This is a genomic window from Waterburya agarophytonicola KI4 (assembly GCF_020640915.1).
GTDB lineage: Bacteria > Cyanobacteriota > Cyanobacteriia > Cyanobacteriales > Xenococcaceae > Waterburya > Waterburya agarophytonicola.
The window spans coordinates 1-57,671 of the sequence record NZ_JADWDC010000006.1; the positions used below are offsets into that span (position 1 = coordinate 1).

Sequence of the window (57,671 nt, forward strand, 5' to 3'; positions counted from 1 at the left end):
CTTACCTTGTTGTCCTACTGATTGTCCATTACCTTCAGGGATATTTACTGGTGCGTAATTATTGTTTGTATTATTGACGGTTGGTGGAATTTTTCCTTCTGATACTGATACAGAATCGTCAAAGCTAGGAACTATAGCTTGTTTTCCGTTGTCTTGAACGATAAAGATCGGCTTGATAGATTGTCCTTTATTCAGGTCTACCTGATCGTTTTGACCGTTGATAGTGTAGCTACCGTCGCCATTATTGATTAAATCTACGCCATAAGATTCGCTGATTTCGTAGGGCAGTTCAAAATCTAACGTCCATGCTTGGGCTTTTGATTGGGCGGTAATATCTAGTTCTATTTTGTATCCACCATCCCAATCTTCCGCAATCAAACTACTAGTATCTAACTTATAATTCATAGAATCAGAATTTGTCGAATCGGCAAAAACAAATGTAGGTTTGATCGGATTTTGATTACGACTATTACCTTCATCAACAATTAAAACAATCTCGGTCTTATCTCCTGAATCTAGAGATTTATTCCAATTTGCTCCTGAAAGATAAGTTTTGCCTCCTTCTTCAATTAATTCAGCACCATAAATCTCTTTGATTTCATAATCATTGGGTAGAGAAAATTCCATTTTCCAGTTTTCGGCTGTCGATTTAGCTTCTAGGTCGATAGCTACTCTATGACGGTTACCCCAATCATCAGTAATTGTCGATTTAAGATTAAAAGTTTTTTGATTAACTAGCATTTTATTCATGGAAAATTTTGTCTTTATAAGAAATTCAATATTCAATCTGATTTTTCAACTAAGCTTTACTTGTACTTATTTCTTTATCAGTTCTTTGTTTACCAACAAATTAACTTTATCTTTTCTTGATAATAGGTAGTAGTGATATGAAACGTTGCATATTTAGGATCTCGATCGCAAACTAGTAACTAGGTAATGTTGGGAGTAAGTTATAAGAAATTACTAATTTGTGTCGTGTTGCCCAATTAGCCTAGAATTAGGGACAATCATATTACAGAAATTTATTTAAAGTGGCGATCGCAAATAAGTCTAGTTATCGATATTTTGGTTTATTCTTAGGCGGCATTTTTTTAATAATCGCGATCAAACCAGCCATGGCTCAAGTAGCTGTTATTACTGAGTCCGAACAATTAAAAACCTTGTGGCTAGTGGTGGCGGGAAGTTTGATCTTCTTTATGAATGCGGGTTTTGCCATGCTGGAGACTGGTTTGTGTCAAGTCCGCAATTCTACCAACGTCTTAGCCAAAAATCTGATTGTCTTCTGTGTTTCTATCTTGGCTTTTTGGATTTTGGGTTTTGGTTTGATGTTCGGTAATGGTAATGGTTGGCTGGGAAATACGGGGTTATTCTTTCAGGCTTTCGATCCACCATTGCAAAATGGATTTGGCGGTGGTTTTGATAGTTTGCAGATACTTTATCCCAATCAACCTTGGATGGTGGTATTTTTCTTTCAGTTGGTTTTTGCAGGTACTACCGCCACGATTGTTTCTGGTGCAATGGCGGAGAGGGTAAAATTTTGGGCTTTTTTTAGCTTTAGTTTTTGTTTGGTTGCGATCGCTTATCCCATAACTGGTCGTTGGGTATGGCATCCTAATGGTTGGCTGACGACTAATTTTAATTTTTTAGATTTTGCTGGTTCGACAGTAGTACATTCTGTTGGGGGAATGGCTGGATTGGTAGGTACGATTTTGATCGGTCCTCGCAGGGGCTGGCAGGGCTATAATCCCGATGCAACAAAGGGTCATAGGTTTAACGATTCTCCTCAAAATTTTGGCTATAACAATCTTTCTTTTGCTACTTTAGGTTGTCTGATTCTATGGTTGGGTTGGTTGGGGTTTAATGGAGGATCGGCTCGATCGATCGCTCATATTCCCCATATCATTGCTACTACGATGTTGGCTGGGGCATCTGGGGGAGTGTTTGTTTTATTGCTGCGGGGATTGCGGAGTCACAAACCTGCTTTGTCTCTAGTAATTAACGGAATTTTGGGAGGATTGGTTAGTATTACTGCCTCTTCTGTCTATGTAAGTTTGGCAGCTGCAATTATTATTGGTGCGGTTAGTAGTATTTGGATTATTCTGTTGGAGAAATTATTAGAGCAGTTAAAAATTGACGATCCTGTAGGAGCGATTCCCGTTCATTTGGGATGCGGTATTTGGGGAACACTTGCTGCGGGTTTGTTTGCTAATCAACTCCCCCCTTATATTAATTATCCTGTGATTAGGATAGAACAGATATTTGCTCAAGCGATCGGAATTATAGCTATTAATCTGGCTACGATAATTTTTAGTTTAATTTTTTGGTTATTAATTGGGTTGATAATTTACCTACTGGAATCTATCAACAATACTTTTAAATCTTCTACAAATAGGTCTTATTCTCTAGGGGATAGAGAGTTAAATCAAAATCATTTTTATCGATATCTCCACTTTGCTCGCAAAGCCCTGAGAGTATCTAAAGAAGAAGAAAGAGAAGGAAGTGATGGCACTTTTTCATGAAGTGATATCTACTCTCAACTAACAATTAATTGGGAATGGGCATAATAACTCTAGTTCAAAGTGACAAGTTTTTGACGATGCCCTAAAAAATTATATCAAGCAGATGTTTAAAGCGATCGCATCATTGATCTAAAAGGAAAGCTACATGTTAAGAAACACTATATATTAGCAAATTGTTGATATAAATCTTCAATTTTGTTGGTTTCTTTTGCCACATTTTCTTCTAGCTTTTGCAATCTTGCTATTTCTGCTCCTTGGTTAATTTCGACCCTTTGTTTTTGTTCGACTAAGTTATCTAATTCTGCTTTGCGCGAGGTAATATCTTCGTTCATGCGATCGCTGATTTCTCGTTCGTAAGCTGTAAAGCATTCTGTAATTGCTTCTGCTACTTTGGGTGATTGTTCTTGAGCTACTTTGGGCAAGTATTTAACTAGCTCTTTACGGGCTGCTTTTACCAACTCTTTGCGAGCCTGATCGGCTTGAAATACCCCTATGCCCAAACCTAATAAAGCAAAGCCAATCGGCCCTAATACGACTCCTGTAATGGCAGTAATGATAGTACCGACACCGTATACGGTAATAAAATTGAGCATGATATTTTTCCAATCAAATCCTGCTCCAGCCATTGCTACACCAGCTAAATTCCCCCTGGCTAAAGAGAAGATACCTGCTGCCCATTTTGCCCAACTAGGAGAATTATCTTCTGGGTTGACTTTTCCCACACGGGGTATTTTTTGCCCTGTAAGTTTTTCGGTAATTTTGTTGGTAACTTCGGTGTAATTTACGCCATAGCTAGTCGCGATCGAAGATAGTTGAGCGAATGCTGATTCCATATCTTTTTCTGCACCGCGACTCCATTCGGCTAGCTTGTCATTAACATAGCGTTCAAAGGCATTAGTTAGTTCTCTTTCAAATGTTTCTCTTTTACCTGAAGATAGGAAGTCTAAAAAGTTTAAACTGGGTTGGTAGCGAATAAAGTCTGTCTCAAAAGTATTACCTAAATCAATTATAAAATTAGCAAAAGATTGGGCGATCGCTGTAGATTTTTCATCGCCTATTTTTCTGATTTCTTGTTTGAAGTCTTCACAAATTTCATTTAATAATTGAAACTCTGGGGCAACAGAAGCAATCTTTTCTTTTAATTCATTTATATCTGATTCTAATAAGGGAATTCTTCGATTGACTGCTTCTTTAACGTGGGTATAAGTTTGTTTAGTTAATATTCTAGTTTGGCGTAATTCCGCGATCGCTCTTTCTTGGGTTAAAAATTTATTTAGCGAACCTAAAAAATTAGGAAAACCCGTACCCGATAAATCTGCATTGGTATCTTTAATTCTTTTTCGTAATGCCATCAAAGAGCAAAGGGTAAATACTCTTTCTTCGTATAGATCTTCTTCATCTCGATAACAATATTCTGCTAAATTTGCTTTAAATACTCGTTTCAGCTTAAATTCGGCTTCTTCTAATTCTTCTGGATCGTCAGGATCGATTAAACTTTCTTTAACTTGATCCCAAGCATTGATCAAGAAAAAGACTGTTAAACCTCGATCTTTAAGATAGTTTTCTAAATATCTACGTTCTCCTAAAGTACAAGGTTGAGTTGCTCTTAAAACAAATAAAATTGCATGACAGTTATTAATATATCCCAAAGATAATTCATTGCGGGCTTCTGTATCATTCAACCCAGGGCTATCGACAATTTCTACTCCTTTTTCTAACAAAGCTAAAGGATATTCAACGATCGCATGACTTACCGTCGGAAAAGCTAATTTCTTTTCTTGTTCTAAACGTTTGGCTTCGGCGGGATCGATAGTATAGCGATGTTTAAATATTTTAAAGTCTACTTCTTCTGGTTCGGTTTTATCATTAAAATAAACTGTAACCTTCTTATGTTCTCCATAACGCAATACCGTTAAAATCGCAGTACAAGGATTAACATCACTGGGTAATATATTCTCTCCAATTAGAGCATTAAGAAACGTACTTTTGCCCCGCTTCATATCACCTAATACTAACAAGCGAAACACACCTTCTCGTAAGTTAGTACCTGCTTTTTTCAGATCGTCGATATCTCTTTCTAACTCTAATTTTCCTGATTTGGTTTGATTTATTTTTTCGGCATCTTCAATAGAGTGGGCAATTACTGCCATTGAATTAGCGATATCAATTCTAGCGCGGGCAACTTTACTAAGATCATTCAGGAAGCTTTGAGTTTCGATTTTCATTTTGAAATTGTTGTTGAGAGAGATATTTGTTATTTCTTTCATATCACAATAAATCTAATATAGTCATTTATTTCAACACAAAAAAAGCCTAACCGAAGTTCAGTTAAGCGTTGTATTATAGTCACATCAAACTTCTTGATGTAAGGGATCGAGATCCTTATTGGTTAAAGTGCGATCGCCTACTTGATAAAATAAAGACGATCTCTGATCTCTAATATGTAAGATTAGCTAGTTTTTATTTAGGAATATAAAGATTAGGAAAAAGTCTAAACAATATGCTTTATGGAATGGAATTATCTTTTGCAAAAGAAGAAATTATTCGTAAATATTTTCCAACTCTCAAAAGATATGGAGTCTATTTTGACCAGGAAATTTGCGATTTAATTGAGAACTGTAGTAATAATTTAGAAAGTAGAATTCAAGCTTTTATTGGATGGTTTCTTAGTCTAGAATATCGTGCTTCGATGGAAAATAAAAAACTAATTCTTCCAGATGCCAACGAAACTTTTATACAAGCTCTAGAAAAAGGATGGTATCCTACTGCTTTTCAAAAAGAAAGGTTAATGGAAGCTGGGTTGTTTCCTTTTGATATTGCGATGAGAGATAAATTAGCAGAGATTAATTTCTTTAGAACGATCTCCGTCGATATTCCCAGAAACTCAAACAGAATTAAGTTCTTTTATCGTGGTGAAATTATTTGGGAAGAACAGATATCAGATCTTCTAAAAGTTTCCAACCGAGGATTAATTGAAATGTACAAGTTTAAGGTTTATCGATTTAACGATAATTAAAAACATTATTTATTTATTTCAAAAATTTTACATGTAACTTGTTATTACTCTAAAAATTTTATACAAGAGAGGAATAAACCCCTCTTGTAAAGGCTAATAGTCAATAGCTAGAAGCTTTAAAAAATTAACTTCTTAAAGTCACATAAAACTTCTTGACTAAAGTATCGCGAACTTTTTGATGAACGGGATCGACATCTTTGTCAGTTAAAGTGCGATCGCTTGCCTGATAAACTAAATTGAAAGCTAAACTCCGTTGCCCTTCAGGAACGTTTTTGCCTTTGTATTCATCAAACACTTCGACTTTTTGGAGTAACTTACCACCTGTTTTATTCATTACCTTTTCAATAGCAGTAACTGATATATCTAAAGGTGCAAAGAAAGCCAAGTCTCTAGCCGAACCTGGATAGGTAGAATAGGTTTTAAACTTAGGAGTGGTGATGGAATCTCGATTTAAGACAGTGAGTAACAAGCTGAAATCTAATTCAAAAAGATATACTTCGTTAGGTAAATCTCTCTCTTGGGCTAATTGGGGATGAATTTGCCCGAATAAACCCAAATTTCTGCCTTGCAGCCACAGTGCAGCAGTACGCCCTGGGTGAAGTCTATCTTGAATGTTTTCTGGGCGATATTCGACGCTGATACCTAGATTGCTAAAAATATTTTCTAATACTCCTTTAGCATCGTACCAACTCATGGGCGTACCCTTGCCACCATTAACCCACAAGCCTTCGGAGGTAATATTTCCCCCCATAATTCCTGCAAGGGAATCTTTTTCTTTTAATTCTTCCCCTTCCTGCCAAAATACCCGTTCGATTTCAAACGCATTTAACGCGCCGTTACCCTGTGCCAAATTATAAGCAAAGGAATCTAACAAACCAGAAAACAGTTCGCCTCGCAATGCCGAATATTCGGCAAACAAAGGATTATCGAGAGTTACCTCAATACCTGTAGGTTTTACTAGAGAATACTGCACTACTTCTGTTAAACCCACCCCTCTTAATACAGCACGGAGTTTATTCTTGATCGCATATTCCGGAGACAATTGCCCAGATTCGGTTTTAGCAGGGAGAGTATCGCAAAAGCGATCGTAACCATAAAGACGAGCAACTTCTTCTATGAGGTCAATTTCTCGCTCTAAGTCGCGATAGCGGTAAGGAGGGACTTTAACCAACCAAGTGTTATCCTTTCCTGCTACTAGCTCTAAATTACAACCTAAAGCACCTAAAATTGATTCCACATCTCCCGCTTCAATGTAACCGATACCGTTTGCTTTATTTACCGCACCCAAAAGATGATTAATTCTACTCAAACGCAACTCGATCGCGGGTAAACTAGAGAAATCTATACGACTATCGGCAATAGATTGAGCTTTGGGAGTACCACCAGCAAGTTTTTGTAATAATGCGATCGCTCTTTTGCCAGCAGATTCTAATTCTACTTGGTTTACTCCCCGTTCGTAACGAGTAGAAGCTTCGCTACGCATACCTTGAGCGCGGGATGAGCGACGTATTGCTACAGGATCGAACAAGGCTGCTTCTAAAACAATATTGTTAGTATTATCGTCAACTTCCGTCTCTTCGCCTCCCATAACTCCCCCTAATGCCACGGGTTTATCGTTAGCGGTAATCAATAAGTTCTGGGTGGTTAATTCTCTTTCCTGTTCGTCGAGAGTCTTTAACTTCTCTCCCTCTTTAGCAAAGCGAACCCCTAAAGTTAAATTGTTATTTCCTGCAACCTCTTGAAGTTTCTCGCGATCAAAAGCGTGTAGTGGTTGTCCCCATTCGAGCAAAACATAATTAGTAATATCTACCACATTATTAATCGGGCGAGTACCTGCTGCTTCCAGTCGCCACTTTAACCAGTCGGGAGAAGGTTCAACTTTTACTCCCTCAATTACCGTACCGATATATGCCATACAAGCATCGGTTTCCTTAACGTCTACATTTAAAGAACTATCTGCCGCAATATCCTGTGACTTAACTTCGGGTAATCTCACCTTTGCGCCAGTTAAAGCTGCAACTTCCCGCGCAATACCCACCATGCTTAAAGCATCGGCGCGGTTAGCAGTAGTAGCCAAATCTAGAATTACATCATCTAAACCCAAAAGAGGGCGCACGTCATCCCCAGGCTTGATATTATTTTCCTCGAAGATATGTATCCCGTCAGAATCTTTTTCCAAACCCAACTCCGTCAAAGAACAAATCATCCCCGCCGAAGGTTCGCCCCGCAGTTTGGTAGGCTTGAGTTTCAAATCTATTGCTGGTAAATATGTCCCCACCGTAGCTACAGGAACAAAAATATCCGCCCGCACGTTAGACGCACCACAAACTATATTTAAAGGTTCGTTTGCACCGATATCAACTTTACACACACTTAGCTTATCAGCATTAGGATGTTGCGATCGCTCTACTACTTTTCCTACTACTACCCCATCTGCATTTTTCCGCAGATCGATTAATTCTTCTAGTTCAAATCCTGCAATAGTCAGCACTCTCCCCAATTCTTCGGGAGACATATGTATATCGACAAATTCTTTTAGCCAGTTTAGAGAGACGCGCATTTCTGCCCTTAATTTATGATTTATTTATAATTCTGCAAAGAGTATTTTAGCGTTAAATCGTTGAGGGTTTAAAGGTAGTCAGGAGGTAGGGCGATCGCAATTCCTTACAGTTTTACTGAATTTTTTCGATAAACTTCTTCAAATCCTCTTGATCAATAAGATTATTTGCTAGACCATGCATAATTGCATAAGGTTGCATCATTGGGTTGATAAATCTAAATCTATAACTTCTTTCACTACCTTTTTTGCATAAAACACTACCTTTTTTATCTTCACAAAAATCTTTTAAATGGCGAGCAAATCCTGGTGTTTTATATGTTTTATTCATAATTAAAGACATCGGTTGAACCACATCAGGAGGAGCAAAAAACCCCATATTATCTTTTTTAGCTAATGCACAAGCTAAAGATCTTTTTTTTTAACCAAACCAAGGCAAGAGGGAGAGCAAAGAAAAAATAACCGCGCCCAAAATAGCTGCCACAGGAAGGGTTACTACCCAAGCTAATATTACTGATTTAATTGTCGACCAACGTACTTTTTGATTGGCAGACATCAACCCAATACCAATTACACTACCCACTAAGGCATGGGAAGTAGAGACGGGCAAACCAATGCGAGAGGCTAACAAAATAGTCGTGGCGGTAGCAATTTCGGCACAAAAACCCGTACTGGGTACGATGGTAATAATATTTTCGCCTACAGTAGCAATGACATTTTTTCCTTGTACTGCCAACCCTGCAACTATACCCATACCTCCTAAGACTAAAATCCAAGTAGAAATATCGAGTTCGTTTATCGGTACGGCATTGGTATTGATAATATAAACGATCGCAGCAAGGGGAGCGATCGCATTTCCTACATCGTTCGATCCGTGGGCAAAAGCGACAAAACAGGCACTCATCACCTGAAATTTGCCCATAATCTTTTCTAAAATAGAAGTCTGGATTTTTTGTCGTTGATAAGCTTCTAAACGATTCCAGCCGTATAAAGTAATGCCAATTACGGCAGTTAAACCAATACCCAAACTAATAGTTTGTTCTGGTAATAACAAATAATTAAACAAGGGTAACTGCACGATAGTCGGCAAAACAATAATGCCAAAGATGCTGATTAAAGCCGAACTCAACCAGGGTATCCATTCCTTTAATTGCTCTAGATTATCTTCTCGCTCAAATAACCAATAGCGCAACAAACTATACAAACTCCCTGCTACGATCGCACTAACCAAAGGAGTTACCACCCAACCCAAACAAATAAAACCAATATTCTTCCAGGCGATCGCTTCTTTACCAATAGCTACCCAACTGAAACCCGCGATCGCACCTACCACCGCATGAGACGAAGCCACGGGTAAGCCTTTGCTGGTAGCTATCTGCAACCAGATGCCACAGGAAAGCAATACGGCAATCATGCCCACCATAAAAGTTTCAGGGCGATCAACAAACAAACTTGGGTTCGCGATTTTTGTCGCCAGGGTAGCAGACACTTGATGACCAAAAATTACTGCACCAGTAAATTCTAATATCCCTGCAATTACAATTGCTTGAGTTAGGGTAATTGCTTTCGATCCGACAGATGTACCCATAGAATTGGCGACATCGTTTGCCCCCAAATTCCAGGCGACATACATAGCCAGCAGGGAGATCAATACTAGAGAGAAGATTGTAGTTGTAAACAAAATTAATTACTGATTAGGGCTTGGAGTTTTCTGGTGGAATAGCAATAGAAGTACAAGTAAAGTTCGTTAACAAAAAAGCAATCGCCAGAATTCAAATAGCAATACCCACTAGATATTTTTGCTTGACTTTCATCTTTATTTTGAAATTCAGTCTGAAAGTAGAGGCTTTTTGTGAGAAAGATTGCGTATCATTAACTATAGTTATAAAACTTTAATAAAATACATGATTGCTAATTCCTTTGAATTCAAAGGCTTTAAAAAATTTATTCAAGAAAAAATTCTATTTGGTAACGAACCGACTCCTGAGTTGTTTGGCATCCTCACAGTATATTTTGTTCAAGGAATACTAGGACTTGCTCGTTTGGCAGTCAGTTTTTTCCTTAAAGATGATTTAGGTTTAACCCCTGCTGAAGTTGCAGCACTAACGGGTATTTCTTCCTTACCCTGGATTATTAAACCATTATTTGGCTTTATATCCGATGGTTTGCCTATTTTTGGCTATCGCCGTCGACCATATCTCATCCTATCAGGATTTCTCGGAACTATATCCTGGTTGGCTCTAGCGACTTTAGTCAACAGTGCTTGGACTGCAACATTGGTAATTCTCCTAACTTCTCTTTCTGTTGCGGTTAGCGATGTAATTGTTGATTCTTTAATCGTGGAAAGAGCTAGAGAAGAATCTCTCTCTCAGTCAGGCTCGCTACAGTCATTATCTTGGGGATGTTCTGCTTTAGGAGGATTGATTACAGCTTATTTTAGTGGTTTATTATTACAACATTTAAGCAGCAGTCAAGTATTTGAAATTACCGCTACTTTTCCTCTAATTGTTTCGGCGGTTGCTTGGTTGATTGCCGAGGAAAAAATTGATTCGAGCAATTCCAAATCAAAAATTTCTCCCGTGAAAGGACAAATAAAACAATTATGGGGTGCGCTAAAACAAAAACAGGTTTGGTTGCCTATTGCCTTTTTATTCGTCTGGCAAGCTACTCCTACGGCTGATTCAGCATTCTTTTTCTTTAGCACCAATGAATTAGGATTCGAACCAGAATTTCTCGGCAGAGTTCGTTTAGTAACCAGTTTTGCTTCTTTGATTGGTATCTTTTTATTCCAACGCTATCTTAAAACCGTTCCTTTTCGTAAAATTCTGGGTTGGAGTACGGTGATTGCAGCAGTCTTAGGAATGACAACTCTACTATTAGTTACTCATGCTAACCGTGCTTTGGGTATTGACGATCGCTGGTTTAGCTTGGGCGATAGTTTAATCTTAACTGTTGTCGGACAAATTACCTGGATGCCCGTACTAGTCTTATCCGCTCGTCTATGTCCTAAAGGGGTCGAAGCAACATTATTTGCCCTATTGATGTCTATTTGGAATCTATCGGGGTTGTTATCCCATGAATTAGGGGCATTGCTCACTTCTTGGCTGGGGGTAACGGAGAGTAATTTTGATCAGTTGTGGCTGTTGGTAACTATTACCAATCTTTCTACCCTGTTACCTCTACCGTTTTTAAGTTGGCTACCATCAGGAGATCCTGGTGCAGCAAACACCAATAACTTTGCCCCTGGTGAAGCACCCATACATAGTGCGGGGGGATTGGTTGAATCGAATATCGCCCCTAACTTAGTGCCAGAATTCGTAGTCAATACAGTTTCTGGAAATAAGCAAGATTAAATTGTTTTGAGATCGTGAATATTGTCAGTGGACCAAAGTAAAAACTTTTCGACTGATTCTGGTTTTAACAATTTAGAAATAAAATAACCTTGTCCACGATCGCATCCTAAATTTTTGAGTAAATTGAGCTGATAGCTATTTTCTATACCCGTAGCAGAGACCAACATATTCATCTGATGAGCAATATTAATTATCTGCTCTAGTAAGAGGGTGGCATATTTTTCATTTTCCAGATTGAGGTTGGCTTGAGCAATATTGGCAATAACCGAACGATCTATTTTGATTTCATCAAAAGGAAACTGGTGCAAACAAGTTAGGGAAGAATAACCAGAACCAAAATTATCCAAACACAGTCTAATTTGGCGTTTTTTAAGCTGTTGTAAAACCTGTAGAGTCATTTTAGGGTTTTCTAGGGCAACTGTTTCAGAAATATCAAATTTAATATGTCGTCCTTGAATTTTGATTTTCCGTAGAATCATATCTACTTTGGGAATCAAACTCTGATGAAAAAGCTGTTTAGCTGATAAATTAATACAAATGCTCAAATCATTCCAATCTTGGTGATTCTGATGCCACTTTTGGAGATCCTGGCATGCTTGTTTTAAAACTAAATTACCGATGGCATTCATTAAGCCCATTGCTTCGGCTCGATCGATAAAATCCACAGGTAAAACTATACCTTTTTTGGGACTGTGCCAACGAACTAACGCCTCTAACTCCACTGCACTATGGTCTTTTAAAGAAATACTCGGCAAATAATGATTGACAAATTCCTGACGCTTTATTGCTTGTTTTAAAGCAATTTCGTGTTTTGACGACTCCACATCTTCTTGGAGTTGAATATACATATCTGGTTGAAATACCAATATACGATCGCCATCTTGTTCTTTGGCTTGTTGCATGGCAATATCGGCATCATTAAATAGACGATCGGGATCTCGATAGTCTTGATTGCCAATCACAATTCCTGCATTGATATTGACTAAAATTTTACATTGTTTAATTATTAAAGGCTGGTTAAACTTCTCTTGAATTGCTCTAACCATAGCAACAACATCTTTAACATCAGAAATAGAATCGAGAAAGATACCAAACTCTTCTCCTTCCAAGCGACTGAGTAAAGCAGTTTCGGGCAAGCAAGAGTCTATTGTATGGGCAATTGCCATCAGAAGTTGATTACTATCAATATGGCTTAAGGTTCGTTTGATATTTCTAAAGCGATCGCACTCTAAGAGAATTACGGCAAAAAAGTAACTGGGTATTACCTCTGTATCTCTTAAAGCCTTTTTAAGCCGACTAATAAACGAATTGCGGTTAGCATATCCCGTAATAGGATCGTTGAGAGCCATTTTGAGCAGTCTGTCTTGAGCTTGTTGACGACGGTTAATCTCGTCTTTCAATTGCTGATTGCTTTTTTCTAAGTCAGCAGTACGCTCTTGTACCTTTTGTTCTAGCTGATTATTCAGCTCGACTATTTGACGTTTACTTTTGGCGATCGCTATTTGATTGGCAACTCGGACTACAACTTCCTTGATTTCAAAAGGCTTGTTGATATAGTCGATGCCCCCAACTTTAAAAGCTTTTTTCTTATCAGTAAAGTTATTTAAAGCACTGATAAAAATAACGGGAATTTCTTTGGTCAGCGCGTCCGCTTTTAGTTGTTGGCAAACTTCATATCCATCCATTTCTGGCATCTGAATATCTAACAAGATCAATTCAGCCCATTGCGATTGAGCAACTTCAATTGCCTCTGCACCATTGTCAACACACTGAGTCTGATACCCCCTTTTTTTGAGAATAGCAGCCAGTAGATCCAGATTATCTGGAGTATCATCAACAATGAGAATATTTCCCTGGGATTTTTCCACTTGAGTATTCAAAAAACCAAATTCTAAAAACTTATATCTATAGGTTTATAGTTCCCAAAACTAGGAAATTGGTATCAAAGTTGAGTATTTAATTCGTCTTTTTGAGCCTCTAAGTATTCAGCAAAAGCTTTGGGGTAAATAATCAAAAAGTAAATCCACCACAAGGCAATAGCCCCAGCTACACCAATAGTAATCCAGGTTGTATGCAAAACCAGCCAGCTTGCAAAAGTAATGCTCGCTCCTGTTAAGATAATCGACCAAGGTTGACACCAGGAGGGTTTATAATCCCAGATATTTGTAGATTCATTCATGATTTTTTCTTTATCTACCTAATTTTTGCTTAATTCTGCCCGTTAGCATATCTAATTCTGGCAATTTTAGCTGCATGGCTACTAAACCAAAGATAATAATTGCTATGGCACTAGATATACTCAATTCAATTAACAGCAATAGTAAATTACTATTTCCCATGGTATTTTCTAGACCTTGACTGACACCATAACTAGCTAATCCCGATAATATTGTCGCGATAACTAAACCCCCAATACCTTTGCTCCACTGCACCAAAGGTAAACCATTGAGACGACGGTGCAAAATCCAAATAAAGACTGATGTAGAAACAATATTCACGCCGATAGTTGCTGCTAGTAACCCTGGCGCGCCAAAATTGAAAACTTCAATTAAGACATAATCTAAAGCTGCATTCAACAAAATATTAACGATGCTGACTTTGAAAGGTGTTTTGCCATCTCCCAAGGCATAAAATACTCGAACTAAGATATCTCTAGAAATATAGAAAATCATGCCAAATCCATAAACTACCAGCAGAGAAGCTACGAATTGAGAATCTTCTATGGTAAATTGTCCCCGCTCGAATGCCAATTTAACAATAGGTAAAGCCAAAGACATAAAAATTGCGGTTAGAGGAAATAGACTTAACGCACCCAAAAATAGTCCCTGACGAATTTTGACTTTTAATTCTCGCCAGTTTTCAGGGGCCGCCAAACGAGAAAATACAGGTAAAAATGGGACTAAAATTATGTTGGAAATCAATCCTACGGGAGTCAACATGATAAAATTAGCGGTGGTGATGGCAAAAGCAGCCCCCGCGATACCAGAGACAAATAATAAATCTACAGTCAGATTGACATAAGACATTCCCGAAGAAATTACCGCAGGGGTCATAATTCTAAAGACATCCATCACTCCTGGGATACGCCAATCAAAGCGCAAGCGTAGAGTTCCCATTCCTGCTTTCCACTGCACAATTAATTGCGCCAACCACTGTAAAACTGCTCCTCCTAGAGTACCCCCCGCTAAAACAATTGCCCCAATCTGAAAATACTCAGGAGAGCCTAATTGCTCCCCAAATTTCCATAAAATACAGACTACGCCAAAGGTAAGAGTGACGCTAGATAATAGGGGACTAATACTGGGAAGTAAATAACTATCTACCGCGCTTAAAGTGCCAAACCCTATTCCAATCAAACCTGCTAGCAAGGCTAAAGGGGCCATGATTCGCAATTGCAATACGGCTAATTCTTTTGTCTCGATCGATAGTTGCGCTCCCGACAGATCGATAATTGTTGGAGCAAAGATAATAATTGTTACGGTAACTAGGGACAAAACGAGGCTGACTAGAGTTGTAACTGTTTCGACAATGGGTGCAGCTTCGGCTCGATCTTTTTTGGCTAACACGCTCACCAAAGCACTGTGAAAAGGGCCATTTATTCCCCCTAACATGACTAAGAAAAAGCTAGGAAGAATATTATAGGCATAGGTGTAAGCATTTGTTACCGCACTAATGCCAAAAGCGGTGGCGATTACTTGCTGACGAATCAAACCAAACAGCTTACTTACTAATGTTGCGATCGCGACAATTTTGGCGATACTACCTACCGATGGAGATGTTTTTTTATTTGCAGTCACAATATACAGATATTAGGAACGGAGTTCGATATATTATACGGTTGTGGGCATAAGCTTATTTTTTGTAGTCTCTAAAATCTCCTCATGAGTAAATTAGAACATTCTTATCTTGAATTAATTGACGTTATCTTAAACAACCCCCGAGAGCAAGAAATCAATATTCTCAACGCTAATAAAAAATTAGTTAATCAAGAGTTTATTAGTTGCTTGATGTCTGTGGGGGAAAAGTTAAGAAGATCGGGAGAACTTGCTCCTGCGGAGCGTTTGATTAACTTGGCAGAAAAGCTACTACAGCTACAAAAAACTAATACCTCTAATACTCGACGCAAAGAATATTTCGAGTTTTTAATGAATTTGTTGCAGCAAATATCTAATAAAGTAGAACCCAGCAAGATCTATGACTTTATTCGGCAAAATCAAGACAAATTAGACCAAAATTTGACTAATATTCTCAAATATTGGGCAAATGAAACTATTTTATCCGTAGATTCTCAACAGCAAAGAGCGATCGCCAACGATCTGGTCAATTTTGGAAATCTGATTGTTAGTTATCCCGCAGGAGATAAATCTAACAACGTTGAAATGGCCATTGTCAGCTATGGAGCAGCTTTGCAAGCTTATAAGCCGATTAATTTTCCTAAAGATTGGGCGATGATTCAGTCTAATTTGGGCAATGCCTATCGCGATCGCGTTTTGGGTAGTCGTCAAGAAAATATCCAAACGTCTATTGCTACCTACCATCTAGCTTTAGAAGTAATTACTCAAGAGAAATATCCCTACTTGTGGGGCAATACTCAGCGCAATTTGGGTATCGCTTATACTTACAGGATAGAGGGCGATCGCGCTAAAAATATCGAACAAGCTATTATTTGTTACAATCGCGCTTTATCCGTCCATACTTTAGAAGACTATCCTAATGACTGGGCAGCAAGTCAGAATAACCTGGGAGATATTTATCCCAACCGCTTGGTAGGAGATAAAGCAGAAAACATCGAAACGGCGATCGATCGTCTTGAATTGGCTTTAGAAGTATTTACCTTGAGTAATAACCCCCATCGTTGGGCGATGTTGCAGAATAATTTAGGCAACGCTTTCCAATCTCGCATTAATGGCGATAAAAGCAGCAATATCGAACGCTCTATCTCCCACTATCAAAATGCTCTATCGATTCATACTTTGGAAAAATTTCCTTATAACTGGGCAATGCTCAACAATAATTTAGGTGGTGCTTATCGTCATCGAGTCAAAGGAGAAAAAGCAGCTAATAAACGTCAGGCGATCGCTTTTTTGAATAAAGCTTTATTGGTTTATACCCAGGATAAATTTCCCCGTCAATGGTCGGAAATTCAACATAACATTAGGAATATTGGTTGATTGTCATTTGTCACTGATTATTTTTAATCTCGACATCCCAAACTATATCTAGTCTCAACTCCCGTTACGGGATTAGTACCTTCGGCTCTTTTGCACATCTGATATATTTGATAGCGATCTAGAATAGCATCGGTAAAGTCTGCACCTGTAATGGTTGCTCCTTCAAAAATCGTGCTAGTTGCTACTGCATCGCGAAAAATTGCGTTAGTCAAATCGGAATTTTCAAAAGATACTCGATCCATCAACGAGCTAGTAAAATTGGCATCTTTGAGATTGGTTTTGATAAAAATTCCCTTAGTTAAAATCGAATTACTAACATCTGAACCTTCAAAATTAGAGCCTCTAGCATCTGCAGCAGCAAAGACACCACCAACTAAATTTTTATGAGAAAAGTCTTGTTCGCGAATTTCACTATAAGTATAGTTAACCGCACTTTCTTGAGCGATCGCAACACGAGCATCGAGCAAAACCGCGATCGAGGCGAGGGTAATAACAACTAGGATATTGAATAAACGCCGTTTAAATTTAGATAAAATCACAATACTAAAAATAATTTAATTATGTTGTCTGAGAAAAAGTTAATAATTACGATTATCTAAAGGTAAATAGTGAGCATCCTCTCCGATCTGAATAGTTATTGGTTGTTGTTTGGCATCAGGTTTTGGCTCTAAACTACCCAAACCAATAATATTTTGGAGATGCTTGGCTCTAGATAACTGGCTTTGATTGATAATAATTCTCGTCTTATCTAATTTTAGCGGTATATGCTCCACTAAATAAACATCTTGAAAACTTTGACGGCGTAAATAAGTGACGAAACGCATTCCTAATTCGGGACTATCGGTAGTATTCTGTATTGCTATGGGATGATGTTGTAAAGAGCTTTTATTGTTTGATAAATAATTATTATCTTGTGTCGAAAGAGGTTTAATTAATTTGGCTTGATCGCCTGTTAATTGAGATTTTGCCAGGCGATCGTTAATATTAATGGTTTTACCAGCTTCATAACCCGAAACTAAGTTTACAGTAATCCCATCTGATTCTAATTCTTTAACAAAATTAGCGATGGACATAGCTTCTGCTAGAGAAAGATTAGTATCTAGCCCAGCTTTGGTTTGATTTAAAGTAGTTTTAAAACTTCTTAAATAGCCAGGAATATTAAGCCGCTGACGAATTGTTTCTGCTGCTGTTTCCTGGCGCAAAATTTGCTCGTCAAGATCGGCACAATTCCTTAGGTTATCATTGCAATTATCGAGGGTAATTTTGCCACTAGCAATTAGTTTTTGAAATATATCAGGGGTTGCTCTGATGTATCGATCTATGGTTAATCCATCCATTAACTGTACGACCATTTGAGACACCAAAGTTGTACCTCCATATCTATTTGCATCTGCTATAGTTCCCCAACCGAAATCAGGTATCTTTACTCGACTATTAGTAGGAATATTAATTATCCTGGTGATATTAGATTGGGGTTCAAATTGTAACAACAAAATTGTCTTACTATCACCGACCAATTCTGGGGATAATTTAGTTATTTGGCTAGAGCTGGGCTTAACTTCTAGTACCAATATATTAACTGGACGAGTTAGACTCTTGGAAGTAGTAGCTTGGGTAGATATAGAATTGCGATCAATCGTTCTGACAATAATTTTTTCTACCCGATCTATTTTTGTCAAAGCAACACCACAACTAGCAGATAAAATAGCCGTAAAACCAACAATTACCCCCCAAAAAAGACCTCTAGTAAAATAGAACCAATAAGACTGTTTTGAGTCCCTCTCAAAATCTTCTTCAAGTAGGTTAATCTGATGCTTAACTGGATGTCGATCTACCATAGGAATGGATTCTAATTTTTGAGTATCTTCGTGGAAAAACGTAATCTCATTTTCCCAATTGGCTGAAGCTTTTTCTCTTCCATGCGATCGCTCCTGATTCATGTGAAATATTATAGCTTGATGAATAATTTGATATTATGTTTGATGTTAATTAATTTGATTAATATAGATTCAATTTAATTAAAGGAAAAATCTTTTATTTGGACAAACCAATACAGATTTTATATTGTTACATATTTAAACTACACAAATAATAAAATAGGGAAAGTAAAAAGAGTAAAAGAACTATTTAGTTACATAATCACCACTTTCCTAATGACAGTTTGCCATACCATGTTATTTTCCGTGGCATAGACAAGGATAAATGGATAAATGGATAAATGAATAAATGAAATCTGCCAATCAATATAATGACTATACTATAGAGGAAGAATCAATGATCGCGAACCTAATTCCCATTATTTTGGCTGGCGGAAAAGGAGAACGTTTTTGGCCAGTAAGTCGCCTCAAAAGACCAAAACAATTTTTATGTTTAGATGGTAGCGGAAAAAGTTTACTACAAGCCACTGCCGATCGTCTTTTGAATTTAGCAGGAAGTTGGTCTAATCTTTGGGTAATTACATCAGCAATGATTGCCGATGGAGTCAAAGAGCAATTGCCTGATTTACCCGAATCTAACATCTTAATCGAACCCCAAGGCAGAGATACAGCACCAGCAGTTACCTGGGCTACTTTAGAAATAGCTAAAAAGTATGGCAAAGACGCAATTGTCGGTTTTTTTCCCGCCGATCATTGGATTGGAGATACTCAAGCTTACGAAAAAACTCTAGAAGTTGCTGCCAAACAAGCTGCAACCGAGCCATCAATTGTAACTTTGGGTATTACGCCCGATCGCCCAGCCACAGGCTATGGATATATCGAACAAGGGGTAGTTCAAGAGAATTGTAATTGCCCTGACTTGCCGATTTATAAGGTAACTCGCTTTACTGAAAAACCAAATAAAGAAACGGCTCAATCTTTTATCGATACGGGTAAGTTTAGCTGGAATAGTGGGATCTTTATCTTCCAAGCAGGAGTGGTTTTAGGCGAACTCAAAAAATATGCCCCTGACTTATTAGATCTACTTTCAGAAAAGGGAAAAGATGCCTATGCAGAATTACCCAAAAAAAGTATCGATTATGCCTTGATGGAGAAAACCCAATTAGCTTGCGTACTTCGCGCTAATTTTGGTTGGGACGATCTGGGGGATTGGAATGGTGTCGAACGTCTATTAAAAGGCGATCTCGATAACGTAGAATTGGGTACTCACATTAGTCATAACACTAAAGATATAGTAGTCTATAGCAGCGATCGCGACGAGGTAGTGGTAACTATTGGTCTAAAAGATGTAGTCATTGTTCGCGATGGTAATGTAACTCTAGTGGTTGATAAAAGTAAGACCCAAGATATCAAACGTGTAGTTAAATTTCTCCACGGGCGATCAGATTTAAAGCATCTTTTATAAATCTATAAAGAAGAGGAGTGTTGAGGGGGAAGTTAGAGTGTAGCGGAGTTTTTATCTTATTACTCCATCTCCCTCATCTCTTCTTTCTCCTCTACTTACTTTAATTTATAATCAAAAATTGAGCTAAATTCTAGCTTGGTGATACTGCTGATTCCGAACTAGATCCAGTCGATCCCGAACTTCTGCGTACCTTACGACTAAGCAACTCTTCTTCCATTGGGACAAACTCAATTCTATTTAAAAGAGTTGTGACAAAGGCAAATAATAAAAAAGGCAAAGATAATACTAAAACAATTCCGACTGTTGCTAAAGCATATATTTGTCTGGTACTACTCCATAATGCCAAAGTAGTTGCCAAACTAATAAAAATTACGATCAACCAAATAATTATCTGACCGTAAATATCACCAAATTTCAAAGTACAAATCATCTTATATTTATGTAGCTCGTTATCCATTAGAAATCTCCTAGAAAATAGTGTCTAAAAATGTTGCGATAACTTAAATTATCGCGGAGGTTTCCCTAATCGGTGTCAGATCCAAAGAATATTGCAATATTTTCCCTACTAGTTGCAATATCTGTTTACAATTATCCCAACCGAACTAAGTATTAATACTCAAAGTCTTTTATTAAACAAATCTGTGAAAATTTTTGATTTTTGACAGTTAACTTCAACCTTGTAATAGGCTGTAATGGAGAAAACCCGAACATAAAATATCGAGACATCATGACCGATCGCTCTATCGTCGAAGACCGCGATTACACACTGATTATTGACAAAAGTGGCAGTATGTCAATCAACGATCGCCCAGGGGGAAAAACTCGCTGGGAATCCGCTCAAGAATCTACCTTGGCTTTGGCCCAAGAGTGTGAAAAAATTGACCCCGATGGCATCACAGTTTATTTGTTCTCTGGTCGTTTTCGTCGTTACGACAATGTTACTGCTAATAAGGTAGCAAAAATCTATGCGGAAAACGATCCGATGGGACGTACCGATCTCGCTAGTGTCTTAGCGGATGCCGTTAATAATTATTTTGACCGCAAAGCAGTTGGAGAAGCTAAAGTTAACGGAGAAACCATTGTAGTTGTTACCGATGGCGAACCTGATGACTATAAAGCAGTCATGAGAGTAATTATTGAAGCCTCCCGTCAAATCGATCGCGATGAGGAATTAGGTATTTCTTTAATTCAAGTCGGTAACGACCGCAAAGCTACTCAATTTTTGAAAGCCTTAGACGATCAGTTAGAGTCTGCTGGAGCTAAATTTGATATCGTTGATACGATCACCATTGACGATATGCAAGGCTTAACTTTGGTTGAAGTTTTGTTGAATGCTGTCACAGGATAATTACTAATTGTCTGAGTTGTTTTTTGTAGTGTAAATGTGATTCAATATTTAAGGATAGTTAAATCAACTATCCAATAATCCACAAACCTAGCACTAACAGCCGACAAACTATTAGGATGTAAGAGTGATTCAATCCGATCCCTTACATTCACTCTTGAAGGGTAGCTGGTTCAAGTTGATTTGTGGAGCTAGCTATCAACACCTTCCTGCGGTTCGCAGTTTGGCATTGGCATATAGTTTGGCTGGTGCTGACTGTATTGACGTTGCTGCCGATCCTGCCGTAATTGCTGCTGCTAGAGAAGGAATCAGAGTTGCACGAAAACTACAACAACACACAGAGCTATTAACAGCTTCTAAGAATTATGATTGTCAAACATTTTCCTCTCAACCCCAAAATTTAAACTATTCTCCACCCTGGTTGATGGTCAGTATCAACGATGGAGAAGACCCTCATTTTCGCAAAGCAAAATTTGACGTCACCAGATGTCCGAAAAATTGTCCTCAGCCTTGCGTGCAAGTATGTCCTGCCGATGCCATTGACCTCAGTACTCTTGGAGTGGTGGCAAATCTCTGTTATGGGTGTGGTCGTTGCGAGCCTATATGTCCCCAAGGACTAATTACAAATCATTCTCATATATCGAGTCCCAAAGCGATCGCCTCTCTAATCGAATCGATGGCAGTAGACGCGGTCGAGATTCATACACAAATAGGACACTATGATAATTTTCAGCTTTTATGGCAAGACCTCAAGCCGATAGTCGGGCAATTACAACTCCTAGCAATTAGCTGCACTGATGATGAAAATGTTATCGATTATTTGCGATCGCTTTACAAATCGATCGAACCTTTACCTTGTCCCCTAATTTGGCAGACTGACGGGCGTTCGATGAGTGGAGATATTGGCAAGGGGACTACCCATGCTGCCATCTCTTTCGCCAACAAAGTTTTACAGGCAGATTTACCAGGATATATTCAACTAGCAGGAGGAACAAACGACCATACAGTAAAGAAACTGAAGCATTTACAAATGCTACGACCACAAGATAGATTCTTGGAGGCGCGATTTGTTTCGGGGGTAGCTTATGGCAGTTATGCCCGCACTATTTTGTCGCCAATCTTAAACCAGTTAGAAACAACTGAACTGCAAAATATTCAACCCAATTTAATCAAAAGCCAACCCATGAATCAGCTTAATTTGAAGCTAGAACAAGACCAAGACTTACTAGAACAAGCTGTCTCCACTGCTAAAAAACTAGTCAGTCAAATCAAACAAGCTAGCAATTAGCAGCTAGCTTTCTCTTGCGATCGATCAAATATTACAGTCAACTTTTTTAAATGCAGTCAGAAATACCTTCTCATCGGATGCAAGTCACCGATAATTTAGATAAATTACTTACCATTTTTCCCGATTCAATTCGTCTTAAGTTAGATGAATACCTTAAAACCGATAGCGATAAACTAATTGAAGTAGTCTTAGACTTAGGCAGACTGCCAGAAGCTCGTTTTAGCGATAATGTAACCTATCTACGAGACGAACCCGTAACCAAAGAAGAACTTCAATACTGTATCGAGCGTGTTGGAATATTTAGCAGCGATAATCGTGCGGGAATTGAACGCACGCTACATCGTATCAGTGCTATCCGTAACCGCACTGGAGATATTATTGGCTTAACTTGTCGTATTGGTCGAGCAATCTTCGGTACGATTGTAATGATTCGCGATTTGATAGAAACAGGGCAGTCAATTTTGCTGTTAGGTCGCCCTGGGGTGGGAAAAACCACCGCATTACGGGAAATTGCTAGGGTTTTAGCCGACGATCTTAAAAAACGAGTGGTGATCGTCGATACTTCTAACGAAATTGCGGGAGATGGAGATATTCCTCACCCTGCTATCGGTCGCGCCCGTCGGATGCAGGTAGCTCGCCCTGAGTTACAGCATCAAGTCATGATCGAAGCAGTCGAAAATCACACTCCCGAAGTTATTGTCATCGATGAAATCGGGACGGAATTAGAAGCATTAGCAGCTAGAACCATTGCCGAGCGAGGCGTACAGCTTGTGGGAACGGCTCACGGTAATACCGTAGAAAACCTGATTAAAAACCCAACTCTATCGGATTTAGTGGGTGGTATCCAAAGCGTTACCTTGGGAGACGACGAAGCCCGTCGCAGGAGGACTCAGAAGACCATTTTAGAACGGAAAGCTCCTCCCACATTCGCGATCGCAGTAGAGATGCTAGAACGGCAACGTTGGGTGGTTCACGACGATGTTTCGGCTACCATTGATACTTTATTGCGGGGTATCGAGCCAGCAGCCCAAGTTAGGACGGTAGATGATAGTGGGGAGGTGACGATTATTCACGAAGAATCTTCTTCTCCTTTTAAACCTCTACCTTCGAGAAATACTGCTACAGTTACTCCTTTGCATCCCCAAGGTTTGCGAGCATCGGGCAAGATGACTCCAGTATCTTTTGGTGCAACTAAACCTAGAGGGGGCGGGACAGAATTTGATCGCCTGCTGGATCGATCTTGGCAGACTAAAGAGCCTAATAGTAAAAAAATTCGTACTCCTGGTCCCAATGGAGAAGATTGGCCCGTTTATATCTATGCCTATGGTATCGGTCGGTCGCAATTAGATCGGGTCATAGAAGTGCTGGATTTGCCTATTATGCTAACCAAAGATTTAGATGAAGCAGATGCGGTAGTGGCGTTGCGATCGCAAATTAAACATCATTCTAAATTGCGTAATATTGCTAAAGATCGTCAGATCCCGATTTATACGGTTAAGTCTAATACTATCCCTCAAATTACTCGTACTTTTCGTCAGATATTAAATCTAGATGACCCTAATATTCCCGAACCAACAGATCTGCGACTGTTTAGTAAAGCGGGAAGCGATGACGAAATTGAGGCACTAGAAGAAGCTAGGTTGGCTGTAGAGCAAATAGTAATTCCCCAAGGACAACCTGTCGAATTATTACCGAGATCGGCAAAAGTCAGGAAAATGCAGCACGAATTGATCGAACACTATCGTTTGCAGTCTGATAGTTTTGGAGATGAGCCAAATCGCCGTCTGAGGATTTATCCTGCCTAAAATATCAGAAAAAAGCGATCGCTTTATCTAAGGCGATCGCTTTTTGCGTAATTTCAATAATTTTATTGCTAACTAGCAACTTTTTCGGCTTCGGGTTTAGAAGCAATGTAATTAGCCAACTGAGTGTTAATTTGTTCGCGGACAATAAAACGATATTCAGTAAAATGTTCTAAGTAAGCACATAGAGTCATATAACTTTCTAATTGACGAGGTTTCTCAATCAAAACTCGAATCAAATTACGCCAAAATAGCCAGCGAGTTTGAGCGATGATACCCTGTTTCCATAACAACAAACCAAGAGCGCGAATCGTTTTCCAGCTTGGTCTGAGGGATTTAGAGTTTTTGACAGATCCCAACTTCATATAATATTTAAAAATACGATCTAGATATGCAGCAGGATCGTATAATTGCCAAAAAGCATTGACGTATTCCGTGGCAATTTCTTCAATATCTCTAGTGGGAACAAAGTTCATCAAAGTTGTCTGATTGATATTGGCACTAGAGTTGAGCAATCTACCTTCTTTTTCCAATCTATCCCACAACGCCGTGCTGGGCAAAGCTTGTAGCATACTAAACATTGCCAGAGGAATATTAGTTTGATTGACGAATTGAACAATACGTTCTCCTGCGCGGGGTTTTTCCCCATCAAAGCCAATTATAAACCCTGCCATTACTTGCATTCCCGCCCTAGTAATCTTATCAATAGATTCCGTTAGAGGATCGCGAGTATTTTGAAATTTGCTAGTTAAAGCCAAACTATCTTGGTCGGGAGTTTCAATACCCAAGAAGACTTTTTTAAAGTTACATTCCACCATCAACTTCATCAACTCATCATCTTGAGCTAGATCGACGGAAGCTTCTGTAGTTAAGCCAAAAGGATATTCCTTTTCTGCCATCCAAACTTTTAATTCTTTAAGTAATAGTTTTACGTTACGCTTATTACCAATAAAATTATCATCCACCATAAATACTGCACCGCGCCAGCCAAGGTTGTAAATACACTCTAATTCTGCTAGCAGTTGTTGGGGTTCTTTTGTGCGGGGTTTGCGTCCATAAAGCACGATAATGTCGCAAAATTCACATTGGAAAGGACAACCACGGGAAAATTGCACCGACATATTATCGTATGCCGTCAAGTCTAATAAGTCGTAACGGGGTATAGGTGTTTCTGTTACCGCAGGTTTTTCCGCAGATCTAAAGATACCAGAGCGATCGCCTTTTTCAATCGCTTCAACAAACATGGGTAAGGTTATTTCTCCCTCATCGAGGATCAAAAAATCTACTTCAGCATCCGATACTTCATGGGGAGAAGTAGTTGCATAAGGACCGCCTACTGCTACTGGGATGTTTCTTCGTTTGGCTTCTCTTACCTGAGCTAACATATCATTTTTCTGGACGATCATTCCCGAAAGAATGACTAATTCTGCCCAATCCCAGTCTGATTCGGTTATTTCTTCGATATTATGGTCTACGAGTCGAAATTCCCACTCTTGAGGTAGGATAGCAGCTACTGTAATTAGACCTAATGGTGGCATTAGAGCCTTACAGTCTACCAAAGCTAAGGTTTTCTCAAATGACCAGAAACTTTTGGGAAATAGGGGGTATATCAATAAAGCCCTCATATGTAATGCCTCACACTAAGAATTTGGAATAACCTAAGCTTATCCCTTTCGACCAATAATTTGGCATTAAACGTTTATTTAATTCTGAAAAATCGATATTTATCAGTGGATTTAGTTGAATTCTAGGGCAAATTATGATTAATAAATTTTCAACTTCTTGAGTTTGTAAAATATAAAAATAATCTTAAGATTATCAATTTATATTCCTCGAAGAAAAAAGATTGCTTTCAGGAAAAAAGCATCGGGAACTACCAATAACTCAATATATTTGAGATTATTTAATCAATATTTTTATTTTCATGAAGATAGTGTAAAAATCCACTTAGGGATCGGTATATTCCCCGTTGTTTTTCAGTGAGTGAATTTACATAATAAGAGTTATACTAGATTTTCTCAATCAATATTTGAAATAAGATTCATTTAAAAAAAACAGCTTATAGGCTCTATCTAAGCTTAGTGTAAGTAAATCTTTTAAAAAAGCAAAATCTACCAAGGATTTAGCCTAATTGATTTGCAGACCATTAGGGATCGAGGTTAAAGCCAATTAAAACGAATAAAAATGACCAGAAAGACCCGAAAATACCAACTATATTTAGTCATTTTGACAAGTGAGTGTAAATTGTCAGACTAATTACAAAAACTCGCAAAATATTACCCACATTCCTCTTACACAATATTTACAGCCAAAATCTAAAAAATGCTATCCACTTTAAAAAATCCTACTCAAAAGCTTGCTATCTGTTGTTATGTTAATACTTCTACTCATGTAGAAATTGCTCGTATTACCAACATTCCCCATTGGTCTTTTGAAAGAGTTATTTTTCCAGGACAACGCTTGATTTTTGAAGCTCCAGTTATAGCTAAATTAGAGATTCATACTGGTACGGCAATTAGCTCTATTCTGTCGGAAACTATAGATTGCCAAAAATTACAGTTAACTTCTTCTGTTCCTGGTTATTCTGCTAGCTAGCTAGAAAGCAAAAATTTTAAAATATTTAAAAATATTTTAAAATTTAAAAAGTGATCGCTATATCTACATGAGATTGGCGATCGCTTTTTCGTGAGATAAATTAAGAATTGCACTAGTCATTCATCAAACCCAATATCGGTGCTAAAACAGCCCCAAAGATAAAACCTCCTGCGTGAGCCCAATAGGCGACTCCCCCAGCTTCAGGCATTCCTAGAGAAGCGACGCTACTAATTGCTTGCTGTATGAACCAAAAACCCAAAAAATAGACAGCAGGAATGCGTACTGTCGTCCAAATAATGAATAGAGGGAGGAGAGTGACAATTTTTGCTTTGGGATATTTAATTATATAAGCTCCCATTACTCCTGCGATCGCTCCGCTAGCTCCCACCGTAGGAACACCAGACTGCATACCAAAGAACCAGTGAGTAAGTCCTGCTAAAACGCCACAAAATAAATAAAAGAAGAGAAACTTGACGTGTCCGAGGTCGTGTTCGATATTATCGCCAAAAGTCCAGAGAAACAGCATATTTCCGCCGATGTGCATCAAGCCACCGTGAAGAAACTGGGAGGTTATCAGGGTCAAAAGTTCTGGTACTGGCTGATTTATAGCAACTCCATTAAAACTCGCGCTTAATTCTCGGGGAATAACAGCATAAAGCTGAAAAAAACCTGCCATTCCCGCGCCCAAAGTCATTTGATGGAGAAAAACCACCACATTAATTGCAATTAGGGCATAAACTACAATCGGAGTACTAGGAGTGGGATTTTCGTCATTAATGGGAATCATTAATCGTTATGGTTGCTTATGCTTCGTTGTTATTCTGAATAAACTAAATAAACTAAATAAACTAATTAATTCCTAGCATCGCTTCTAGGGTTAGATATAGCATAACGAAGCCACCACCTAATAATCCAAATACAGCGATCGCCGTTACGGGATTTTTGAGGAATGGCTTGAGTTGTTCGAGGAAAAACCAAAATATTCCAGCGATTAAACTAATCATGTAGCGAGGGTAGCGGGAAACGTTTTGAAAAAAGTCTTGCATTATCTAGAAAATTTTAAAAATTTTAAAATGTGGATCTCAATCTTTATTTATTATTCAACATCAGACGATCGACATTCAACACTTTGTAAATGAACTTACTATTTCAATCTACTCGTCGCCGTTTAGCTTTGTGGTATACCTCGGTAACTGCGGTATTGTTATTACTGTTTGCCATCGGCGTATATTGTTATGTCCGCACCACCTTAGTCGATCGCATTGACGATACTTTAAAGCACGTGGTGGAGGTAGTTGATCGCTCGTTGGTAATTCAACCCCTAGCAGAAACCAAAGGGCGATATGGGGTTAATGTGGATGCCAGTTTTAATCAGAATGTTAATGGTTTAGAAGACGACCATATAGATTTAGAATGGTTTAACCCTCAACAGGAATTATTATGGTCTACCTTCGAGCAACCGATTGATTATCCCTTTCATTTCCATCGTAGTGGAGAAACAGTCTATCTGAGTCGCGATCGCATTGTTCGCCAGATAGTGCAGAAGGTGGAATTAGAACATCGGGTGTTGGGTTATCTACGGGTTAGTCATCCTTGGTTTGAAGTTACCAAACCGATCGAACAGTTGACCAGAGATCTAATTATTGGTATCAGTCTTATGATTCTTTCGGTGGGTGGTATTGGTTGGTTTCTTTCGGGAATTGCGATCGAACCGATCCAGGTTTCTTATTCTAGTTTGAAGCAATTTACTGCCGATGCTTCCCACGAGTTGCGTAACCCCATTGCGACAATTCAAACTAACGTACAGATGGCTTTGGCATATCCCGAAGCGGAACCTCAATTGCAAAAAAGGCAATTACAGATAATCGAACGCTTAACTCAGAAGTTGGGACGTTTGGTCAACGATCTATTGTTTCTCGCTCGTGCTGATAGTGGTATTGTACAGCAAGAATGGCAACCCGTACCGTTAGATGCTTTATTAATTGATGTAATTGAAGAACAACGTATTGCTGCTACTCAAAAGGATTTATTTCTCTCTTTACATATTGTCGAACCCGAATTAGAGGGAAAAGATTTTAAGGAAGAGGATATTTTTACCATTCAAGGAGATTGGGATCGGCTATCTCGTTTATTTACTAACTTGATTGCTAATGCGATCGAACATACCGATAACCCAACAAAATCTGAGGATGCTTCGGTAGAAATAGAATTAGAAATTATTAAATCTATCACCAAAACTATTCGCGTGCGGGAAACAAGCCCCCAATACGAACTGCAAGTTACAGTCAAAGATAATGGTGATGGTATTCCCGAATCTGCTTTACCCTATATCTTCGATCGCTTTTATCGCGGAGATCCCTCTCGTACTTCTCAACGAGAAATCAATACACCTACAGGTGCGGGGTTGGGATTGGCAATTGTCAAAGCAATTGTAGAAAGCCACCAGGGGCAAATTTCTGTAGAAAGCACTTTAGGAGAAGGTACTACTTTTAAAATCTTATTTCCTCACAGTAAAGAAGAGTAAAAGCATCAATTATTTCAATTCAAATAGGAACACCAATCACTCCAACCCCCAGCATACAATTTAGTATTTTGTACTCCAGCCAAGGCGAGAGAAAACAAATTAACACAAGCCGTTACCCCAGATCCACAATAGACAATAATCTCTTCTGCTGATCGATAATCTTGCCATAATTGCTGCTGAATTTCTAAAGGCTGGAGATAGCCCAATTCATTACTTACCTGCTTCCAGGGAGAATTAACCGCCCCTGCAATACTTCCTGCAATGGGATCTATGGGTTCGGTTAATCCCAAATAGCGATCGCGATCGCGGGAATCTATAATAGTTACCCTCTCTTTACTCTGAGATGCTTTAACCATATTTATATCCGCCAGCCAATCTCCATGGGGTTGAGGAGAAAAATTCCCCGATTTAGCTTCAGGAATAGCATTATTAACAGGGTAATTACGCTTTAGCCAATCCTGCCAACCTCCATCCAACAAAACCACGCGATCGTGTCCCAAATAGCGCAATAACCACCACAAGCGAGCTGCAAAAGCAAAGCGAGAATCATCATAAGCCACAACCAGGGTTTCCTGCTGAATAATCCCCAGACTGGCAAACTTGTGTGTCAACACATCCATATTTGGTAAGGGGTGTCTTCCGCCATGAAGTTGTACTTCACTGGATAAATCTCGATCTAAATTAAGATAATACGCACCTTGGATATGGGAAGCGCGATATTGCGATCTTCCCCAATTAGGATCGGCTAACTGAAAGCGACAGTCTACTATAACTACCTGGGGATTATCTAGATTTTGTTCTAGCCATTCACTATCAACAAGATATTTTGTATGTCTCATAGTTAACTATAAGGCGCGATCGCTTTTCTTGATATTAATAAATTTTTTTACCCCTTCCCCAGTCTTAACCAGGAAATTAAATTAAATGTAGATAAAGGAGATACGGTTATGGGGCGCAAGAAACTATACAATAAAACGCTAGCAGTATAAGTTAGGCAAAAGACAGAGTAATTATGCCCCGTCGCAACGATCTCCACAAAATTTTACTTCTTGGTTCGGGTCCCATCGTAATTGGGCAAGCTTGTGAATTTGACTATTCGGGAACACAAGCTTGCAAAGCATTGCGGGAAGAAGGGTATGAAGTAGTTCTGGTTAATTCCAATCCTGCTTCGATTATGACCGATCCTGAGATGGCAAATCGTACCTATATCGAACCGTTAACCCCCGAGATAGTGGAAAAAGTGATTGCCAAAGAAAAGCCAGATGCTTTGTTACCTACAATGGGAGGACAAACGGCATTGAATATTGCCGTGTCCCTGGCTAAGAGTGGCGTGTTGGATAAATATGGCGTAGAACTAATTGGGGCAAAATTACCAGCCATTGAAAAGGCGGAAGATCGCCTGTTATTTAAAGAAGCCATGGAAAAAATTGGCGTACCGATGTGTCCGAATGGTATTGCCAATAATTTAGAAGAAGCCAGAGAAATTGCCAAAGAAATTGGTAGCTATCCCTTGATTATTCGTCCTGCTTTTACTCTAGGGGGTACTGGAGGCGGTATTGCCTACAACCAAGAAGAATACGAGCAAATTTCGGCATCGGGGATTGATGCCTCCCCTGTAAATCAGATTTTAGTCGATAAGTCCCTTTTGGGTTGGAAGGAATACGAACTAGAAGTAATGCGAGATTTGGCAGATAATGTAGTGATTATCTGTTCCATTGAAAACATCGACCCTATGGGGGTACATACGGGAGATTCTATTACTGTAGCTCCCGCCCAAACTCTGACAGATAAAGAATATCAGCGTTTGAGAGATTATTCTTTAGCGATTATTCGTGAAATTGGGGTAGAAACAGGAGGATCTAATATTCAATTTGCGATTAACCCCCTTAACGGGGAAGTAATTGTGATTGAGATGAATCCCCGGGTATCGAGGTCTTCGGCATTAGCTTCTAAGGCGACGGGTTTTCCTATTGCCAAATTTGCTGCTAAATTGGCTGTGGGCTATACCTTAGACGAAATATCGAACGATATTACCCAAAAAACTCCCGCATCTTTTGAGCCTACTATTGATTATGTAGTTACTAAAATTCCTCGCTTTGCTTTTGAGAAATTCCCAGGAACAAAACCCATCTTAACGACTCAAATGAAGTCGGTGGGGGAAGCAATGGCGATCGGTAGGACTTTTAATGAATCCTTCCAAAAAGCTCTGAGATCTTTAGAAATTGGTCGTTATGGCTTTGGTTGCGATCGCGGAGAAACCCTGCCCTCCATTCCTCAAATACGCTCTAGTCTGCGGACTCCCAACCCCGATCGCATCTTTAGTGTTTATCAAGGGATGAGACTGGGAATGACTCCCGAAGAAATTCATCAATTGACAGCAATCGATCTCTGGTTTTTGGATAAGATGCAGGAATTGTTGGCAACAGAGAAGTTTCTCATTCGTACTTCTTTGAGCAAAATTTCGTCACAACAAATGCGTTATGTCAAACAACAAGGATTTAGCGATCGCCAAATTGCTTTTGCGACTAAGACCACCGAAGATGAGGTACGTACCCATCGCAAAGAATTGGGGATAATACCTGTATATAAATTGGTCGATACCTGCGCTGCTGAATTTGAAGCTTTCACGCCCTATTATTACTCTACCTATGAAGAAGGGGAGTCAGAAATTACTCCTTCGGATAAATCGAAAGTAATGATTCTTGGAGGAGGCCCAAACCGCATCGGACAGGGAATTGAGTTTGATTACTGTTGCTGTCATGCAGCCTTTGCTCTTTCGGATGCGGGATATGAAACCATTATGGTGAATTCTAATCCCGAAACCGTATCTACCGACTACGATACCAGCGATCGCCTTTATTTTGAACCTTTAACTAAAGAAGATGTTCTAAATATCATTGAGGCAGAAAACCCCGCAGGTATTATCGTTCAGTTTGGCGGACAAACTCCCCTGAAATTAGCCATCCCATTACAGGAATATTTAGAAGTAGCGAACAGCCATTCTCCCTTACAGACTAAGATTTGGGGAACATCTCCAGATTCCATTGATGCAGCAGAAGATCGGGAGAGATTCGAGCAAATATTACGGGAATTAGATATTAAGCAACCGCCTAATGGTCTTGCTCGTAGTTATGAAGAATCTCTCAAAATTGCTAACCGCATCTCCTATCCCGTAGTAGTTCGTCCTTCCTATGTATTGGGTGGGAGAGCGATGGAAATTGTCTATTCCGATGCAGATTTGAAACACTACATGACCTATGCAGTACAAGTCGAACCAGACCATCCTATTCTGATTGATAAGTTCTTGGAAAATGCGATCGAGGTGGATGTAGATGCTCTTTGCGACACTACTGGTAAAGTCGTCATTGGAGGCATTATGGAACACATCGAACAGGCAGGGATACATTCAGGAGATTCAGCTTGTTCGATTCCTTATAACTCATTACCTGAAAGTGCGATCGCAACTATTCGCGATTGGACGGATAAATTAGCCAAGGCGTTAAAAGTAGTCGGGTTAATGAATATTCAATATGCAGTGCAAGGAGAACAGGTATATATTATCGAAGCCAATCCCCGCGCTTCTCGTACCGTTCCTTTTGTTTCTAAGGCTACAGGGGTTCAGTTAGCAAAAGTCGCATCTTTGGTAATGTCGGGCAAAAGTTTAGAATCTTTGGGAATAGAGAAAGAAATCATTCCCAAACATATCGCTGTCAAAGAAGCCGTACTACCGTTCAATAAATTCCCCAGTACGGATACCTTACTAGGCCCTGAAATGCGCTCAACGGGGGAAGTAATGGGTATAGACACAGACTTTGGTAAAGCTTTTGCTAAAGCGGAAATAGGTGCGGGAGTAGACTTAGCCTTAACAGGTACGGTATTTGTCTCGATGAACGAACGAGATAAAAAAGCGATCGTTCCTGTTATTCAAGACTTCATCAATCTAGGCTTTAAAATTGTGGCTACCACAGGAACGCAAAAGGCACTGCAAGCAGATGGAGTTAAAGACGTAGATTTAATTCTAAAACTTCACGAGGGTCGTCCTAATATCGAAGATTCGATTAAAAATAATCAAATTCAACTGATTATTAATACTCCCACAGGAGAAGAATCTCAAACTGACGCTCAATTAATTAGAAGAATGGCATTAGATTATAAATTGCCTATTATTACTACCATTGCAGGGGCTAAAGCAACTGTAGCAGCAATTCGTTCTTTGCAATCCGAGCCTTTGGAGGTTAAGGCATTACAAGAATATCTCAGTTAATGATTGACAGTTAGTTAATCCTAGGTGGGCAAAAAAATCAATCGGTTTACTTTAAATAAAATTGTATAGTTTGCTGTATAGTTTGCCCGCCACAATAGTAATCAAGCAATTACTGAATCCAATAATACCCGTTCGTATTTCTGTCCTATCTTGTCCCAAGTATATTCAGCTTCAACAAGCGATCGCGCGTTTTGTGATAGTTTTTCCCGTAATTTGGCTTCAGAGAATAAACGTCCAATGGCATAAATATATTCCTCTAAAGTATTGGCTCGCATCGCCCGAAGAGAAACAGTCGAACCATCAACTTTAAACTCGGCTAAAGCGCGATCGCTTCCTACGACAGGTACGCCTGATGCCATGGCTTCTAAGGTACGATTTCTCAAGCCATATCCTTGACGAATAGGAATTACACATACTGTTGCCCAATGGAGATATTCTAAGACGTTTTTTACTTTTCCTGTAACTACAATACCTGGTAAATCATCTAATTCTAAAATTTCTGGGGTAGGTTTGGCACCGACTAATTCTAAAACTGCTTCGGGATAGCGATCGCAAATTGCGGGAAATACTTCTAGGGCTAAAAATCGAGCAGCATCAATATTCATGGCTCGATCCATGTTACCGACAAATACGATTCTTTGTCCCCCCTGGTTGGTAATACGACGAGAAAACTTGCTTAGATCTACCCCATTGGGAATGACAGTAACTTCGCTTTCTGGTTCTAATTCCTTGATGATACTCTTATCCTTACTAGTGACGGTGATAATTGAGCCAAATTTCTCTAAGTAATTTTGTTCGTATCGTTTGCGCAATCCTAAATTAATCTGATCTTTTAGTTCGTTTTCCGAATTTCCTGTTGCCAACTGCTGCTTGTATTTAGCGTATTCAGAATAGTGTAAGTTTAATACTACACCTAGCTGTTTGTGCCAGACGCGATCAATATAAATCTCGTCGGAATTATCCTCACAAGCAAGCACGTCAAATCTACCCTCCTTAACGGCTTGTGCTATCCATTCTGCCATTTCAGGGCAATAGCTATCTAATACATCTGGTGGGGTTTTTTGCCGAACAAATGTTCCCAAACGTTTTGCTTTATCGATCAATCCCCCAGGTTCGCTATTCAAGTCTAAATCAAAAATAACTAACTCTTCCACTTGTTCTTCAAGTGCCTCAACTTCTGCATCGCTAATCGTGCGATCGCGACGAGTAATTAAAGTAACTTGATGGTGAGTATTGAGATATTCGAGCAGATGAAATGTTCTAAGTTCTTTTCTGCCTTTGGTTGGGGGATAGGGAAAAGTAGAGCAGAGAATGAGGATTTTCATTTATTCATTGATTATGTTGGAGACAAGGTACGCCTCGTCTATACAGTTTATTGGTTAATAAATTACTTGAGCAGCAAATAAAATAAATTGCCACTACCGTTTAGTCTACCTGCTCTTTCTCCTGCGGTTTCTCCACTACCCAAGAAAATATCAACTCTTCCCGCACCTTTAATGGCACTACCCGTATCTTGATCTAAGACATAGCGACTGACTACTCTAGTTTCAATTTCTCCTGTTGACTCTAGATCGGGAATGGGTGCAACAATAAGGGCTAACGCACCAGGGGGCATTAAAGATTTATCGGTGGCAATAGAGCGATCGCCCGTAACAGGTACGCCCAAATTACCTGTAGGGGCTTTGCCGTTAGTTTCGCGGAAGAAGATAAAACGATTGTTACGGGGAATATATTCGTCTAGCTTTTGCGGATTTTGTGCAAAATATGCCAATAACTTGGGTAGAGTTAATTCGTCTTTGCCAAATACCCCATCTTTAACCAATTCTCCACCAACACTAACGTAATGATAATTAGTCGTGCCGTTATAGCCTACTGTCATAGTAGTACCATCTGTCATTTTCAGTTTTGCCGATCCTTGTACCTGGACGAGAAAGGCTTCTAGGCGATCGCTCAACCAAACTAGCTCGTGACCTCGTAAAAGGCTTTTTCCCTGGGCTAAACCGTCTTTTCCTTCTAACTGAGCGCGGGTAGGATGGGGACGGGACCAACGTTTAAAATTGGGGGGTTGACGATAGAGAGGATAGGGATATTCGGCAGTACGAACTCGGCTAGCGGTATAAGTTGGTTCAAAATAGCCTGTAAATTCTACTTTTCCCCGTTTATCCTTGCCTACAGACTGATAAAACGCAAATTCTTCCTTGACTGCCTTTTCTAAAGCTTGAGGAGAATCAGTAGTGAGTAATAATTCTTTAAAGCGTAAAAGCGATCGCCTAGTATGGGCTAAGTTAAATTTAGTCTTGGTATATTTGCGATAAGTGCGGGCTGCTTTGGGGGTGCTTAAATAATAAAGGCTATGGTCGATCGCTTTCTCTAAAGCCTGGCGTTGGGATTTATTCCAAGTAGACGTTTCCTTGGCTTTGGGTTTAGCAGCAGGACAACTAGGATTAGTATTCCAGCGATAAACAGCACGTTTATCAGAATCAGGCTGGCTATTGCCTAATTTATCATCTAGACCAACATATTTGATTCTTTCGGTTGATACTTGTCGCAATACCTGGGCATTAGCAACTTGTCCTAAAGAGCTGACGGCGACGATACTCAAACCCAAACAAAAACTAGAAACCGATCTAATCATTGCAGCAACGCATTACATAGTTAACTCCCTCAGGGTAGACTATTTTTTTTTCAATGGACAATAACTAATAACTAATAAGTAGATGGACACAATAGATTAAAGTAATTGAGAAGTGCTAAGCCCGAGAGAAAAGTTAGACAAACTTAAGACAGTCTGGAAAAAAGACCACATTTTCAGTTTAATTATCAATTACTAATGCAAATAAGAAGAAGAAATCCCAATCCTAAAATCAATTCAGGGGAAGTAGAATATCAGTCGGATATTCCTAATTGCGAGCCAAATAATATTTTGGAAGAAATTGTTTGGTATAAAGAAGTAGAAGTATCAAGAATGCGAGATCGCTTGTCTCTATTGGAATTGCGCCAACAGGTACAAGATGCACCCCCTACCAAAGATTTTTTGGCTGCATTACGCCAAGGTAAAACCAATCCAGCATTAATTGCTGAAGTTAAAAAAGCCTCTCCCTCAAAGGGAGTAATTAAAGCTGATTTCGATCCTGTGGCGATCTCGCTTGCTTACGAAAAAGGTGGTGCTAGTTGTCTATCTGTCTTAACCGATGAAAAATTTTTTCAGGGAGGTTTTGATAATCTGAGTTTAGTCAGACAGCAAGTAGATTTACCCCTACTGTGCAAAGAATTTATTATTTATCCCTATCAAATGTATCTCGCTCGTGCCAAAGGCGCAGATGCAGTCTTATTAATTGCTGCAATTTTATCAGATAAAGACTTAAATTATTTCGTTAAAATTGTTAAAGCTTTGGGTATGACTCCTTTAATTGAAGTACATACTTTAGAAGAATTGGATCGAGTATTGGCAATTGATGGTGTGGAATTAATTGGAATTAATAACCGCAATCTAGAAGATTTTTCGGTTAGTTTGACAACTACCGCCGATCTCTTTGCTGCAAGAAAAGATATTCTAGAACAACGGAATATTTTAGTCGTAAGTGAATCTGGTTTGCATACTTTAAAAGATTTGCAAACTGTTCGACAAGCAGGAGCAAAAGCAGTTTTAATTGGCGAATCTTTAGTCAAGCAAGAGAATATAGAACAAGCAGTTTTTGATTTGTTTTCTGTTTGATAGCTCGTTCAAGAAATTGATTTGTTTGATTTAAGTCCTCCAGTGGGGGACTTTATATCTGTTTTTATTGCTTTTGCAAGGATCTTGGCTAAATTAACAGGTACAGCATTCCCAATCATTTTATAACCGTGGTTTATATACTGATATTTTAAGATAAAGCGATCGGGAAAAGTTTGTATCCTTGCACATTCCCTAACCGATAATCTGCGATAAGGCTTAGGAGAATTAGGATCGAATATTCTTGTATCTTTTTCAACAAAAATCATTTTGTTAGCTTGCGGATGAATTGGTGCGTGTCTTCCTCCAGCTTGAATGGTAAAAGAAGGCTCATTCCACATTCTCACGCGATTTCTTGACATATAAATACTAGAATAACTAGCATCTAAATATTCATGGTTTGCTATTTTATGATATTTATCATTTAGTTTATCTTTGACTTTATTTGGTTCAATTGAACTTAAATCGTATATCGCATCTTTTAAAGTCAATCTTCTATTAATAGCTTGAGGAAATTGAAAATAACGATTTATTGTCTCCTGATAGCCAACAATTATCACTCTTTTTCTATCTTGAGGAACATCAAAACTATTAGCATTTAGTAATTGATAAGAAACATTATAACCAATTTCTCTAAACTGATTGAGTATATTTGTAAAAGCTTGAATATTTCTATTAGCTAAAATACCTCGAACATTTTCAGCTAAAAAAAATAATGGTTGTTTATCTCGAACAATTCTGATGTATTCATAGAATAATTGTCCCCTATTATCATCAATCCCTCTTCCTGCACCTGCTTCACTCCAACTTTGACAAGGAGGACCACCTATAATGCCAATACAATCAGGAATATCATTCGATGAAATATTTCTGATATCTCGTTTATCTAATTTTGTTTGAGGATGATTGAGTTCATAAGTCTCCCATATAGAGCGATCGTATTCATTAGCAAAAATAACATTAAATCCAGCTTGATAGAAACCTAAATCTAATCCTCCACAGCCAGAAAATAGAGATACAATATTCATTTAATTACTGATTTTTCTTGTTTATTTATTTCACGTGGCTTATTATCCTAACATCTGTCATCTGTGCTGGATTATTAGGAGATTTTATACTGGACTTGCTTACTTGTAAGTTACCGCTTTTAATAGATTGGAGTGTGTTGGAATTTTGGCTTATAAGTGATAAGTATTTGTCTTCAGGAATAATTGATGTTAATTGAAAACAACTATCATTTTTTTTACGGTCGAGGTCGAGATTCAAGTAGTCATAAACATTCATTGGATTATCTATGCCCCACATTCCTCTAATTCTCAAATAAGTTATTCCTAAAGGATCTACTTTATTTACTCTTCCTAACTCTTTAGTTTCAGAAAATTCAACTTCTTGTATTTCTTTGATTCCATCTTTAATTTTGTTTTTAATTCTAGTGTAGTAATCAGAGTTTGCTGCATAGCAATTTCCATAAATCATCCAGAGTAAGTTTAATTTATGCTTTTTAAATACTCCTATAATATAAATGATATCTTTTTCTTTCCAGTCTTCACAATTTCGACAATCGCTCACCAGCATTGGATCGCTAGACAATAATTTGTTTTTAGGATAAGAACTATTTAATGCAATTTGAGATTTTAATGATGTTATTTTCTTAACTTCTATAGCATCCCCATTTTTGAGAATCATGTCTGGTGGATTATTTTGATTTCCAAGCCAAGAAAAAGTTTGGCTGTGTTTATCCGCTCTGATCCTTAAATCATCTTCATTAATGGTATCAGCAAAAGCATCTTTTATATATTCTTCTAAAGCATCCCCAACTGCATTAATTCTATTATTACTGATTGCTTGATAGTGATTTAAGATATCTGGCACTGGGTTAGTAATTATATTAGAGATCGCTTTTAAAATGTCAGTCATTTCAAATGTTAATTAATTCCTAATTTATTGTGCTATATATTAGTCTGTTTTTTCTATCAAGAAGATTCAAGGATAGGTTGAATTTTCCCTTGATAGGTTTTCCAATCTAATAAAGCTTTGCTATTAGAATCAACACCTTGGCGTAACAAGATTACTCCATCAGAAAAATCGACTATGCCATATTCTTTTTTATCCGTAACAGATGTAATTAAATTATTAGCAGTCTGCAACCAGTTACGATCTTCGCCAAAAGCAACCTGATATTGTTCCATTTGCCAGAGATCGGCAATGATATATTCCGCTCGAACAACTTGTTGGTTATCATTTTTAAATTCCAACCCTGGTATGCGGATAATTTCTCTTCTACCTGAAAGATGAGGAATTATATAAGTAGAGGCAGAAACGCTAGCATCGGGAGGAATTTGAGCTAAAAGAGCGCGAATATGAGGTACATGCTGCCATTGCTTCAAAGGAGAGATATACACTCTAGGGCTAATCGAATCGGGAATAATAAAAGATAAAGTTCGACTGGGATTAGAAGTAATCGTAAAAAAGATTGACAGACAGATACAGAATATCCAGAAACGGCGGAATTTAGGACGTAATTTTCGTGGTTGGCATTCAGCTAAAGATTTATTGATATTGCCGAAACCTTGCCCCGCCCACCAGAGAATTGCCCCATAAAACAAACCAGGAGTGACGCTCATGGCGTAGCGAATCGAGATTACTAAGACAGTTTCTCCCTTGCCTAATAGTAGCTTTAATAGGGGAAAAGTTGCGATCGCCCACGATGCTGGTGCAACAACAGGAATAAACGCTAAAGGCAGCCATTGCCCCAATAAATATTTTAAGGTAGCGAAAAAAGGCGTAAATAACTCAACCAGCAACAACCCAGGGCTAGTGAGCATATTTTTAAGAATCTCCAGGGTAGAAGCCTCGTCACCATCGGCATATTGTCCAAATCTCTCCAGCATAAATCGTTTGGAAATATCATCAGAAAACATCGGCATAATTAGATTAGTTAATGCCACCATGTAGAGAAAACTCACGCTACATACCCCCAAACCAATACGAGGAAATCGGCGGGAAAGAATCATATACATCCCAATACCAAACAAAGTAATACCGCTATCTTCTCGCACCGCTAAAACACAAATCGCTAAAATTACAAATAGCCACCAGCGTCGCTTTTCCATTGCCCAAAGTAAACTAAAGACAAATAGAGGTATTTGGGAAATATCATGAAAATTTGCCAGAGTAGGGCCAAATACCGCATTTGCACCATAAAAACTAAAAGTAATTAAAATTGCGATCGCCGATTCTAAATAAATTTTCCCTAATTGATACAGTACTAATCCTGCTGCGGTAACAAAAATTGCTTGCAAAACAGTTAAAGTTGCGGGATAGGGAAACACATAATAAATGGGCAACCACAATAGTAAAGCAGGGGTAAAATGCTGTCCCAGACGATGGTAGCCGACATAAGCCACTTCATTACTATGAACCACGTTGGTCGATAGTTGGGAAGATAGGGTACTCTGAAAAAAATTACCGTGGGTACCATTCCAAAAAACTTGATTAAAAATTCCCTGATCGTAAGAAGAATAAAATGAGAAATGACGATGGAGAGTTAAAGATAGGGTGCAGACAAAAAAAGCGATCGCTCCTACAATTAAGATTTTTCTCTCTGGATCGGTATTTAATTTAGATAGCATTTTCATGATTAAGAATTGCTCAAAACGCAATTAAATATATCTCAGAAAAAAAACAAAATATTTTGCATTCAGAACATCTTACTGATTTCGACTAACTTTTGTATCAAATCTAAAAAGAATCTAAACAAAATCTATGGTTATGCAGGTAAAAACCAGAAAGTTCTGGCAATTTTAAAGTTCTATTTTAGAATGGAGATGTGCGGAGACAAAAGTTTCCGTTCACTCCTCACACCACACTCCGCTCGAAAATTTATCGGGCGGTTTTCTATTTTTACTATTTCTCACACTTTAGATATATAAAGATGTAAAGTCTGTTTGCTTAATGCGGTGTTAATCGTTGACTATGATAAAATTCTGTATTATTGAACAGGATTTCTGGTAAATAAGGACTTAATAAGTATGTCATCATCAGCCGCGCCAGTAACGGATGCGAGTTTTCCAACAGAAGTTTTAGAAAGCTCTGTCCCCGTACTAGTAGATTTTTGGGCCCCTTGGTGTGGTCCTTGTCGTATGGTTGCTCCCGTAGTAGACGAAATTGCCGAACAGTACGAAGGACAAATTAAAGTAGTCAAGTTAAATACAGACGAAAACCCCCAAGTAGCTAGTCAATATGGTATTCGCAGTATTCCTACCTTAATGATTTTTAAGGACGGGCAGCGAGTAGATATGGTTGTAGGAGCAGTTCCCAAAACTACTTTGGCAAATACATTGGAAAAATATCTCTAATTTTTCTAATTATTTTTTTACAAACAGCTTCAGCAGATCTTTTTATAAGATTAAGCTGAGGCTCAATTATAGTCTTGTCAGAGTGAGCTTAGGGAATCAAAACCATATTTTTCTCTAATTAAATATAATGGTCTACCTTTTACTTCTTCATATACTCGACCCAGATATTCACCCAATACTCCCAAAGTAATTAATTGAACCCCCCCTAAGAATAGAATTGCTACCATTAAAGAAGCATATCCAGGTACATCAACACCAAAAGCTAGAGTACGAATCACTAAAAATAAGGCGTAAAATAAAGAAACTAAGGAAATACTCACTCCAACGTAGCTCCAAACTTTAAGAGGTAAAAAACTGAAAGAAATAATACCATCTAAAGCAAAATTCCAGAGCTTCCAATAGTTCCAATTACTATTACCAGAATAACGAGGTTCACGATCGAATAATACTGAAGTTTGTTTGTATCCCACCCAAGCAAATAGACCCTTCATAAATCGAGTACGTTCGGGTAGTTTTTTAATCGCTTCTACTACTTTGCGATCTAACAAGCGGAAGTCTCCAGTATTAGCAGGAATCGCAACAGGACTCATCTTACTAATAGTTTGATAAAAGGCTTTTGCAGTGGCTTGTTTGAGCCAAGTTTCACCGCGACGCGATCGCCTGGTAGCATAAACTACATCATAACCTTCTCGCCATTTTTCGATTAGTTGCCCGATCAATTCTGGGGGATCTTGTAAATCTGCATCAATCGGAATAATTGCTGCACCGCTAGCATGATCTATCCCTGCTGTCAGGGCAATTTCTTTACCAAAATTACGAGATAAACTAATTACTTTGATTGTAGAATTTTGTTGGTTGAATTGAATTAATTGGTCTAAAGTATTGTCTTTACTACCATCATTAATACAGATTATTTCATAAGTAATTTTGAGTTGGTCTAAAACTGAAGTTAATCTAGTAAATAAATTTTCGATATTTTCCGATTCATTGTATAAAGGAACTACTACCGATATTTCGATTGAATCTAAATTAAGAGACATTAGCACTCCAGCTAAATTAACGACACATATTATAAGTTGATTATTGAAACAGAATTAAACGCACCTATGGCAACGAACGATCTAAAATCGACAATTAAACAAAAGCTGACTTTGATGCAATTATCAGATTCTTTTTTTCCTTCTGGATCTTATACCCTCTCTCATGGTTTAGAATCTTTAGTGCAACAAGATCGAATTCAGCAGCCCGAAGATTTGATTGCTTTTTTACGGATACTATTACACAACAAAATTGGCAGTTGCGATTTAATTGCTCTAATTCATAGTTACAAAGGCAGTGCAGCTAACGATTTAGCGAGAGTAAGACAAGTAGATGCACGACTATTTGCTCAAAATGCGATCGCCATCAATCGTCAAACTCAACGTCAAAGCGGACGAGCTTTATTGATGGTTGCGCGATCGACATGGCACAATGAGCAATTAGAAAACCTCTCAAGGGATCTAATTTACGATAATTTTAATTGCTTGCACCCGATTGTTTTTGGTGTGGTAGGAAATATTGCTGATCTGAGTTTGATGGATACGGCGTTGGCTTTTTTACATGGTTTTATTACGGGTTTACTAGGGGCAGCAATTCGCTTGGGGATCTTAGGACATTTGCAAGCCCAACAAATATCTTTGGAGTTAGCAGACGATATTGAAGCAGTTTTAGAAAAATCATCTTCTCTTGATTTAGATCGAATGTGGTCTTGTACTCCTACAATCGATCTAGCTCAAATGGTTCACTCTCAACTAAATACTAGGTTGTTTGCCAGCTAACATTAATTAACCGTATAAGTTATTTCTTCCACTTCTCCTGGTGCGCCCAAGACTTTTTTCTGTTCGTTGTTGAAGCTGATGACAACGCCTCCTGCATTTCCCGCCCTTATTGTTACTTGCTTGTCTCCACTCCAAGATCTTTGTGTACCTTTAGGTAAAATACCTTCAAAAGCGACGTTACCATCTACCATAACCTTAAGCCAACAACGTTCCTGAAGATTTATGCCTACGGTAACTGATTCTGAGTTGCTCGATTGAGAAACAAACTGAGGGACAGATTCAGGAGTAGTATTTGCTTGTGAGACTTCTGTTTGAGCTACTTTTGAGTCGATAGCTGGTTTTTCTAGTGGTATTTCCTCGATCGCGATGGGGCGTTCGACCACAAGAGTTATTCCTTTGACAGAAAGAATCACCAGTAAAATATATAACAAATAGAGATGGAGCGATCTCAACTGGAAATTAAGCCAATATTTACGACGAATGCTAGTTGCCCTCGGAGATGGCGTTACTTCCGTATCAGCTATAGAACTAACTTCAAATTGAATTTGTTTGGCATCTATTTCTTGGGCAAACTTGCCTACCAAAGCTTTAATATAAAAAGGCTCTGGTAATTCTGCAAAATCTCCTGTTTCAATTGCTTCTAACAACCTTTTGGAGATTAGTGTATTGGCTGCAATAGAATCTAAGGAAATTGATTTAGCCAAACGAATACGTTGTAAATCAGAACCGATCTCGATGAGTTTTTTTTGTTGCTCGGGGGTTAAGTTATTTTTTGTCATATACTGCGCTCCCAGGTTGAGCAGCAACTTTTAAAGTTTGGTATTAAAAGAATTTTTCAGAAAATTAATTTCAGTAGATTGAAGATGTCTGTATTTACCCAGGGGAAGTTGATCTAGACTAAAAGAATTCAAGCAAATTGAACCAATTTTAGTACGATGTAGTTTGTTCACTTGATAGCCAAGTTTTTCGGCTACACGACGTATTTGTCGATTTCTACCCTCAGTTAAGATTATCTCAATGGTTTTTCCAGACTTATTCGATTCAATTAGTTTTACTTTTGCGGGGAGGGTTTTTCTCCCTTCTAAGATTATCCCTTGTCGCCACACTGTCAAATCTTTTTTAGAAATAAAACGATCTAACTCCACAAGATAGGTTTTAGGTAAATGGTAGCGAGGATGAGTCAAGCCAAGAGTTAGGTTGCCATCGTTAGTTAAAATTAAAGCACCACTAGAAGCAAAATCTAGTCTCCCGACAGGATGAATTCCCGTTCCTTGCTTGAGATCTTGTGGTAACAAATCAATGACAGTAGAACGATTTTGAGGATCCCAGCAAGTAGATACCACTCCTGGGGGTTTGTTGAGCAATAAGTAAATAAATTGAGGACGATCTGATAGTTTGATTGGTTTGCCATCTACATGGAGAATATCTACCGTTAGATCGACTTTATCTCCCAAACTAACTGTTTGACCATTAATCTGAATCCTTCCCGCTAAAATCATTTTTTCTGCTTTGCGTCGCGAGGCTATACCCCACTGAGACAAAACTTTTTGAACTCTTTCAGACATTGAGAGATTTTCCTATTGGCAATGTAATTTTTAATTTTACAATGTAGTATCCCTTCCACAATCAGTGAGCTAGTAATATATTTCCCAAAAAGAGTGATAAAGTATCAATCAATTTAACCAGTACTGGAATTGATTACCAAATTATTATCTACCGCCATTAAATTTTATTTGCGATCGCAAGTTAGTCATGTAGAAGATTTACAAGTAAAGATCGGCGGCAAAAATCGCCAAATTCTCCAGGGTTACATTCCTGAAGTTTTTTTAAGCTGTCAGAAGGTTGTTTATCAAGGGTTGTATTTACAACAGGTGAAACTACATGGTACTGATATTGCTTTCAATTTACCAGAAGTATTGAAAAAGAAACCATTAAGACTCCAGGAAGCAATAATTGTTCGAGTTGAATTGGTTTTGGATGCTAGAGATCTTTCGGCTTCAATTGATTCTAGTTTGTTACAAAGTGGCTTAACAGATTTGTGGAAAATTGTTTTAGCAGCAGATAAACCAGCCTCGAAGAATTTGGGATTAACTAATTCTAATCTTAAATGGAATAATATCGCGATCGCAGATCGAGAACTCAATTTCTCAGGGGTATATCAAGATAACATGGGTAACGAGCATAAATTTAACTTAGCTACGGGAGTAAGTTTAGCTAACAGTCATACTCTCTGTTTATCTCCTTTAAGAATTAGTAATGACTCAGATGTTGGTAACGAACTAATAGAGAAGCTAGAAATTGATTTGGGTAACGATGTCAAGATTGAAGAATTGATTATTCAATCCCAGCAAATATTATGTTGGGGACATATAACAGTTAATAATGGATAATTGTCCATTATTAAGTACTAGTAACTAGATCGATCACCCTAATTGCCTTCATGGATTTCAATTATACGACCATTTAACGGTTGAAGAGGTCTAGCATTATAAGGATGGATACTTTCAAAATTTTCTATTTGTTCGAGGGATAATTCTATTGGCTCTAAGAAAAGTTTCCACCTTACTTCTTCAGTACAGGGAGGAATCGTTAACGATCCATCATAAGTAATAAATGTTCTATCGTCTGGTAACAAGTCAGCAATATTAATAGTAATACTATTACCTTGGGTTGCTTCAGTATTTTTGGGTATGGCATCCCAAATACTAGCAATTACACTATTCTCTTCTCCTGGATCCATCAATACTCCCACTACAGCCAGTTTTCCTGCTTCATTTCGATGAACAAGATGAAGTTCCATAGCTGAAGTTCTATTTTCGACTCCATGCTCGCTGGGAGTATGAAAATGAAACTGTATTAACTCAAAAACTTCCTTATCAACACGAAGAAAGTTGCCTGGCTCATAAAGTGCTTCAATAGTATGACCATTATCTATGACTTGAGCTTTACTGGGCTGATAGTCAAATTCAATCTCAATTGGTTCGGCTTCTTCAACAATACTCACATCAACAGGAGACTGATTTCGCCCCAATTCACAGGATTGAAATTCCTCTGAAAGCTCTCCCCATTGTGTAGGATTAGCGGCACCTCCATATCCCCAGTGAGGTTCATTTTCTTCTGTTAAAGAGATACGAGGATTGAAAGTAATTGCTGAGAAAACAGCTAAAAAAACAGAACTTATTATAAACTGATATCGCCACAGTCTGCTATTTTTCATTGATTTATCTACTCGATATATAATAGGTGAATTAACTCTACTATTTAATATGTCTCAAATAGATATTTTATGTATTTATATGTAAGAGGAATAAGGCAAAATCTAACGCTTCCTGGGGAGTGGATATTTTAGATTCTATTTGTGCTATTTGAATTTCGGTTAATAGAGTGCCAATCATAGGAGAAGGCTTAAGATTTAGTTTCCCGATTAAATCGTTTCCTGTTACTAAAGATTGGGGATGTGCCACTAGATCTTCTGGGTTGAGATAGCGTTCAATCAAAGGATTTAGTAAATCTAAAGATACCCCTGTTGCGATCGCTCTTACCATCAAGATGGGAAAGATATCCTTAACATCTAAAAACCAGAAATATTGCTCCCGCAAACTTATCTGGTTAGTCATTATTTGCAAGCAAGGCAAGTGCTTAACTGTTTTAGCTACGGCTTTGATTTCACTACGAGAATATTTTAGTCGAGCGACTTCTGCTTCTGCTGCAACTTCGTCTGTAGATACCAAGGTAGCTAGTTTACTTAAAATCGATAATTCGGGCTGATTTAAACCTAAATTAGAACAAACCTCGATCGCATTTTCTACCCGATCTAATTGTTTGATTTTATCAGTATCTATATTAGGCAACCAAAACTGCAATAAACCATCTTCTTGTGCCGCTGCCAGCCATTTATTCCCTTGAGAAGTAGTAAAGATATAATTTAATTCTGCCTGCACTCTTTCTGGTGCAATAGTTGATAACAGATTCGCGCGATCGCAAATAGCTTTTCGGGTATTTGATTCAATATTAAAATCTAGTTGTGCTGCCTGACGATACGCTCTTAATAACCTTAAAGGATCGTCTTCTAAATTAGTAGGAGAAATCATCCTCAAAACTCTTTGTTCGAGATCTGCTACACCATCAAAAGGATCGATTAACTGTTGGGATGAAACATTATAAGCGATCGCATTAATCGTAAAATCTCTTCGCTTGAGATCGGTTACTAAACTATCTCCTTCCTGTCGAGCAAAATCCAAAGTACCTTGAGGAAAAACCACCCGCGCAATTTCTCTTTCTTTATCTAAAATAACAAACCCTACACCATAAAAATTCGCAATATCTTTCGCTGTAGAAATTGTATTTTCTGGCAAGACAAAATCAAGATCTAACGGTGTCTTATAGCGTTGTAATAAAGCATCCCTTACCGATCCGCCAACTAAATAAGCCGAGGTAGGTAATTGATTCATATCCCAAGGAAAATCAAGGGATGATAAATATAACTTTATTTGTTCGACGCTCATATACTTTGGAGTCTTTGTTAAATTAATAATTAAAGCACGAAGCCACAGTTGAAAAATTATGTGTATTTGTATTAACTGCCAATATGTCGATCGCTGTCAAACTTATAATGCAGTAGAAACTCAGCACCAACAACCCCACCTAACGGAAGATCCTACCTTTGAACCAGTCGAACCTACGATTAACGTCAACATTCGCACAGAGAGCGAAACAATAGAAATGGAGTGGGATGTAGTAGGCTGCAATAGTTTTGTTGAAGAAACTGGAAAATGGGCTAAATTACGTCCAGGAATGGCTATACCTACGTGATTAAGGATAGAAGATAAAAAAGAAATCCAGATTAAGTATTAAGTAGGTGTATTGCAGCTTACTTCTAGCAATTGACAGTTCTGATTGCTTTACGTCAAGATAATAAGGAAAGTTAATCTTTGTTAAGACGTTGAATGTCATTAGAATTTTTTAGTTTAGATACTCTGCAAGAAATTGCACGTCTTTATGGTTATTGGACTGTTTTTGGCGGAATTGCTCTAGAAAACATGGGTATTCCTCTCCCTGGGGAAACCATTGTCATTGTGGGTGGTTTTTTGGCGGGTAGTGGTGAATTAAACTACTGGCTAGTATTGGGTAGTGCGATCGCTGGCGCAGTATTGGGGGATAATTTTGGTTATTGGGTTGGTAGAGTCGGCGGTTGGCAACTTTTAGTTAAAGTTGGTAGTATTTTTCGCATCCAAGAACAACAATTAGAACAAGCAAAAGATCGCTACAGTCAGAATGCTGCTCAAGCTGTATTTTGGGGACGCTTTGTAACTATTTTAAGAATTTTTGCAGGACCTTTAGCAGGTATTACAAAGATGCCCTATAAGCAATTTTTATTATATAATTTTGGCGGTGCTGCGGTGTGGTCTACTACTATCGTTAGTCTGGCTTATTTTTTAGGTAAAGTTGTTACTTTAGAAGAGATTGTCGGCTGGGTAACTCGATTTGGTATAGTTGCTCTACTAATTATTATCGTCGGTTTTGTCGCTTGGGAATACAGACAAAAGAAATTATTTTCTAAAGAATAATTCAAACAAAATATTTAACTAGCGCAGACAATTTTTGGTTTGATTTTTAGAATATCATTGCGTTCAAACAAAATACTAATACCCAGAAAAGTTCTATCTTCACCGTAAACAACAATATAATCTCCCTCATTTAAAGTAGATATTCGATCTGTAGCAATAGCTTCTGATAAATCTACTAATTGACCCTGACACCAAAGTTTAACTGATTCTTGAGTCAAGGTTGCACTGCCTAGGTGATGGAGAATATGACTGGGTTCAATCAAACTAAAATTTTTTTCTGCTAACTGGCGTTCAATGTCGTCAAAAGTGATGCTGTTGTTGAGATGCATTCCACAACTTTCGGTACGAATCAAACTCGCCAAAGTTCCACCAACTCCCAACATTTTTCCCAGATCGCGAGCGATCGCTCTAATATAAGTACCAGGACTACATTCAATATCCACTTCTAGTTCATAAAATTCTGAACAGTCGATATTGATTAATTCAATTTTAGTAATAGTTATAGTTCTGGGTTCGACAACAACTTCTTCCCCTTTTCTCGCCAATTGATAGAGTTTTTTACCATTTTTTTTAATAGCACTATAGATTGGTGGAATTTGCTCGATTGTGCCAACAAACCTATCCAAGCTATTGACAATTAGAGTTGAGTCCAAATCGACTCGATCTACACTTTCAATTACCTCTCCTTCTAGATCGTCGGTAGTAGTAGTTAATCCTAAGCGAATACAAGCACGATACGCTTTGGGTTCGGGCAGAAATTGTAGCAATCTTGTTGCTTTGCCAACTGCTATGGGCAATACTCCTGTAGCAGCAGGATCTAAAGTACCTCCGTGTCCAATTTTTCTGGTATTTAATAATTTTCGTAATTTGGCAATGCAATCGTGGGATGTAAACCCCGCAGGTTTATTCAAATTTATTAAGCCAAACATTTAATTAACGATCCTTAAAATGATTACCTGATTATGATTAGATAGGGCAATCCTGTCTGAATATTTTATTTTATAGTCATCCCGTAACATTTTTTGATTAATGAGAAATGTAAAAAAATATACTTTATCTGTTAATAAATTATGTGAAGTGAGCTAACATTGATCGTATCAAGTTCAAGTAAAGTTTGAGTAAAGTTGGAGTAAAGTAACCTACCTCAAGTAAAGATTTTGGCGATCTCTATGAGAAGTTTGTAGGTAAATTTTTTCCTAATTCCATTGATTTAAAGCTACCAGTGTTGAATGAAAACCAACTCCCAATTCAAGCAATATCACCTACAAGTTAATACAGAATTAGAAGCTCTCAAAGAAGTATTGCAATGGTTTGAAGGTCTAGTTTTCCCCCTTGTTCCCCAGAAAATGGGCTGGCAATGTGAGGTTGCACTAGTGGAAGCATTTACTAATGCAGTCCGTCACGCTCATTGTAATTTACCCCAGAGTACTCCTATCGATCTTGAAGTGGAACTGTTGCCAAATTTCTTAGAAATGAGAATTTGGGATCGAGGGCGATCTTTTGACCTTGATGCGAAGCTCCTCAAAGGAGAACAAGAAGCTGGTTCTATGGATAAAGAGGGTGGTAGAGGATTGCAATTTATCAAGAAACTAACTGATGAACTACAATACCTCAACCTACCCAACCATCGTAACTGCTTGGTGATGCGTAAAAAATACGCTAGCAGCATCTAAATTTCATCAAAGGCTCGTTCGATCAATCGCCTGGCTAAGGTTTGGGTGCCTGTATGTTCGTAGTAATTAGTAGACATATCAATGAACGCTGCAACATAGTCTAATTTATTATCAGAAAATTCTAAAAAGCCCTGTAGATTATTCATGACTTTTTGAGGATCTAAATTTTTACTAGCTACAAAGTCCGACATCCAGCCTTTAACCGAATCAAAGCTTTCGCCGATAAAGTCAAGTTTACCTTTGGTATTGCCCCCTGGTATTGACTCCTCTACCTCTTTAAAAGTCGAGTTCGATTCTAAGTCTTTGGGGCCAATTCCACTCAGGGTTGACTGTGCCTTGAGTAGAAAATCAGGACCTAAAGGAATCAAACCATCGACACAGACTAGTGCAGCCATCCGCATTAAAGATTCTCCACTATAGTCGCTTAACGCGCCTACGAAATCACCAATACTGTCTCCAGGAATGCCGTTAATTTGGCAAAATGCTACTAGCTCTACAACTAGTTTAATGGAAAGATCCAAAGCCTGAGCTTTATCGGGATTAGGTGTCACCCTAGTAAGCAAACCTCCGACTAAAGGAATCTTATTACCTACCTTATTTGCCAATGCAGCCGTGCCTAAAGCCTTGTCGGTGCGATCTACGGTTTGATAGAGCCACATTGCACGACGATATCCTTGAGACTTATCGTTATATAACCATACTGCTCGATCGCCGATCTGCTGGATCAAATCTTCGTCATCCTCTCCTGTCACCTTCCGAATTGTATTCACAAACCCGACGGTGTTTTCCCACTCACCAGGGACAATATTGTCCAGGGAATTTAGCATCATCGTGGTGAGGTTTTTTTCTGGCAGATTATCTACCAATTCAAAAATAGAGTCACTCACTGCTTGCTCCTTAAATTTTAAATTTATGATTTTTTAGTTGACTGAAGATTTTATTTCAGTTTAGATAATCCTCGCAGATCGAATTTACCAAGCCATTCCTCGCGATCGCTTTCGGAAAAGCTAGAATCTTTAGAGCGAATTTTAACTTGATAGCGATCTCCTACTAGTACCGCGGTTGCAGTACTTCCTTGGGCTACTGCGGGAAAGCCGTTAATTTTATCGGTACTACTTTGGTATTTATCGACAGTAATAGTATTATTCAATACGTCTGAAATAGATAATATAGCGATTTCTTGGCCATCTTTTTTTAATTTAGCCTGGGCAAAACCTTTTTTCTCTTGAGAATAAATGCGATCGTAACCGTTGCCACTATCGGGAAAATAGCGATTAAAACTCCCCCCAGACTGGGAGTTGTCTACTACCGCAGTTGCCCCTTTGCTAGTGCTTTCTTGTTGCGCTCCGTCAAAACGAGAAGGAGCTTGTTGCGCGCAGGATGTTAATAGTAAGCAGCTGGTTAAAAAAAAAGCTACTAAGAATTTACGTAAACCAATCATGTTTAGTTCGTTGACATAAGTTACCTAGTTTTATTGTCGGACGTTATCCCAACAAAACTGACGAAATTTAGTAAATCTTTTTATCCTCTTTCCTTGTGCCTTGTTTAAACGCCATCATTTGTCCCAAAAAAGGCAGCCCAACTACAGCAGGCATAAAGTAACGAGAAGTGCATAAAAAACCTAAAGCTGCACCAGTTGCTTCATTAAAGTAGTCTTGATAAAAATAAATAATGGCTGCATCCCGCGTGCCAATTCCCGCAAAAGTGAGGGGTAACAATCCTGCCAGGATGGATAGGGGAGACAAAGCCAAGCTAACAATTAAAGGGACAACAGCTTTTAGGGCTAAAATAAAGAGCCAAATTTGTAATAGATGCAAAAACCAAATAAAAACTGAAGTGATAGTAACTAGCAATAAATTTTGTTTGTTATGCCAAAATAACCCGTGCATTTCTGCCCAAGCAGATTGCATTTTTTCTAGTTTGGTTTTAATTGATTTAGGGGCAAATTTTGTAGCGGAGTTGAAAAATAGATTGGCAAATCTTTGAGAGCTTAATAATAAGATACCTAAAACCAATCCACTAGCTATGCCAACAGTCATGATCCAAAATAAACTATCTTTAGCTGGATATAAAATCAAACCGAAAACACACCACAATAATAGAGAGAGCAAATCGCAAGCCTTTTCAAAAATAGAAATTGCGATCGCTAAACTAAGACTGAGATCAGAACCCTCTGCCATAAAGTAAGCCTTGGCAAGATCTCCCATTTTCGAGGGTAAAACCATATTCAAGACACTCGCACCCAAAATTAAACGATTTGCTTCCCATAAACTCAAACTATCCCTGGGTACTAGCTGTTGTAGTCGCCAAGCAGTAGTTATTGTGATGGGAATCACCATCAATAAAGCGATCGCCAAGATCCCAAGATCACAGTTTCTCCAGACTGCCATCAGATTGACGAGATCGATTTTTGCATAAATAAAGAATAAGATTGCAACGCTAACAACTAGAGAAATAAACCGTTTTAAATTCATAAAGAGCGATCGCCTTAATATATTGCTACTTTTGACTTTTAGGTAGTATGGAGGATAATCTCAATTTTCTTGTTGAAATTTATAAAACTACAAATTGCTACCAAACTAATGAGAGAAAAATATACAGCCTTGCCTATGTTTAAATCCTGGCTTGATAAGGGAAAACAGCATTTTAATCGTATCCCAATTTTAATTTGGTTAAATGCTATTACTGTTGTATTCCTCAGCATATTGAGCCTTTATGCTCGAATTAGAAGCAAGGGGGCAGGGATTGAAAGTCTGTTTAGCGATCCTTTTTATATTGGTATCTTCTATTTAGGCTGGTTTACCAGCATCTCGGAAATAATGTGGTGTTCGTCGATCGCTATTTGTATTTTTTCTGGGATCTTACTTCCTTCATCCAACCGTCAATTTAAGATCTTTTTATTTGGCAGTAGTTTGGTGATGTTGCTACTTTTTTTTGATGATCGCTTTCGCTCGACTTTGATCTTGTGCGCTTTTTTTGGTACTTGTAAAGTAGTCAAATTAGGCGTATATTCCTTCTATGGTTTAATAATCATTTTCTATGCCTGGTTATTCCGCCATACTATTCGCCAAACTCCCTATATTCCTCTGTTAGTATCCTTTTGTTTGTTTGGTTTCTCTAGTGCGATCGACATTACTCCCATTAGCAGTCGCGGTATTCATGCCATGTTAGAAGATGGGACAAAATTAATCGGCTTAATCAATCTCACTATTTATTTTTGGTGGATCTGTCACCAAGAAATTAGCAAGAATTTAAGAAAATAATTTTATCTTTTAACTCCCACACCTTATTTTCGCTCGCCCGAGTGTCAACATAAATCCAATTGATAGATTTCTCGTCGCGATAGGTTGGTGGATTTAGCTAATTGACGACTGGCTTGCGATCGCGTCATGCCACTCTCTAGCAACTGTTGTAATTCTACTTTAAGCTCTTCTTCTGACATAATTAGATTACTCTCTTTTGCACCTTGAAGCACTAAGGTATATTCTCCTTTTGGTTGGCGTTGAGCATATAAAGCGATCGCAAGTTGCAGATTTCCCCGCCAAAACTCTTCGTGCATTTTGGTTAATTCCCGCGCTAAAACAATTTCTCGTTCTTCTCCTACTGCGGTAGCCAAATCTGTTAAGGTTTTAATTAGACGATGGGGTGCTTCGTATAAAACCACGGTTCGAGTTTCACTCCGTAACAATGCCAATCTTGCTTGACGCTCTTGTTCTTTTGTAGGTAGAAACCCTTCAAAAATAAATTTATCCGTTGGCAAGCCCGATGCAGCCAAGGCACTGATAACAGCTGTACCCCCAGGAATAGGAATAACAGGTATGGATAAAGCGATCGCAGCAGAAACTAATTTAACCCCAGGATCGGAAATACTAGGCATTCCTGCATCTGTCACGAGAGCTATATTGTGTCCTTGTTGCAATTTATTCGTCAACTCTTCAATGCGAGAATGGGGACTATGTTCGTGATAGCTAATTTGGGGAGTACTAATTTGGAGATGCTTTAACAATTTACCCGTGTGACGGGTATCTTCGGCAGCAATCAGATCGACTTCTGTTAGAATGCGAATAGCTCTGAGGGTAATATCTTCAAGATTACCAATGGGCGTACCGACTAAATAGAGCTTGCCTAATTCCAAAGTCATCATAGTTTACTGTTTACTTCTTGCGATCGATCAATCTGGCTTTTTTGCGGCGATCGCAAGTTGAATTTTGGGTATTTGTCTAATGCGATCGATCGCATCTACTACTAAACCATGTTCTACGGTTTTATCAGCATTAATAACTACAGTGGTTGTATCGCCACTTTGGATTAATTTCTCTATTTCCGTCTTTAGTTGTGATATTTGAGTTGCCTTACTGTCGATACTTAACTTACCCTCACTATCCAAACTAACGGTTATTTGTTTGGTTTTTTGTACTTCTGTAGTGCTGGCGCGGGGCAAATTGACGGGTAAACCTTCAGAACGAGTTAGATAAAGACTGGAGACAATAAAAAACACCAAAATTGCAAAGATCACATCGATCATTGGCAAAATATTGATTGTGGGTGGTAGATCGGGTTCTTCTAATAAACGCATAGCGATCGATTATCATTTATGTTGGCGAATTTTTTGTTATTCTAACCCTAATAAGAGATAAGGAATTTTGTTGGATTTTTTAGATTAATTTACTGTTTTGAATTCTCGGCAAGCTGATGATTCTATTTTGAACTTGTGGCAAGATTATGATTAAAGTCACAAGTTAGACCGATTAAATCTCTCTACTAGCTGCTAATAATTCTCTTGATTCTTGTTTGACCATACCCACCATAGCTGCCTGTTGCAAATCGATAAACGCTTCTAAATCTTCTAGTTCGTATTTGTCTTTTAACATATGACGCAGTTTTTCTTCTGCTTCTAAGGTCAAATACCCTGTATTTATAGCTTGTTTTACTATTTCACGTATAAGTTTCATAATTAATTATTAACTCCTGATTACTATATTCTTTTTGATAAAATCACTCTAGGCATATATAAATAAAATTAAATAAATTAAAAAAGTGAGCCAAGAACTTTAAAATGCTCTCCTATCGATCGATACGTTTATCTAATTATCATTAAAGTTTAATAAAAATTGAGTATTTTTCCTGTAACTTCGATCGCTCTACTGACAGTGCTAAGCTCACAAAGATAATTAATTCGTAAAGTAGTCGACAATTATCAGACGAGATGGTCAAACTTTAGTTTTACCTGTTGATCGGCTTGACTAGGATGACAAACTGTTTTTAAGCTACTTTTATAAAGTAATTTTAAGAAACATCAAGATCCCTTGAAAATACGTATAAACGCAAATTAGTTTATATAAACCTCAGTCTTACCCGTAATTTTACTTACTATTATGCCTTGTACTTCATAAAATCGGGAAATAAATACATATAAAGATATTAAGCAACTATTAATTTTTAAGAGAAAAACCCCCATCATTCATGACAGGGGCATTTTAAGTAAGATTGACATATTCCCAAGACAGGTGCAGAATATGGGATTCCCAAAAAAATAATGGACAAATTACTTCAAGATCTTGTCAAATCTAGATTTCAGCCAAAACTTCTTTCGCTACGGCGATAGTGCGGTCGATATCTTCGTCAGTATGAGCTAGAGAAGTAAAGCCAGCCTCAAATTGAGAAGGAGCGAGATAAACACCTCTTTCCAACATACCGCGATGAAAACGAGCAAATTTCTTCATATCTGAGGTTTGAGCATCATCATAGTTATGAACTTCATGACCAGTGAAAAACATACCAAACATGGCACTAATACTACCACCAGTCACTTCATGACCCGCTTCTTTGGCTGCGTTCAACAAGCCTTGAGATAGTTTTTTCGTAACGCGGTCTAATTGCTCGTAAGTACCAGGCTTACTCAACAATTCTAGGGTTTTAATTCCCGCAGTCATTGCTAAAGGATTTCCAGACAAAGTACCAGCTTGATACATAGGTCCTGCTGGGGCAACCATAGACATAATATCTGCACGCCCGCCATAAGCACCTACAGGCAAACCACCGCCGATGACTTTACCCAAAGTAGTCAAGTCTGGAGTTACGCCAAATCTTTCTTGCGCGCCACCGTAAGCAATGCGGAAACCAGTCATAACCTCATCAAAAATGAGCAACGCGCCATGTTCTTTCGTAATCTCGCGCAAGCCTTCAAGGAAACCCGCATCGGGGGTAACAAATCCAGAATTCCCGACTACTGGTTCTAAAATAACCCCTGCAATTTCGTCGGAGTTTTCAGCAAATAACTTTTTAACTGTTTCTAGGTCGTTATAGGGTGCTGTTAAAGTGTTGGCAGTAGTAGATTTAGGTACTCCAGGAGAATCAGGTAGACCGAGGGTTGCTACACCAGAACCAGCTTTCACGAGGAACATATCTGCATGACCGTGATAGCAGCCTTCAAATTTGAGGATTTTATCTCTGCCAGTAAATGCTCGCATCAAGCGCAAAACCGACATACAAGCTTCTGTACCAGAGTTGACGAAGCGCACTACATCAATACTGGGAACGGCATCGATTACCATTTCCGCTAAGACGTTCTCTAAAGCACAGGGCGCGCCAAAGCTAGTGCCTTTCTCTAAAGCTGCGTGTAAAGCCTCAATTACCACGGGGTTGGCATGACCGCAGATTGCAGGACCCCACGTACCGACATAATCTATATATTGGTTGCCATCGACATCCCAAATATAAGCACCTTTTACACGGTCAAATACAATAGGTTGACCGCCAACCGATTTA

At 38.4% G+C, this 57,671-nt stretch carries 52 protein-coding genes (1 of these 52 running past the window's edge); 19 read left to right on the top strand and 33 right to left on the bottom strand.

Features of this window, described 5'->3' with window-relative positions; genetic code table 11:
• Nucleotides 1–750, bottom strand: a 750-nt coding sequence (locus I4641_RS03525; RefSeq protein WP_229639081.1) for a cellulose binding domain-containing protein, incomplete at its 3' end; no start/stop codon positions are given.
• 365 nt (nucleotides 751–1,115) lie between these two features.
• Here I4641_RS03525 and I4641_RS03530 point away from each other — a divergent pair.
• Complete coding sequence (locus I4641_RS03530; RefSeq protein WP_229639082.1) at nucleotides 1,116–2,519, top strand: ammonium transporter; 1,404 nt, start codon at nucleotides 1,116–1,118, stop codon at nucleotides 2,517–2,519.
• Between the two features lie 158 nt (nucleotides 2,520–2,677).
• Here the strand turns inward: I4641_RS03530 and I4641_RS03535 are convergent, their stop codons facing one another.
• A complete protein-coding gene (locus I4641_RS03535) occupies nucleotides 2,678–4,744 on the bottom strand; it encodes a dynamin family protein (RefSeq protein WP_229639083.1) in 2,067 nt (688 codons plus the stop codon).
• A gap of 287 nt (nucleotides 4,745–5,031) precedes the next feature.
• Between I4641_RS03535 and I4641_RS03540 the strand changes: the two genes are divergently transcribed.
• Nucleotides 5,032–5,535 (top strand): hypothetical protein, encoded by a 504-nt coding sequence (locus I4641_RS03540; RefSeq protein ID WP_229639084.1) that lies wholly within the window; start codon nucleotides 5,032–5,034, stop codon nucleotides 5,533–5,535.
• A 124-nt stretch (nucleotides 5,536–5,659) separates the two neighbouring features.
• On the opposite strand, the gene pheT is transcribed toward I4641_RS03540, so the two are convergent.
• The 3 genes from pheT to I4641_RS03555 form a co-directional block, all read right to left on the bottom strand.
• Nucleotides 5,660–8,095 (bottom strand): phenylalanine--tRNA ligase subunit beta, encoded by a 2,436-nt coding sequence (gene pheT, locus I4641_RS03545; protein ID WP_229639085.1) that lies wholly within the window; start codon nucleotides 8,093–8,095, stop codon nucleotides 5,660–5,662.
• 112 nt (nucleotides 8,096–8,207) lie between these two features.
• Nucleotides 8,208–8,471 (bottom strand): hypothetical protein, encoded by a 264-nt coding sequence (locus I4641_RS03550; protein WP_229639086.1) that lies wholly within the window; start codon nucleotides 8,469–8,471, stop codon nucleotides 8,208–8,210.
• 42 nt (nucleotides 8,472–8,513) lie between these two features.
• Nucleotides 8,514–9,725: an inorganic phosphate transporter gene (locus I4641_RS03555; protein WP_369426714.1), complete on the bottom strand. Its 1,212-nt coding sequence runs from the start codon at nucleotides 9,723–9,725 to the stop codon at nucleotides 8,514–8,516.
• A gap of 271 nt (nucleotides 9,726–9,996) precedes the next feature.
• Between I4641_RS03555 and I4641_RS03560 the strand changes: the two genes are divergently transcribed.
• Nucleotides 9,997–11,445, top strand: coding sequence for a folate/biopterin family MFS transporter (locus tag I4641_RS03560; protein WP_229639088.1), 1,449 nt, complete (start codon nucleotides 9,997–9,999; stop codon nucleotides 11,443–11,445).
• On the opposite strand, the gene I4641_RS03565 is transcribed toward I4641_RS03560, so the two are convergent.
• From I4641_RS03565 to murJ, 3 genes are all read right to left on the bottom strand, one after another.
• Nucleotides 11,442–13,325, bottom strand: a complete 1,884-nt coding sequence (locus I4641_RS03565) for a two-component system response regulator (protein WP_229639089.1) — start codon at nucleotides 13,323–13,325, stop codon at nucleotides 11,442–11,444. The genes I4641_RS03560 and I4641_RS03565 overlap by 4 nt on opposite strands.
• Nucleotides 13,326–13,387: 62 nt before the next feature.
• Entirely contained in the window at nucleotides 13,388–13,624 is a 237-nt protein-coding gene (locus I4641_RS03570) for a DUF6737 family protein (protein ID WP_229639090.1), read from the bottom strand.
• 10 nt (nucleotides 13,625–13,634) lie between these two features.
• Nucleotides 13,635–15,242: a murein biosynthesis integral membrane protein MurJ gene (murJ, locus tag I4641_RS03575; RefSeq protein ID WP_229639091.1), complete on the bottom strand. Its 1,608-nt coding sequence runs from the start codon at nucleotides 15,240–15,242 to the stop codon at nucleotides 13,635–13,637.
• Between the two features lie 84 nt (nucleotides 15,243–15,326).
• Between murJ and I4641_RS03580 the strand changes: the two genes are divergently transcribed.
• A complete protein-coding gene (locus I4641_RS03580; RefSeq protein ID WP_229639092.1) occupies nucleotides 15,327–16,616 on the top strand; it encodes a tetratricopeptide repeat protein in 1,290 nt (429 codons plus the stop codon).
• 23 nt (nucleotides 16,617–16,639) lie between these two features.
• Here I4641_RS03580 and I4641_RS03585 read toward each other — a convergent pair whose 3' ends face one another.
• Both I4641_RS03585 and I4641_RS03590 read right to left on the bottom strand, forming a co-directional pair.
• Nucleotides 16,640–17,155, bottom strand: a complete 516-nt coding sequence (locus I4641_RS03585; protein WP_229639093.1) for a pentapeptide repeat-containing protein — start codon at nucleotides 17,153–17,155, stop codon at nucleotides 16,640–16,642.
• A gap of 39 nt (nucleotides 17,156–17,194) precedes the next feature.
• Nucleotides 17,195–18,556 (bottom strand): LCP family protein, encoded by a 1,362-nt coding sequence (locus tag I4641_RS03590; protein WP_229639094.1) that lies wholly within the window; start codon nucleotides 18,554–18,556, stop codon nucleotides 17,195–17,197.
• A gap of 334 nt (nucleotides 18,557–18,890) precedes the next feature.
• On the opposite strand from I4641_RS03590, the gene I4641_RS03595 reads away from it, so the two are divergent.
• Nucleotides 18,891–19,958: a mannose-1-phosphate guanylyltransferase gene (locus I4641_RS03595; protein ID WP_369426715.1), complete on the top strand. Its 1,068-nt coding sequence runs from the start codon at nucleotides 18,891–18,893 to the stop codon at nucleotides 19,956–19,958.
• A gap of 130 nt (nucleotides 19,959–20,088) precedes the next feature.
• Here I4641_RS03595 and I4641_RS03600 read toward each other — a convergent pair whose 3' ends face one another.
• Nucleotides 20,089–20,415, bottom strand: coding sequence for a hypothetical protein (locus I4641_RS03600; protein ID WP_229639096.1), 327 nt, complete (start codon nucleotides 20,413–20,415; stop codon nucleotides 20,089–20,091).
• A gap of 270 nt (nucleotides 20,416–20,685) precedes the next feature.
• Between I4641_RS03600 and I4641_RS03605 the strand changes: the two genes are divergently transcribed.
• The 3 genes from I4641_RS03605 (at nucleotide 20,686) to I4641_RS03615 (ending at nucleotide 24,396) form a co-directional block, all read left to right on the top strand.
• On the top strand, nucleotides 20,686–21,306 hold the full coding sequence (locus tag I4641_RS03605) for a vWA domain-containing protein (RefSeq protein WP_229639097.1): 621 nt from the start codon (nucleotides 20,686–20,688) through the stop codon (nucleotides 21,304–21,306).
• A gap of 124 nt (nucleotides 21,307–21,430) precedes the next feature.
• Complete coding sequence (ldpA, locus tag I4641_RS03610) at nucleotides 21,431–22,591, top strand: circadian clock protein LdpA (protein ID WP_229639098.1); 1,161 nt, start codon at nucleotides 21,431–21,433, stop codon at nucleotides 22,589–22,591.
• A gap of 50 nt (nucleotides 22,592–22,641) precedes the next feature.
• Entirely contained in the window at nucleotides 22,642–24,396 is a 1,755-nt protein-coding gene (locus tag I4641_RS03615) for a R3H domain-containing nucleic acid-binding protein (protein WP_229639099.1), read from the top strand.
• A 68-nt stretch (nucleotides 24,397–24,464) separates the two neighbouring features.
• Here I4641_RS03615 and I4641_RS03620 read toward each other — a convergent pair whose 3' ends face one another.
• Nucleotides 24,465–26,018 (bottom strand): B12-binding domain-containing radical SAM protein, encoded by a 1,554-nt coding sequence (locus tag I4641_RS03620; RefSeq protein WP_229639100.1) that lies wholly within the window; start codon nucleotides 26,016–26,018, stop codon nucleotides 24,465–24,467.
• A gap of 697 nt (nucleotides 26,019–26,715) precedes the next feature.
• Between I4641_RS03620 and I4641_RS03625 the strand changes: the two genes are divergently transcribed.
• Nucleotides 26,716–26,988 carry a DUF1830 domain-containing protein gene (locus I4641_RS03625; protein ID WP_229639101.1) on the top strand — a complete coding sequence of 91 codons (273 nt, stop codon included), beginning with the start codon at nucleotides 26,716–26,718 and terminating at the stop codon, nucleotides 26,986–26,988.
• Between the two features lie 112 nt (nucleotides 26,989–27,100).
• Here the strand turns inward: I4641_RS03625 and I4641_RS03630 are convergent, their stop codons facing one another.
• Nucleotides 27,101–27,775 (bottom strand): rhomboid family intramembrane serine protease, encoded by a 675-nt coding sequence (locus tag I4641_RS03630; RefSeq protein WP_229639102.1) that lies wholly within the window; start codon nucleotides 27,773–27,775, stop codon nucleotides 27,101–27,103.
• Between the two features lie 61 nt (nucleotides 27,776–27,836).
• Complete coding sequence (locus I4641_RS03635) at nucleotides 27,837–28,034, bottom strand: DUF751 family protein (RefSeq protein WP_229639103.1); 198 nt, start codon at nucleotides 28,032–28,034, stop codon at nucleotides 27,837–27,839.
• Between the two features lie 89 nt (nucleotides 28,035–28,123).
• On the opposite strand from I4641_RS03635, the gene I4641_RS03640 reads away from it, so the two are divergent.
• The gene (locus I4641_RS03640; RefSeq protein ID WP_229639104.1) at nucleotides 28,124–29,512 is read left to right on the top strand and encodes a sensor histidine kinase; all 1,389 of its coding nucleotides are present in this window, start codon (nucleotides 28,124–28,126) and stop codon (nucleotides 29,510–29,512) included.
• 14 nt (nucleotides 29,513–29,526) lie between these two features.
• On the opposite strand, the gene I4641_RS03645 is transcribed toward I4641_RS03640, so the two are convergent.
• A complete protein-coding gene (locus I4641_RS03645) occupies nucleotides 29,527–30,351 on the bottom strand; it encodes a sulfurtransferase (RefSeq protein ID WP_229639105.1) in 825 nt (274 codons plus the stop codon).
• A gap of 173 nt (nucleotides 30,352–30,524) precedes the next feature.
• On the opposite strand from I4641_RS03645, the gene carB reads away from it, so the two are divergent.
• Complete coding sequence (gene carB / locus I4641_RS03650; RefSeq protein ID WP_229639106.1) at nucleotides 30,525–33,776, top strand: carbamoyl-phosphate synthase large subunit; 3,252 nt, start codon at nucleotides 30,525–30,527, stop codon at nucleotides 33,774–33,776.
• 101 nt (nucleotides 33,777–33,877) lie between these two features.
• On the opposite strand, the gene I4641_RS03655 is transcribed toward carB, so the two are convergent.
• Both I4641_RS03655 and mltA read right to left on the bottom strand, forming a co-directional pair.
• Nucleotides 33,878–35,101, bottom strand: coding sequence for a glycosyltransferase family 4 protein (locus tag I4641_RS03655; RefSeq protein ID WP_229639107.1), 1,224 nt, complete (start codon nucleotides 35,099–35,101; stop codon nucleotides 33,878–33,880).
• Between the two features lie 62 nt (nucleotides 35,102–35,163).
• A complete protein-coding gene (gene mltA / locus I4641_RS03660) occupies nucleotides 35,164–36,411 on the bottom strand; it encodes a murein transglycosylase A (protein ID WP_229639108.1) in 1,248 nt (415 codons plus the stop codon).
• Nucleotides 36,412–36,606: 195 nt separating this feature from the next.
• Between mltA and trpC the strand changes: the two genes are divergently transcribed.
• On the top strand, nucleotides 36,607–37,491 hold the full coding sequence (trpC, locus tag I4641_RS03665; RefSeq protein ID WP_229639109.1) for an indole-3-glycerol phosphate synthase TrpC: 885 nt from the start codon (nucleotides 36,607–36,609) through the stop codon (nucleotides 37,489–37,491).
• Nucleotides 37,492–37,499: 8 nt separating this feature from the next.
• Here trpC and I4641_RS03670 read toward each other — a convergent pair whose 3' ends face one another.
• Genes I4641_RS03670 through I4641_RS03680 form a run of 3 tightly spaced genes read right to left on the bottom strand, consistent with a single transcriptional unit; the run spans nucleotide 37,500 to nucleotide 41,120 of the window.
• A complete protein-coding gene (locus I4641_RS03670) occupies nucleotides 37,500–38,516 on the bottom strand; it encodes a DNA cytosine methyltransferase (protein ID WP_229639110.1) in 1,017 nt (338 codons plus the stop codon).
• Between the two features lie 25 nt (nucleotides 38,517–38,541).
• A complete protein-coding gene (locus tag I4641_RS03675; RefSeq protein ID WP_229639111.1) occupies nucleotides 38,542–39,405 on the bottom strand; it encodes an NgoPII family restriction endonuclease in 864 nt (287 codons plus the stop codon).
• A gap of 56 nt (nucleotides 39,406–39,461) precedes the next feature.
• Complete coding sequence (locus I4641_RS03680; protein ID WP_229639112.1) at nucleotides 39,462–41,120, bottom strand: DUF2079 domain-containing protein; 1,659 nt, start codon at nucleotides 41,118–41,120, stop codon at nucleotides 39,462–39,464.
• A 399-nt stretch (nucleotides 41,121–41,519) separates the two neighbouring features.
• Here I4641_RS03680 and trxA point away from each other — a divergent pair, with 399 nt between their 5' ends.
• The gene (gene trxA / locus I4641_RS03685; protein ID WP_229639113.1) at nucleotides 41,520–41,846 is read left to right on the top strand and encodes a thioredoxin; all 327 of its coding nucleotides are present in this window, start codon (nucleotides 41,520–41,522) and stop codon (nucleotides 41,844–41,846) included.
• 77 nt (nucleotides 41,847–41,923) lie between these two features.
• Here the strand turns inward: trxA and I4641_RS03690 are convergent, their stop codons facing one another.
• Nucleotides 41,924–42,886, bottom strand: a complete 963-nt coding sequence (locus I4641_RS03690) for a glycosyltransferase family 2 protein (protein WP_229639114.1) — start codon at nucleotides 42,884–42,886, stop codon at nucleotides 41,924–41,926.
• Between the two features lie 66 nt (nucleotides 42,887–42,952).
• Between I4641_RS03690 and I4641_RS03695 the strand changes: the two genes are divergently transcribed.
• Nucleotides 42,953–43,663, top strand: coding sequence for an urease accessory protein UreF (locus I4641_RS03695; protein ID WP_229639115.1), 711 nt, complete (start codon nucleotides 42,953–42,955; stop codon nucleotides 43,661–43,663).
• A 2-nt stretch (nucleotides 43,664–43,665) separates the two neighbouring features.
• Here I4641_RS03695 and I4641_RS03700 read toward each other — a convergent pair whose 3' ends face one another.
• Together I4641_RS03700 and I4641_RS03705 are read right to left on the bottom strand one after the other, a co-directional pair.
• Entirely contained in the window at nucleotides 43,666–44,442 is a 777-nt protein-coding gene (locus tag I4641_RS03700; protein ID WP_229639116.1) for a helix-turn-helix domain-containing protein, read from the bottom strand.
• 30 nt (nucleotides 44,443–44,472) lie between these two features.
• Entirely contained in the window at nucleotides 44,473–45,228 is a 756-nt protein-coding gene (locus tag I4641_RS03705) for a pseudouridine synthase (RefSeq protein ID WP_229639117.1), read from the bottom strand.
• A gap of 129 nt (nucleotides 45,229–45,357) precedes the next feature.
• Here I4641_RS03705 and I4641_RS03710 point away from each other — a divergent pair, with 129 nt between their 5' ends.
• The gene (locus I4641_RS03710; protein ID WP_229639118.1) at nucleotides 45,358–46,053 is read left to right on the top strand and encodes an LmeA family phospholipid-binding protein; all 696 of its coding nucleotides are present in this window, start codon (nucleotides 45,358–45,360) and stop codon (nucleotides 46,051–46,053) included.
• 38 nt (nucleotides 46,054–46,091) lie between these two features.
• Here the strand turns inward: I4641_RS03710 and I4641_RS03715 are convergent, their stop codons facing one another.
• A complete protein-coding gene (locus tag I4641_RS03715) occupies nucleotides 46,092–46,880 on the bottom strand; it encodes a carbonic anhydrase (protein WP_229639119.1) in 789 nt (262 codons plus the stop codon).
• Nucleotides 46,881–46,947: 67 nt separating this feature from the next.
• On the bottom strand, nucleotides 46,948–48,168 hold the full coding sequence (locus I4641_RS03720) for a CCA tRNA nucleotidyltransferase (RefSeq protein ID WP_229639120.1): 1,221 nt from the start codon (nucleotides 48,166–48,168) through the stop codon (nucleotides 46,948–46,950).
• 58 nt (nucleotides 48,169–48,226) lie between these two features.
• On the opposite strand from I4641_RS03720, the gene I4641_RS03725 reads away from it, so the two are divergent.
• The gene (locus tag I4641_RS03725; protein ID WP_229639121.1) at nucleotides 48,227–48,475 is read left to right on the top strand and encodes a Ycf34 family protein; all 249 of its coding nucleotides are present in this window, start codon (nucleotides 48,227–48,229) and stop codon (nucleotides 48,473–48,475) included.
• A gap of 134 nt (nucleotides 48,476–48,609) precedes the next feature.
• Entirely contained in the window at nucleotides 48,610–49,230 is a 621-nt protein-coding gene (locus I4641_RS03730; RefSeq protein ID WP_229639122.1) for a DedA family protein, read from the top strand.
• Nucleotides 49,231–49,244: 14 nt separating this feature from the next.
• Here the strand turns inward: I4641_RS03730 and truB are convergent, their stop codons facing one another.
• Nucleotides 49,245–50,159 carry a tRNA pseudouridine(55) synthase TruB gene (gene truB, locus I4641_RS03735; RefSeq protein WP_229639123.1) on the bottom strand — a complete coding sequence of 305 codons (915 nt, stop codon included), beginning with the start codon at nucleotides 50,157–50,159 and terminating at the stop codon, nucleotides 49,245–49,247.
• A 300-nt stretch (nucleotides 50,160–50,459) separates the two neighbouring features.
• Between truB and I4641_RS03740 the strand changes: the two genes are divergently transcribed.
• Nucleotides 50,460–50,903 (top strand): ATP-binding protein, encoded by a 444-nt coding sequence (locus I4641_RS03740; protein ID WP_229639124.1) that lies wholly within the window; start codon nucleotides 50,460–50,462, stop codon nucleotides 50,901–50,903.
• Here the strand turns inward: I4641_RS03740 and I4641_RS03745 are convergent.
• The 3 genes from I4641_RS03745 to I4641_RS03755 form a co-directional block, all read right to left on the bottom strand.
• A complete protein-coding gene (locus I4641_RS03745; RefSeq protein ID WP_229639125.1) occupies nucleotides 50,900–51,790 on the bottom strand; it encodes a hypothetical protein in 891 nt (296 codons plus the stop codon). The genes I4641_RS03740 and I4641_RS03745 overlap by 4 nt on opposite strands.
• Nucleotides 51,791–51,840: 50 nt before the next feature.
• The gene (locus tag I4641_RS03750) at nucleotides 51,841–52,344 is read right to left on the bottom strand and encodes a hypothetical protein (RefSeq protein ID WP_229639126.1); all 504 of its coding nucleotides are present in this window, start codon (nucleotides 52,342–52,344) and stop codon (nucleotides 51,841–51,843) included.
• 67 nt (nucleotides 52,345–52,411) lie between these two features.
• Complete coding sequence (locus I4641_RS03755; protein WP_229639127.1) at nucleotides 52,412–53,377, bottom strand: lysylphosphatidylglycerol synthase transmembrane domain-containing protein; 966 nt, start codon at nucleotides 53,375–53,377, stop codon at nucleotides 52,412–52,414.
• 69 nt (nucleotides 53,378–53,446) lie between these two features.
• On the opposite strand from I4641_RS03755, the gene I4641_RS03760 reads away from it, so the two are divergent.
• Nucleotides 53,447–54,166 carry a DUF8692 domain-containing protein gene (locus tag I4641_RS03760; RefSeq protein WP_229639128.1) on the top strand — a complete coding sequence of 240 codons (720 nt, stop codon included), beginning with the start codon at nucleotides 53,447–53,449 and terminating at the stop codon, nucleotides 54,164–54,166.
• Between the two features lie 44 nt (nucleotides 54,167–54,210).
• On the opposite strand, the gene rsmI is transcribed toward I4641_RS03760, so the two are convergent.
• From rsmI to hemL, 4 genes are all read right to left on the bottom strand, one after another.
• Entirely contained in the window at nucleotides 54,211–55,047 is an 837-nt protein-coding gene (rsmI, locus tag I4641_RS03765) for a 16S rRNA (cytidine(1402)-2'-O)-methyltransferase (RefSeq protein ID WP_229639129.1), read from the bottom strand.
• Nucleotides 55,048–55,074: 27 nt separating this feature from the next.
• Nucleotides 55,075–55,479, bottom strand: coding sequence for an ExbD/TolR family protein (locus I4641_RS03770; RefSeq protein WP_229639130.1), 405 nt, complete (start codon nucleotides 55,477–55,479; stop codon nucleotides 55,075–55,077).
• A gap of 172 nt (nucleotides 55,480–55,651) precedes the next feature.
• Nucleotides 55,652–55,855: a hypothetical protein gene (locus I4641_RS03775; RefSeq protein WP_229639131.1), complete on the bottom strand. Its 204-nt coding sequence runs from the start codon at nucleotides 55,853–55,855 to the stop codon at nucleotides 55,652–55,654.
• A gap of 615 nt (nucleotides 55,856–56,470) precedes the next feature.
• Nucleotides 56,471–57,671, bottom strand: partial view of a glutamate-1-semialdehyde 2,1-aminomutase gene (hemL, locus tag I4641_RS03780; protein ID WP_263858117.1) — the 3' portion only. It continues 101 nt past the right edge of the window; the window shows 1,201 of its 1,302 coding nt (coding positions 102–1,302); its start codon lies beyond the right edge, outside the window — the gene reads right to left on this strand; it ends in the stop codon at nucleotides 56,471–56,473.

Coding starts and splice junctions, on each gene's coding strand:
- I4641_RS03530 (WP_229639082.1), top strand. CDS start 1,116: ATGGCTCAAGTAGCTGTTATTACTGAGTCCGAACAATTAAAAACCTTG.
- I4641_RS03535 (WP_229639083.1), bottom strand. CDS start 4,744: ATGAAAATCGAAACTCAAAGCTTCCTGAATGATCTTAGTAAAGTTGCC.
- I4641_RS03540 (WP_229639084.1), top strand. CDS start 5,032: ATGGAATTATCTTTTGCAAAAGAAGAAATTATTCGTAAATATTTTCCA.
- pheT (WP_229639085.1), bottom strand. CDS start 8,095: ATGCGCGTCTCTCTAAACTGGCTAAAAGAATTTGTCGATATACATATG.
- I4641_RS03550 (WP_229639086.1), bottom strand. CDS start 8,471: ATGGGGTTTTTTGCTCCTCCTGATGTGGTTCAACCGATGTCTTTAATT.
- I4641_RS03555 (WP_369426714.1), bottom strand. CDS start 9,725: ATGTATGTCGCCTGGAATTTGGGGGCAAACGATGTCGCCAATTCTATG.
- I4641_RS03560 (WP_229639088.1), top strand. CDS start 9,997: ATGATTGCTAATTCCTTTGAATTCAAAGGCTTTAAAAAATTTATTCAA.
- I4641_RS03570 (WP_229639090.1), bottom strand. CDS start 13,624: ATGAATGAATCTACAAATATCTGGGATTATAAACCCTCCTGGTGTCAA.
- I4641_RS03580 (WP_229639092.1), top strand. CDS start 15,327: ATGAGTAAATTAGAACATTCTTATCTTGAATTAATTGACGTTATCTTA.
- I4641_RS03590 (WP_229639094.1), bottom strand. CDS start 18,556: ATGAATCAGGAGCGATCGCATGGAAGAGAAAAAGCTTCAGCCAATTGG.
- I4641_RS03595 (WP_369426715.1), top strand. CDS start 18,891: ATGATCGCGAACCTAATTCCCATTATTTTGGCTGGCGGAAAAGGAGAA.
- I4641_RS03600 (WP_229639096.1), bottom strand. CDS start 20,415: ATGGATAACGAGCTACATAAATATAAGATGATTTGTACTTTGAAATTT.
- I4641_RS03605 (WP_229639097.1), top strand. CDS start 20,686: ATGACCGATCGCTCTATCGTCGAAGACCGCGATTACACACTGATTATT.
- I4641_RS03615 (WP_229639099.1), top strand. CDS start 22,642: ATGCAGTCAGAAATACCTTCTCATCGGATGCAAGTCACCGATAATTTA.
- I4641_RS03620 (WP_229639100.1), bottom strand. CDS start 26,018: ATGAGGGCTTTATTGATATACCCCCTATTTCCCAAAAGTTTCTGGTCA.
- I4641_RS03625 (WP_229639101.1), top strand. CDS start 26,716: ATGCTATCCACTTTAAAAAATCCTACTCAAAAGCTTGCTATCTGTTGT.
- I4641_RS03630 (WP_229639102.1), bottom strand. CDS start 27,775: ATGATTCCCATTAATGACGAAAATCCCACTCCTAGTACTCCGATTGTA.
- I4641_RS03635 (WP_229639103.1), bottom strand. CDS start 28,034: ATGCAAGACTTTTTTCAAAACGTTTCCCGCTACCCTCGCTACATGATT.
- I4641_RS03640 (WP_229639104.1), top strand. CDS start 28,124: ATGAACTTACTATTTCAATCTACTCGTCGCCGTTTAGCTTTGTGGTAT.
- I4641_RS03645 (WP_229639105.1), bottom strand. CDS start 30,351: ATGAGACATACAAAATATCTTGTTGATAGTGAATGGCTAGAACAAAAT.
- carB (WP_229639106.1), top strand. CDS start 30,525: ATGCCCCGTCGCAACGATCTCCACAAAATTTTACTTCTTGGTTCGGGT.
- I4641_RS03655 (WP_229639107.1), bottom strand. CDS start 35,101: ATGAAAATCCTCATTCTCTGCTCTACTTTTCCCTATCCCCCAACCAAA.
- mltA (WP_229639108.1), bottom strand. CDS start 36,411: ATGATTAGATCGGTTTCTAGTTTTTGTTTGGGTTTGAGTATCGTCGCC.
- trpC (WP_229639109.1), top strand. CDS start 36,607: ATGCAAATAAGAAGAAGAAATCCCAATCCTAAAATCAATTCAGGGGAA.
- I4641_RS03670 (WP_229639110.1), bottom strand. CDS start 38,516: ATGAATATTGTATCTCTATTTTCTGGCTGTGGAGGATTAGATTTAGGT.
- I4641_RS03675 (WP_229639111.1), bottom strand. CDS start 39,405: ATGACTGACATTTTAAAAGCGATCTCTAATATAATTACTAACCCAGTG.
- I4641_RS03680 (WP_229639112.1), bottom strand. CDS start 41,120: ATGCTATCTAAATTAAATACCGATCCAGAGAGAAAAATCTTAATTGTA.
- trxA (WP_229639113.1), top strand. CDS start 41,520: ATGTCATCATCAGCCGCGCCAGTAACGGATGCGAGTTTTCCAACAGAA.
- I4641_RS03690 (WP_229639114.1), bottom strand. CDS start 42,886: ATGTCTCTTAATTTAGATTCAATCGAAATATCGGTAGTAGTTCCTTTA.
- I4641_RS03695 (WP_229639115.1), top strand. CDS start 42,953: ATGGCAACGAACGATCTAAAATCGACAATTAAACAAAAGCTGACTTTG.
- I4641_RS03700 (WP_229639116.1), bottom strand. CDS start 44,442: ATGACAAAAAATAACTTAACCCCCGAGCAACAAAAAAAACTCATCGAG.
- I4641_RS03705 (WP_229639117.1), bottom strand. CDS start 45,228: ATGTCTGAAAGAGTTCAAAAAGTTTTGTCTCAGTGGGGTATAGCCTCG.
- I4641_RS03715 (WP_229639119.1), bottom strand. CDS start 46,880: ATGAAAAATAGCAGACTGTGGCGATATCAGTTTATAATAAGTTCTGTT.
- I4641_RS03720 (WP_229639120.1), bottom strand. CDS start 48,168: ATGAGCGTCGAACAAATAAAGTTATATTTATCATCCCTTGATTTTCCT.
- I4641_RS03725 (WP_229639121.1), top strand. CDS start 48,227: ATGTGTATTTGTATTAACTGCCAATATGTCGATCGCTGTCAAACTTAT.
- I4641_RS03730 (WP_229639122.1), top strand. CDS start 48,610: ATGTCATTAGAATTTTTTAGTTTAGATACTCTGCAAGAAATTGCACGT.
- truB (WP_229639123.1), bottom strand. CDS start 50,159: ATGTTTGGCTTAATAAATTTGAATAAACCTGCGGGGTTTACATCCCAC.
- I4641_RS03740 (WP_229639124.1), top strand. CDS start 50,460: ATGAAAACCAACTCCCAATTCAAGCAATATCACCTACAAGTTAATACA.
- I4641_RS03750 (WP_229639126.1), bottom strand. CDS start 52,344: ATGATTGGTTTACGTAAATTCTTAGTAGCTTTTTTTTTAACCAGCTGC.
- I4641_RS03755 (WP_229639127.1), bottom strand. CDS start 53,377: ATGAATTTAAAACGGTTTATTTCTCTAGTTGTTAGCGTTGCAATCTTA.
- rsmI (WP_229639129.1), bottom strand. CDS start 55,047: ATGATGACTTTGGAATTAGGCAAGCTCTATTTAGTCGGTACGCCCATT.
- I4641_RS03770 (WP_229639130.1), bottom strand. CDS start 55,479: ATGCGTTTATTAGAAGAACCCGATCTACCACCCACAATCAATATTTTG.
- I4641_RS03775 (WP_229639131.1), bottom strand. CDS start 55,855: ATGAAACTTATACGTGAAATAGTAAAACAAGCTATAAATACAGGGTAT.